This window comes from Marinobacter sp. AC-23, from assembly GCF_001858325.1.
Classification (GTDB): domain Bacteria; phylum Pseudomonadota; class Gammaproteobacteria; order Pseudomonadales; family Oleiphilaceae; genus Marinobacter.
This window is the reverse complement of sequence record NZ_MBPP01000045.1, coordinates 57,672-113,786: the sequence shown is the minus strand read 5'-3', so window position 1 is coordinate 113,786 and position 56,115 is coordinate 57,672. Positions and strand designations below refer to the sequence as shown.

The window sequence follows — 56,115 nt, the reverse complement described above, 5'->3', positions numbered from 1 at the left end:
GCTTGCCGCTAGGCGCCACTATTAATATGGACGGCGCGGCGATTCGTATCGCGATTTCTGCGGTGTTTGCGGCCAATGTTGTTGGTATTCCCCTGGATCTGATGACCATGGCGGAAATTGTACTCATTGGTACGCTTACCTCCATCGGAACCGCGGGTGTTCCCGGGGCTGGCATTGTGATGATTGCCACGGTTTTTGCCCAGGTTGGGCTGCCTATCGAAACGGTCGCATTGCTGGTTTCCATTGATGCACTGGTCGGTATGGGTGCTACGGGGCTTAATGTTACCGGGGATTTGGTGGGCACCGCGGTTATCGCACGTAGCGAACGCAAACATGCAGCGGAACCTGCTGTTGCGCTTTCTGAGCCTGCCGGCTGAAGCTTGCCGGGTGTGTTAGAGTACTTGCCAGGCTTTCGTTATGACGGGAGGGCTTTTATGAGTCTGAAATCCGGCAAGCTGATCGTTTTTTACGATGGTTCCTGCTCCACCTGTATCAAGGATCGCCGCTGGTACGAAAAGCTGGCGGGGAAAACCGGTGAGTCGGTTGAATGGCTGGACATCACAGGTCGCGACGACGAGCTGCGCCAGCAGGGTGTAGATCCGGGTAAAGCACTTCGGGAATTGCATGTGAAGGATGATCAGGCGAAATCCATCGTGAGATGGACGCGTACATACTGTTAATGTCGCGAGTCCCGGTACTGAAACCACTGGCATGGCTGATATCCTTACCCGTGATTCGACCTTCCCTGGCCAAACTTTACCATTCATGGGTTGAGCGCCGCCTGGCTGGCCGAGTGTGACGCTTTATATACCTGACAGAGTCCCGGAGAGCCCTTAGTGACGTATATTCGAGAACAGGCCATTCGGGGCCTCAAAGCGGGTGACGTGTTTACGGTTACCCGAACGTTCACTGAGAATGACACGGTAGCGTTCGGCGAAATCAGCCGGGATATGAATCCGATTCACTACGATGAGCGTTTCGCCGCTGCCAAGGATTTCCGGGGTAAAATCTGCCACGGCTTGCTGGTCGGAGGCATGATTACCGAAGTGGGTGGCAAATTGGCTGGCTGGCATCCGGAATGAATTTCCGGTTCCGCCGGCCAGTTTACTTCGGCGATACCATTACCTGTGAGTTCACCATTACCGAAGCCGATGAGCGCAACCGCGCAAAGGCTGAAGCGATACTGTCCAACCAACACGGCGAGGTTGTTGTTGAGGCCTGGTTAACCGGCGTATTGCCCGGGCATACAGAACGAGCCATTCTCGCGCAGCATTGATTTCCCTCACTATTCAGGATTCCACCTTCAGAGGTTTTTATGGCTCGCTTCGAGTTGCTTGGTACTGCGATTATCCCCGGAAAAGGCACAGAGTTACGCCTGCTGCAGCGCGATCAGGAATTCTCCATTCGAATCGCGGGTACTTCAGGTGAGCTGATGAACACTCGCCTGCATGGCTCTGAGGATGCGCTTGCCACTCTGGCTTGTGAGCGCATTGCGGATCATCCTGCACCTAAAGTGCTGATTGGCGGACTGGGCATGGGCTTCACCCTTGCTGCAGCTTTGCAATCACTGGGTGACACCGCAGAGGTGACGGTCGCTGAGCTTGTGCCCGAAGTAGAGCACTGGAACCAGGGGCCTTTAGGCAGTGCAGCGGGCTATCCACTAAACGACCCCCGCGCCCGAGTACACATTGGCGATGTCGTGCAATTGATCAAAAGCTCGCCTGCCAGCTACGACGCTATTTTGCTGGATATAGATAACGGCCCAGAGGGCCTGACGCGCAAAGAAAACGATTGGCTGTACACGCCGGCGGGTATTGACGCTGCCCAGGCGGCGCTTCGGCCAGATGGTGTTCTGGCCTATTGGTCGGCAGGGCAGGATCCAACCTTCACCGAACGGCTGAAGCGCGCGGGTCTTACGGCGGAAGCCGTAACCGTGCGGGCTCACCGCCCCGGCAAAGGTGCTAAACACGTTATCTGGCTTGCGTGGTAAGCACTTGGCTAGCCTGGCTGGCGGCTAGCCACAGGGCGCTAGTCCTCGTCGTCGTCCAGCATGCGCTCCTGGCGTTCGCGCTCTTCCTCTTTGGCAGAATCGATTACCGCCATAAGCTCGTCCACATCGGCGCTGCGGGTGTCGTGCTCGAAACACCCGGTAAGCTCACTGTCTGCGTGCAGGTCGCCGCTTTCATACAGCGCCCAGATTTCCTTACCGTAATCGGTAACCAGAAGGTCGGGCGCGTATTTGCCAAAATAGCGGCGCATATTGTCCACATCCCGCTCAAGCATGCGCTCGGCGTTATTGTTGCCGGCAGCGTTTACAGCCTGGGGCAGGTCAATGATCACAGGGCCTTTGCCCTCCACCAGTACGTTGAATTCCGACAGGTCGCCGTGGATCAGTCCAACACTTAGCATTCGGACAATCTCTGCGATAACCCGGTGGTGGTAATCTCTGGCCTGCTCTGGAACAAGAGTAATGTCGTCCAGCCGTGGGGCAGCTTTGCCATCGGCATCGGCAATCATCTCCATCAGCAATACACCGTCCACAAACCCCATGGGCTCTGGTACGCGTACGCCGGCCCTGGCTAGGCGATAAAGGGCATCCACTTCTGCATTGAGCCAAGCATTCTCCTGCTCTTTCTGCCCGTACCGGGTCTTTTTGCTCATGGCTCGGGCGCGGCGGCTATTACGTACCTTTCTCCCTTCCTGGTACTCAACAGCCTGTTTGAAGCTCCGCTTCTTCGCTTCCTTGAATACCTTTGCGCAGCGTAGGTCTTCGCCACATCGCACCACGTAAACTTGTGCTTCTTTACCGCTCATAAGCTGGTAAAGCACTTCGTCGACCATGCCGTCGTCGACTAGGGGTTGTAGTCTCTTGGGTACTTTCATAACACCTTTCAGATTAGCCGTAAGCGTGCTGACCATGCGTAATGTGCCTGCCTGAAACCAGGTTAGGGCAAATATGATGGTCACAATGGGGCATAGCTTACATCAAATTGGTTTTTCTTATATGAATCCGATTATAGCGCCAGGAAGCTTTTTACAGAATGTCCTATAGTGTCCACTTGTCCTGTATCGGCAGGGCAGGTCTGCGGGTAGAATCGCCAGGAGTGAAACAGGCTGGCTTATACCCAGTATGGATGCGTTTACGGTATTGTTTTGGAGCTTTAAAAAATGCCTAGAGCAAGTGAAATCAAGAAGAATTCTGCAGTTGAATACGAAGGGCGGGTATATTTCGTCAAGGATATTGAGCGCTCTGTTCCTCAGGGCCGTGCCGGCGGCAGTCTCTACCGCATGCGCATGTACGACGTGGTAACAGGCAACAAGATTGACCAGACGTTTAAAGACACGGATATGCTGAACCTTGCCGATCTTGTGCGCAGGGCTGCATCCTTTTCCTATTCTGATGGCGATGAATACGTCTTCATGGATAACGAAGACTTTACGCAGTACAGCCTGAACCGTGAAGCCATTGCGGACGAACTGCTGTTCATCAGCGAAGATACCCAGGGCGTTATGGTGATTCTGGTCAGTGAAGCGCCGGTTTCCCTGGCGTTACCGCCAACCGTTGAGCTGGATATTGAGGAAACCGACCCGTCAGTAAAGGGTGGGTCAGCAACCGCTCGCACCAAGCCTGCGAGAATGGCAACCGGCCTGGTAATACAGGTTCCTGAGCACATATCCACGGGCGATCGCATCAAGATCAATGTGGAAGAGCGGAAGTTCTTGAGCCGGGCTTAATGTGAGGTAAGGAGACCCATGATAACGAAGGAGACCCTCAAGGTACTGGTTGCCAGCGTGATCGCGGTTGTGGTCACGGTGGGTATCGCCCGGTTCTCATACACGCCGATGATCCCCGAGATGGTAGAGGCGCTTGGGCTGAGCCAGTCGGTGATTGGCTTGCTGGCAACTGTGAACTACGCAGGCTACCTTACGGGCGCGCTGCTGATCACGCGAATCAGTGATATCGGCCTTAAAGTAAAGTTGTATCAGTTGGGGCTTGTTGTCGCGGTGGTTTCCACCGTTCTCATGGGGTACACCACCAACCTCTGGCTTTGGTATCTACTGCGCTTCATCTCCGGGCTGAGTACCTCAGCGGGGATGTTGCTCGGTGCCGGCCTGCTGATGAGTTGGTTAATCAAGAACAACCAAAAATCCGAGCTTGGCGTGTTTTTCTCGGGGATCGGCCTGGGCATTGTGCTAACGGCCGTTTTGGCAGAACTGATTCGGGGGCAGTTCACCTGGGATCAGCAATGGGTGATATACGGGCTGGCAGCGCTGGTGCTATTGATCCCCGTCTGGCGCTGGATGCCTGACTATCGTGCCTGTGCTATGCCGAAAACGGGCAGCGCAGGCGCCGGCGATGAGCGAAGCCGATTTATTGTTATGCTGCAACTGGCCTACTTCTGTGCCGGTGTTGGTTATGTAGTCACGGCAACTTTTCTCGTGGCTATTGCCGAATCCATGCCGGAGCTCAGCGGCCGAGGCTGGCTTATCTGGCTGATTGCCGGCCTGGCGGCTACGCCCGCCTGTTGGCTGTGGGATGTATTTACCCGCCGCTGGGGGCAATGGACGGCACTCTATCTTGCCTACACGCTCAACTCTGTAAGTATTCTAATGCTGATCATTAACACCAGTATGGCCAGCGTAATGCTCAGCGCAGTCATTTATGGCGCCAGCTTCATTGGTATTGTCAGCATGATGCTAGCGATGGTGGGGCGCGAGTTCCCTGAAAATCCCTCTCGGCCCATGAGCCGGCTTACCTTCAGCTACGGGATTGCCCAGATGCTCGCGCCCGCTGTTGTTGGCTACTTGGCCGATGTGGAAGGCAACTATACCAATGGCCTTTGGCTTACCCTGGTGGTGATGGCGTTGGGTGTGCTGGTGATTCATGTGGCGCGTGGGGTTAAGGGTAGAGAAATGGTGCTAAGGTAAAGGCAAGCCCAAAGCGGAGCAGCTAATAGATATGCCGATTTCGGAAGGTGCCCAACATTACGTCCTGATGCTGATCCCCAGCCTTTTGTTGGATATTGAAAAGCTAGGGTTGCGGCGGATTATCCGGACGTCTGATTTCTCGGAGCAGGAGGTGACAGCACTCTACTTCGAGTTTGTGTCTATCAAACGTGTCCTTCCGCATAACCCTCACTCCATTGAGCCGGCTATTTGGCAACACTTGCTCCACTGCGTGCGGGTGATGAGCTCGCTGGTGAGTCTGGCGACTACGGAAGACCTGGAACGCGCCCGCGAAACGGCGGTTCGTCGGTATTTGCCTCATGCAAAAATGAGCCTGAAAAACGAGTTCGAACAGATGCGCAGTGAAGGGAAGGTAGACTTCCGGCTCGCTGGCATTCTGCGCCAGGGGGATTTGCCTGAAAACTCCGGGCAGGTGTGCATGGAGGCTATCCGGCGTGAACGGCAGCAGCGCGTAGAATCCATCAAATGCCTTGGTACAGAGCATTTAACCGATCACGAAGCTTATGTTGTGGAGTCCGCCAGGGACTATGTTCTAACTGAGATCGACGACGCGCCCGAGGATTTCGGTATTCTCGATTTGGTCATCCGGCTAATGGATCTCCTGCGACTGGTGCTTGTTCTGGAATCCCGCTCTCCCGGTGGCGCAAGCGCAGTGTCCTCAAATTTCAAAGTGGAGAACATTGTGTTGGGTATCGGCAATGCCATGTATCGCAGTGAGCTGGGTCTGCACGTGTCTTCTCTGGGGCTAGCGAGAGTCAACAAGTAGGCTTTCTAAAGCCCCGCGTCTTTTACATTTTCCATGACCACAAATGTACTGGTTTGCAGTACATGGGGCAGGGCGGAAATCTGCTCTCCCAATACCTGGCGGTACTCCGCCATGTTGCGCGTTCGCACTTTCATCAAATAATCAAAATTGGCGGCAATCATGTGGCACTGCTCAATCGCGGCAATCTGCTTAACGGCTGCGTTGAAAGCCTTCAGCGCCTCGCTGCTGGTGTCGTTCAGGGTGATCTGAGCGAAGGCGATATGGCTTTGGCCTAGCTTGGTCTGATTAACCAGCACCGTGTAGCCTGTAATAAATCCCTGCTCTTCGAGTCGGCGCATGCGCACTTGACACGGAGTTTTGGATAAACCGACCCGTGACGCAAGTTCGGTAACCGTAATCCGAGCGTTCTTCTGCAATTCGCGAATGATGGAATGGTCGATTCGATCCAGCTCGTTCATGTTGTTCTATCCTTCACAAAGCGTAAAACCGCCACTTTTGGGCAAGCCATGGACATGGGCACTATGCTGTAGGCTATAAATGCCAAGTATCACTGGGGCTTTGAGTTGGTTTTGTTGAGTGGTTCAGGGAGTTTTGCCTGAAATTGTATTTCATGAGAGATAATTAATACATTTATATTCGCTAATAAAGCCGAAGCGGCAAGTGTATTCGGTTTTTACAGAGAAATAGTCTTTGCCGTTGTCGGTAGAATGCGGGAAGACAAACAACTGAGAGGGTACAAGTATGAGATCGCAGCAATCAGTGGCTCCGGAGCTTGCCAGCAGTCGGCAGGCGATTCGCGATTACTATCTCGAAGATGAGTACAAGGTGATCCACGAGATGATTGCTGACGCTCAGTTGTCTGGGGCAGAACGTAAAGCTATTTCTGCCCGCGCGGCCGACTTGGTGCGCAGTGTTCGGGATAGCGCGAAATCCACGATTATGGAAAAATTCCTTGCGGAATACGGCCTCACCACCAAAGAGGGCGTAGCGCTTATGTGTCTGGCGGAGGCATTGCTACGTGTGCCTGATAACACGACCATCCATGCGCTGATTGAAGATAAGATCACGTCAGGCAACTGGGGAGCCCACGTAGGTAAAGCGTCTTCTACCTTTATTAACTCCACTACTGTCGCGCTTTTGTTGACCAGCAACCTTTTGAAAGATTCTGAGCGCCACACCGTGGGCGATACGCTTCGCAGGTTGGTTAAGCGCTTGGGCGAGCCTGTGGTTCGTACAGTTGCTGGGCAGGCAATGAAAGAAATGGGTCGGCAGTTTGTTCTGGGGCGTGATATCGAAGAAGCACAGAGCGAAGCTAAGCCCTACATGGCAAAGGGCTACACATACTCCTACGACATGCTTGGCGAAGCTGCCCGCACCGATGCCGATGCCCGGCGCTATTTTGAATCCTATTCCAACGCCATCGATAGCATAGCCAAGAACTGCTCAGGCGATGTGCGCAAAAATCCGGGTATCTCGGTAAAGCTCTCTGCGTTGCTGGCTCGTTACGAGTACGGCCAGAAAGAACGAGTAATGAATGAGTTGTTACCCCGTGCGTTAAAGCTGGCCAAAAAAGCGGCAGCTGCGAATATGGGCTTTAACATTGATGCCGAAGAACAAGATCGCCTTGATCTTTCGCTGGATGTTATCGAAGGCATAATGGCCGACCCGGCACTGGCGAATTGGGATGGTTTTGGCGTGGTGGTTCAGGCATTTGGCAAACGCGCGTCGCACACCCTTGACTGGCTCTACGCGTTGTCGGAAAAGCTCGACCGCCGCATCATGGTGCGTCTGGTGAAAGGTGCTTACTGGGATGCCGAGATCAAGCGCGCCCAAGTCATGGGCTTGACGGACTTTCCTGTATTTACCCGCAAGGCCGGCAGTGACGTTGCGTTCCTTTCTTGCGCAAAGAAGCTTGTGGATATGAGCGACCGCATTTACCCGCAGTTTGCCACCCACAATGCGCACTCTGTCTCTGCTGTTTTGGAAATGACGCGAACGGCCGGGCTGAAGAATTACGAATTCCAGCGTTTGCACGGTATGGGCGAATCGCTGCACGATCAGGTTCTTGCTGAGAGCGGTGTGCCTTGCAGGATTTACGCACCCGTGGGTAAGCACAGCGATTTGCTGGCCTACCTGGTTCGCCGGTTGCTTGAAAATGGCGCTAACAGCTCCTTCGTCAACCAGATTGTTGACACCAGTATCAGTCCTGAAGAAATTGCGAAGGACCCTATTGATATTGTTCAGGAGCTGGGTGAAAACTTGTCCAGTAAAGTCATTGTGCGCCCTGCAGACCTGTTTGGTGCCAATCGCCGAAACTCCAAAGGTTGGGATATTACCGATCCGGTAACCGTTGCGCAGATTGACAAAGGCCGTGATGCTTTTCTTCGCCACCGGTGGGCGGGTGGCCCGCTCATTGCCGCAGAGGTAGCCGGTACAGATGTGGTGGAGGTTAAAAATCCTGCAAAGCCGGATGACCTGGTTGGGCATATAACCCACGCGAATGAAGCCGATGTGGATGCAGCCATTACCGCCGCTGAGCAAGGCTTTATAAGCTGGTCCGCCATGTCAGCGGAAGAACGCGCTGCCTGTGTTCGCAAGGTGGGCGATCTGTTGGAACAGAATTCAGATGAACTGTTTGCACTGACAACCCGCGAAGCCGGCAAGTCTTTGTTGGATGCCATTGCCGAGATTCGTGAAGCTGTGGACTTTTCCCAGTTTTATGCCAACGAAGGTATTCGTAACAAAGATAACGGCGAAGCTCGCGGTATAATCTGTTGTATCTCGCCCTGGAACTTCCCGTTGGCCATCTTTGCTGGTCAGATTTTGGCGAACCTGGCTGCCGGCAACGTCGTGGTTGCCAAGCCTGCAGAGCAAACCTCGTTGCTGGCGGTTCGTGCTGTTGAGCTTATGCACGAAGCCGGTATCCCCAAAGATGCCATCCAGCTTCTGCCAGGCACGGGCTCTACCGTAGGTACGGCGCTGACCTCTGATCCACGGGTGGCGGGAGTGTGCTTTACGGGCTCCACCGCAACTGCTCAGCGTATTAACAAAGTAATGGCAGAAAACATGGCCCCGGATGCACCTCTGGTTGCGGAAACCGGCGGCCTGAACGCAATGATTGTGGATTCAACTGCGCTACCGGAGCAGGTGGTACGTGACGTGCTCGCATCGTCCTTCCAGAGTGCCGGTCAGCGCTGCTCAGCGCTGCGCATGCTGTATGTGCAGAAGGATATTGCTGAGAACCTGCTTGAAATGCTCTATGGCGCCATGGAAGAGCTAGGTATTGGCGATCCTTGGGCGCTATCTACAGATGTTGGCCCGGTAATCGATGAGGCTGCCCGCAAGAAGATCGTGGATCACTGCGATAAGTTTGAGCGTGAAGGGCGCCTGCTTAAAAAGATTCCGGTACCGGAAAACGGGTTGTTTGTGTCTCCTGCGGTGCTGAAGGTTAGCGGAATCGCAGACATGGAAGAAGAAATTTTCGGCCCGGTACTGCACGTGGCCACCTTTGAAGCCAAGGAAATTGACCAGGTAGTGGATGCCGTGAATGCCCGGGGGTACGGGCTAACCTTCGGCATTCATAGCCGGGTTGATAATCGGGTTGAGCGGATTGCAAGCCGTATCAAAGTGGGCAACACCTACGTTAACCGTAACCAGATTGGTGCCATCGTGGGTTCCCAGCCATTTGGTGGTGAAGGTCTTTCTGGAACTGGCCCTAAAGCAGGTGGTCCACAGTATCTTCGCCGTTTCTTGAAAGGTGATACCGTTGAGCGCCCTCTGGAATCTGGTGGCAAGACGGTTGACGGCAAGAAGCTAGAGGAACTCATTGGTAGTTTGAATAAAATCAAATTGCTGGGGTCAGAAGCCAGAATTGACGCTATGCAGCCAATTTTTGGGAAAGTGCCAGCGCCTCTGGACGCCGAAGCTGAAGAATTGCCAGGACCAACAGGAGAGCTTAACCGCCTTAGCAATCACGCCCGTGGCGTGGTGCTGTGTATAGGGCCAGACAAGGAAACAGCCTTGGCACAGGTTGCTATGGCGTTGTCCCAAGGTAACAAGGTAGTGGTGGTTGCGCCGGGCGTTGGCGATACAGTTAGCCGTGCGGCACAAGCTGGGCTACCCATCACGGGAGCCGAAGGGCAATTGGATCCGGAAGCTTGGCTACAGCCCGAGGGTTTGAAGCGGTTGTAAGCTGTGCTGAAAAGCCGGTTCTGCGTAAGTATAGGCAGGCACTGGCTAAGCGGGATGGCGCGTTGCTGCCGCTGATCACAGAGCACACCCTTGATCAGCGATTTGTGATTGAACGGCACCTGTGTGTGGACACAACGGCTGCTGGAGGTAACGCCAGCCTGATTGCTGCGTCTGAGTAAGCCGTTGCCGCGACCAGAGACTCCCCAGGGATGGGGTCTCTGGTGTTTTGATCAGTTAGTGGCATAGCGCTCGCGCAATATGCCAACACGCTCAACGTAAGCCTTGGTTTCAGCATACGGTGGAACCCCGCCGTAACGGCTTACGGTGCCCGGCCCAGCGTTGTAGGCGGCGGTTGCCAGCCGGGTATCACCCTTGAAGCGTTCCAGCATTTTGGCAAGATAGGTAACTCCGCCACGGATGTTGTCTGCTGCCACCATCGCATTCTGTACGCCAACCTCCAGAGCCGTTCCCGGCATCAGCTGCATAAGCCCTTGTGCGCCCACTGGGGAAAGAGCCTTTTCATTGAATGCAGATTCTGCATGAATCACTGCGCGTACCAGTGCCGGATCTACGCCATACTCCTGGGCAGCTGTTTTGATTTCTGTATTGTAGCGGCCGGCGAACAGAGGAGTCGTGCGCCAATTAACACGAGAGTCCGGGTCGCAGGCGTAACAGTAAAAGCTGATGACGTCGAAATCTTCCACCGAAGGCTGGGTTCCGCTGTATGCGACAATGCCATTATGGTCCTTGTACCGAAACACCGTCTCGTTTTTGCTGGAGGCTCGCCCGGGGCTATTGCTTTTTACATTGGTAAACTCAACGCGGCCATCCGGGTGCACAACCCGTTTTATGCTGTCTGCAGCAGCCGGAGAAGTGAGCCAGACCAAGGCGGCAATTAAGGGCAGGACGATGTATCTGGGGTGGGGCATAGGCTACTCACGGAAAACGTGACCGGCAGAACAACTCTTGGCTGCCGGCCCTGCTAAAACGAACGTGAGTATGATTATACGACTTCGCTAGGCCGAAAAAACATTAAGACTTGTCGGAGTAATGTTACCCGGCTCACAAAGAGCGTTAGATTTTTGGTCCACGCCCGCGTACTGCGTTAGCGACGAGAGAAATGACCAACAGAATGAGAAAAATAAAGAACAGTACTTTGGCAATGCCTGCGGCGGTACCCGCAATACCCCCAAAGCCCAGAACACCAGCGATAATTGCAATAACAAGACAAACTACAGCCCAATAAAGCATGGCAAATCCTCCTTGTTTGGCTTCGCTTTAAAAGTGGCACAGGTAGCAGGAATGCACAAATAATAAGCAGAGCTAGAGCCCTTTTTGGCCAGATTTTAAGTTTTTACGCATTTTTAAAGTCATGTTCTTAAAGGTATAAATAGGATTTATTAGCAGTTAGTTACGCTTTTATAAGATAAGCTGTTGGTCGGTATATTGTTATCATTGCACGGCTGCTATTCTTGATGAATGAGGCATCGGAGTAATCTATGGCTATCAAACATATTGTCTGCGCACTGGCTTTAACAGCGTCCTGGGCGCTTGCTTCGCCCCTGCACGCAGAACCTGAAGACTCATCAGTCAACAAACTCAAGCAACAGAGCCATGAGCTTGGGGAGGCACTGCAAGAATACGGTGCCGACCAGAAGGATAAGGCGGAGGATTCCATTAACCGGGTGCTCTCAGCTCTGGATAAACGAATTGCAGAGCTAGAGAAAGAGCTCGCGGATAATTGGGACGAGATGAGCAACTCTGCCCGGGAACGCTCACAAGAGAGCCTTGCGTCTCTGCGCGAGCAACGTGAGCGAGTGCAGGCTTGGTACAACGAGCTCAAAGCTAGTTCAGCATCGGCATGGGAGCGAGCCAAAAAGGGTTTCTCGGATGCCTATGAAGCACTTTCCGAGCAGTGGAATGAGACTGAGCGGGATTTAACCCTTGATCAGGACAAAAGAAATAAAAGTATCTGACCACTAAAACCAGACAAGGAAACATCATGCCACTTTCTTCAGAACATATTGACGAGCTTAATCTGCTATCCCAATTTGAGTCTTCCTCAGGTCAGGCCGGCATTAAGGTGCACCGGAACGACGCGGCGCCAGAAACCGTTCAGGCAGCAGAGCGGCTCTTTACCAAGGGGCTGATTACGCAAGATGACGGAGGCTACCTCACGCCTTTGGGTAGCGAAGCTGTGGAGCTCAGCCAGAAGCTGCAGTCTATTCTTACAACGTAACAGTGATGCGGTCGGCTTGGCGCGCCATCTGTACCGGTTGCCCTGCCGGGCGTCTGTATCTGTTCTGCTTACGCATTAGTCTCTAAACTGATCGACGTTTCAGATAACTGACCCCGGCAGCCCGTTATGCGCTCTTTTTTCTATTCATTTTTTGTCCCTGCCCTGTTCGTATGGCTGTGGAGCACTGGTTTTATTGGTGCCAAATACGGCTTGCCCTATGCTGAGCCGTTTACCCTTCTGCTGATTCGTATGCTGCTAACTCTGGGCCTGCTTGTAGGCCTGGCCTGGATGCTCAAAACCCGCTGGCCTGGCTGGCGGGCGGCCGGGCACCTTGCTGTAACCGGTTTGCTGGTTCATGGCTGCTATCTTGGCGGTGTTTATTACGCAATTCAGGGAGGGATGCCTTCGGGAATCGTGTCGCTGGTGGTTGGCTTGCAGCCATTGGTAACCACGGGCGTCGCCGTTCTTGTTCTGAAAGAAACCGTTTCATGGCGACAATGGCTAGGACTGGGCCTTGGCCTGCTGGGTGTAACGCTGGTTCTGTTGGAGAAGTTTGGTAGCGGCACCCCCGGCGCAGGATTTCCTCTCTGGACACTGGTCTGGGCATTACTTGCCTTAGCAGGCATCTCTGTGGGTACGGTGTATCAGAAGCGCCATGGCACGGGGGCAGATCTTGTGGCGGGCACTATCATCCAGTACGGCGCTGCCGCAGTATTTTTTGCTGTTGCCGCACTAATGCTGGAAACCCGCGAAGTAGTGTGGTCTGTGCAGTTGCAGCTTTCCATGGCCTGGCTAGTGCTGGGCGTTTCTATTGGCGCCATTTTGCTGCTGATGTGGCTCATTCGCCGTGGTGCCGCCTCGCAAGTCGCCAGCTTGTTTTATCTTGTGCCCCCGGTAACCGCTCTGGAAGCCTTTTGGCTGTTTGATGAGCGGTTGGGCGTATTGGCAATCATGGGTGGGGTTGTGTCCATTACCGGCGTTGCCCTGGTGGTTTCACAAAGACGCCCCGCTTAAAGAGCCCAATCGTGTACGCCGATTTGATGCGCACAGGCGTGATCAGAGCAATAATCATAGCCAGATTCCGGTTGGTTATATTTGCTTTGAGTTCTGGACTATAGTCTGAAAAATCGGCAGTTGGAAAGCACTCTGGTGTCCTTATCGTAACGTCAGCACGGATGCGTTTGGGGTATCTTGAAACGATTATTACCCAGAAAATGTCTTAAGCTGCTGCAGAGATAGAAATGGTATGACCTATTGGCTGGTTGCAAATCCAAAGGCGGGCGATGGCCAGAGAGGCCGGGAGTTCTGGCTTGAAGAGCTGGCAAATGTTGGCATCACAAGCCCGGAGTGTTGTGACCTCCAGGAGCAAAGCTGGAAAACGCAAGTAAAGTCAGATGACATTGTTATGGTTGCCGGCGGTGATGGGTCGGTTAACGCGGGGGCGAGTTTATGCCTTGAATGCAACGCTACGCTGGCAGTTCTGCCTTCGGGTACCGCAAACGATTTCGCCCGTAATTTGGCCTTGCCAGATGAGCCAGCAGCGGTGTGCGAACTGGTTCGGCAAGGGGTAACGCAGCTGGTCGATGTGGCCGAGTTTGGGGGCGGAATTTTTCTCAATGTTGCGCACATTGGTTTGGGAACCCTTCCAGCCAGAGAATCACAAGGCTCTGCCAAAAAACTGCTTGGTCGTTTTAGTTATGGCGTCGAGTTGTTGCGTCGGGTGAATGCTAAGCGGGGGTTTCACGCTAAGATACAGTGTGATCAGGCTTTTGTGCGCGGGCATTGGCTATCGATTGCTGTCTCTAGCGGCGCGTTTTTCGGGGGTGGTAATGAAATTCCGCAAGCGACCGCCGATGATGGACTGCTGGATGTTATTGCCGTGAAACCACGGCCATTTTTGCAGCTACTGTTCACCTTCTTTTTGGTTCAGTTTAGTGGCAAAACGCCGAAGCGCACCAGTACGATTGTGCACCTGAAAGGCAGGCGCTGCGATATTCTGACTTCCAGTGTAAAAACCATTACCGTGGATGGTGATGTGGCGGGCAAAACACCGCTTCATGCGGTATGTCGCAAGCACTGCCTTAGAGTAATCGGCTCTTCGGTGGTGAGCACGGGAGAAGCCGATAGCGGTCGGCCGGGGCTCAGGTAGCGCGTTTATGGCTCGTAAATCTATAGCAAAACGACTGTTTCGTGGGATTGCTTGGGTGTTCGTCACTCTGGTGGTGTTGTTCTTGTCCGTGTTGCTCCTGTTCCGATATGTAAACCCGCCCACCTCGGCGTTTATGCTCAGCTACAGCCTCACAAACCCGCATAAAGACCTGAAACAGCAATGGGTCAGTCTTTCCGATGTTTCGCCCTGGATGCCGCTGGCGGTTGTAGCCAGCGAGGATCAACGGTTTCCGGATCATTGGGGCGTTGATTTTGCCGCGATTCGTAAAGCGCTGGCCGAGTATCATGCGGGGGAAGGCCTCAGGGGGGCCAGCACGATTACTCAACAAACCGCAAAAAATCTGTTTCTCTGGAACGGTCGCAGCTTTGTCCGTAAAACCCTGGAAGCCGGGCTTGCGCTTGCCGTTGACGGGCTTTGGCCCAAGCGGCGAATTCTTGAGGTGTATTTGAATATCGCCGAATTTGGCCCTGGCATTTACGGCGTGGAAGCGGCGAGCAGGGTTTATTTTGGCATCTCTGCGAGCCAGCTGTCGGCCAACCAGTCAGCCCGGCTCGCGGCAGTTCTGCCTAATCCGAATGTGTTGAGTATTGCTTCGCCATCGCCTTATGTCCGGGACCGGGTATTTTGGATTCGTGGCCAGATGGATCAGCTTTCGGGGCTGCAATACCTGAAGGGGCTGTAGGGCCTTCCTGCTCAAAACGATTGGTCCCGCCTGGTTAGTTCATTTAATTGGCAGGTTCACAGAGCTGAGTGGTTCTTTGGTACGATGAACGCTTGTGCTGACGGAAGAGAGCCTTATGAAAGTGTTGTTATTGGGAGCAACCGGTCTGACCGGTGGGATTGCTCTGAACGAACTGCTTGCCCGCGACGAAGTTGAATCGGTCGTCGTGCCTGTCCGGAAACCCTTGAACATTGTTCACTCCAAGCTGCACCAGCAAGAGATGGATTTTGATCGCATGGAGGACCATGCCGGGTTGTTCGAGGTGAATGTGATCATGTGTTGCCTGGGCACAACCATCAAAAAGGCAGGCTCTCAGGAGCAGTTTCGCAAAGTCGACTATGGCTACTGCCTGAAAGCGGCGGAGCTTGGCCGTGCAGCAGGTGCTCAGGCGTTTATTTTGATGTCTGCGATAGGTTCGTCTTCTTCATCGACTATTTTCTATAATCGAGTCAAAGGCGAGTTGGAGAATGGCGTTAAGGGGCTTGGGTACCCTTATCTGTCGATATACCATCCTAGCCTGCTTTTAGGTAACAGACCTGAGAGCCGCCTGGGAGAGGCTATGGGCGCCAAGGCCATGCCACTGATCAACCGCGCTCTTTTTGGGCCGTTGGAAAAGTATCGTGGCATAGAAGCCGCTAAGGTTGCCCGTGCCATGGTTAACGAGGCCTGCAGTCTCGCCTCTGAGTCTGCTGCAGAACAGGTTGTGCAGATCCGCGAATATCAGGATATCGTTAAGTTATCTGATCAGACCGGTTAATTGTTAGCCAAAATCCAGCTAGCGGCTTTCTCTGCAATCATCAATGTCGGTGAGTTGGTATTGCCGCTGGTAATGACGGGCATCACCCCCGCATCCACCACGCGCAAACTTTGCACACCTCTAACCCGCAGGTGGGAATCCACCACGGCCATGGTGTCGTCCTGTCGCCCCATACGCGTTGTACCCACAGGGTGAAAAATAGTGGTGCCTATGTCGCCAGCCAGGCGGCTCAGGTCTTCATCGGTCTGATACTCTGGCCCCGGCTTGTATTCCTCGGGCCGGTACTTTGATAAGGCCGGCTGTCCGGCGATGCGGCGTGTTACTCGTAGTGAGTCAGCGGCCACCTTTCTGTCCTCCGGAGTGCTCAGGTAGTTAGGTGCGATAGCTGGGGCTTCCAGGGGGTTGCTGCTACGGATACGCACCGTGCCCCGGCTGGTGGGGTTCAGGTTGCACACGCTGGCGGTAATGGCCGGGAACGGGTGTAGGGGCTGGCCGAAGGCATCCAGACTCAAGGGCTGAACGTGGTATTGGATATTGGGGTATTCGTATTCATCGGAGCTACGGGTAAACGCACACAGCTGTGAAGGCGCCATGCTCATAGGGCCTGAACGTTTAAACAAATACTCCAGCCCAATGCGAGCCTTACCCCACAAAGAGTTGGCCATAGTATTCAAGGTGAGGGCGTTACTTACTTTGTACACAGACCGGATTTGCAGGTGGTCTTGAAGGTTTTCGCCTACACCTGGCAAGTCTGCGACCAACGGAATGTTCAATTCCTGAAGCAGGTTGGACGGCCCGATGCCAGATAATTGCAAGAGTTGGGGTGAGCCGATCGCACCGGCCGAGAGAATAACCTCGCGGCTGGCCATGGCGAGTGTCTCTTCGCCTACACTGGGACTTGTTGTGCGCACACCGGTGCACCTGGGTTGCTCTGCCTCGGTGTTGATTTCCAGCCCCAGTACCTGGGTGGAATGCCAAACGGTGAGGTTGGGCCGTTTCGAGGCGCTTCGCAAAAAGGCCTTGGAGGTATTCCAGCGCCAGCCGGCACGCTGGTTTACTTCGAAATAATCCACGCCTTCATTGTCGCCGCAGTTGAAGTCTTTTGTGCGGGGTACACCCGCCTCAAACGCTGCGTCTGCAAAGTCTTCAAGAACCTGCCATTTCAGGCGCTGGCGCTCCACCCGCCACTCGCCACCATGGCCGTGGAAGCGCTTGTCAGAGTGATTTGCACCGCTGCCGGCGTCCAGGCCATGATGATCCTCATGGCGCATGAAATCTGGCAGGCAGTTGTTCCAGCTCCAGGCGTCATCGCCGGTTATCTCTGCCCATTGGTCGTAATCCCTTGCTTGGCCTCGTATGTACAGCATGCCGTTGATGCTGGAGCAACCGCCCAAGGTTTTGCCGCGAGGGTATATCAACGAGCGGTTGTTGAGCCCCGGCGCGGGTTCAGTGCGGAAGCACCAGTCGGTACGCGGATTGTCTATGCAATAGAGATAGCCCACCGGGATATGAATCCAGTGGTAGTTGTCGCGTCCTCCAGCTTCAATCAGCAACACCCGATTTTTTGGGTTGGCACTCAGGCGATTAGCTAGCAGGCAGCCGGCTGTTCCGGCACCTACGACGATATAATCAAATTCGTACAGCCCTGGTGTTTTTTTGTTATCGGGCAAGATGGTTTCTCCAAATGATTCGACGCGACATCAACCCAAAGTGGCGTCCAGAAACATCATTACAACAAAACCTACCAACAGCGAGAAGGTCGCCAGGGTTTTATAACTGTTTCGGTGGGTTTCAGGAATAATCTCATTGCTGATAATGAACAGCATAGCACCCGCGGCAAAACCAAGTGTCCAGGCATAATCGGTTCTGCCAGCCATACCAGTGCGGCGCCGAATACACCGCCAATGGGCTCGGCCAGCCCGGTCAGAAGTGCAATAGTGAAGGCTCGGACACGAGAGTATTGAATAGCCATCAATGAAAGGGCTACGGCGAGGCCTTCCGGGATGTTCTGAATGCCAATACCCATTGCCAGCACAAAGCCATTGCGTATATCCCCTCCGGCAAAACCGACACCTACCGCCATGCCTTCGGGAAAGTTATGCAGAGTAATGGCGATAATAAACAGCCAAATACGGCGTATATGCGAGGCATTAGGGCCTTCCGGCCCTAAATTGAAGTGTTCATGGGGCAGTTTCTGATGGATATAATACAAAGCCCCGGCGCCAGACAGAATGCCGAATATGACCAGCAGCGCCGCAGCCCAGGTTGAACCCAGTAACGCCTCGCCGTGTTCCAGCCCCGGAAGCAGTAGCGAAAAAAAGGATGCCGCAAGCATCACACCGGCTGCGCCCGCGAGCATGCTGTCTTGCAGCCGGTCAGACAGAGATTTAATGAAGAATACCGCCAGGGCACCAATGCCGGTTGCAAGGCCAGCTAACAGACTTGCCAACGCGCCAAGCCAAACGACACTGATATCGGATGTCATAAAGGTTAGGTGCTCCTTTGTGGTGTTCTATCTGTTAATTGTCGATGGATGCGCTCAAAAAGCCTGTTTTGGAAACCTTCAGTCAAAGGGTAAAGGTGACCGGCATCCGGCATCAGTGTCAATTCTGCGTTGGGAAGAAGTTCCGCAAGGTGGCGGGCATAGTCTGCGGGTACGAACGTATCGTCCTCCCCCTGGAAAACAAGAACAGGTGTGTTTATCTGTTTCAGGCTGAAGCCCCAGTCGTTAAGCTCGGTGAGTAGGTCAGTGGCGATTGCCTTGCCGCCGCTTTCCAGGCAAGCCATCTGATCCTGCCGAAAGGTGTCTCCACGGAGTAACAGGTTAAGCAGGTCGCGATCGGACTGGTTAACCAGGTTCCGGGCTTCGTGCATGTACAGTCGCGGATGGCGCCGGGAGAGGTGCGTTACCAGTCGCACCGCGAGCCGTACGAGCCCCGGACTATATCGGGCCAGCCGTGGCCCCGGCCAACGTGTTTTTTCAAACAGTGTTTGGTGGCCTCTGTATTCAGCAAAGTTTGTGTAACCCGAAAGGCAGACGCCCAGGTCCACCCGGTTACCCAGTGCGTGGCAGCAGGCGAGAGTGCGTGAACCTCCGCTGGACCAGCCAAAATGACTGAATCTGTCCAAGCCAAGCGCGTCTGCCATTTGCTCGATATCTTTCGGGTAATCCAGCAATTGGCGCCCGTGTTGATAGTCTGAACTGCCGATGCCAGGGCGGTCGGGCGTAAGAATTCTGAACCCATGTTGCAGGGCCTGATTATGGAAGAACAGGCCCTGCAACCGGCAGCCTGGCATGCCGTGGCCAAAAATCAGTGGGTAGCCCTGCGGATCACCAAGATCCGTGTAGGCCAGAGTGCGGCCATCGCGCAGAATCAGGTTTTTCAATCCGTTGCCTGGGTCGGGCTTTTAGAACGGGACAACGTAGGCTCACAGCCAACAACCTGTCTCGCCTGCCTGTGCGCATGCAGATACCAGCGCTGCCCCGGCTTGGTGAACGTATTCGGGGTGACATAGAAATCCGCAGTTTCCATGGTTGCAGGGATAGGCGAGCCATCGGCGTGGCGGTAAACGCAACTGGTGCCAAGGGTGGCGGTAGTGGCAACGGGCAGCTCTAAGAAACCGTCGTCTCGAACCTGTGGCACATTGCCGTCTACGCTGATGATTTTGAGGCAGGGGCCGTAATGAACTCTGCTTTGATCGCTCAGATATTCGCTCAAGCAGTGCTGGGAGCTGATGAAAACGACACTTCGGTCTCGTCCGTCTGCGCTCGCGGGCATGCTTTCGTTGTTTTGCTTGTTGGCCGGGTTTGTATCTGGCATCGACTGGCAGCCCGCGAGGACAAGAAGGCAGGCCAACATAAACATAACGACAGGTTTCATTGAAACTCCTTGCTGCATTGAACAAAATGGAATTGTCCGGGAACAAGGCGTTAGTTTAGCTCAGCTTGCCCTCCCGAACATACGTTCGAAAAAGCCGGCAGAACGCACGTCGGGAATGGGCAGAGCATCTATCTCACCCATGGCTTTGCGCCAGAAGTGTTCAGGGGTGTCCAGTTCTGCGACTTGCGCACGCTCTTCAGGGCTATAGTGGTTATGCTCACCTGCCATTCCTTTCGCCATGAGCGCCTGTGTCCACAGGTAGATTGCACCTCGCACGGTTCTTAAAAGTCGTGAGTAGGTATCGCGGCTCAGGTTAATTGCCAGCTCGGCACTGAGGTTGATTTGCTTCTGCAGGGTGGCCATGTCCTCGGCCTCCAATAGTAGCCGATTTCCGTCGCCCTTTTTGCTGTTGACGCAGATTTTCTCCAGGGATTTTGTGCCATCCGTCAGATCAAGATGGGCAAATTCCTGTGTTTGCTGATCGCTTACCGGCGCTGGGATCCATCCGTACTGGGGGGATTTCGCTACAATATGCCCTGGCAAATCCCGGCGATAGGGCGGGGCAACCTCACGATCCTGGTAGCCGTCCAGCTCTGCCCTCAGCCAGGCAGCCATTTTTTTATGGCGTAGCATCATGGCCAGAGTGATCGCCGATGGCATGATATCTTCAAGTAGCTCAGCCGAATCCCGGGTGCGCTCGTCAAGATGGTTTACCGATGCAGACATGAATGCTCCCTGGCGGAGCCTGCCCTTGTGGCGCCCCCGTTGTAGTTTTGTTGTTGTGCGGCCACCGGTAGTGCTTGATCGGTAGCCTCTGATTTCTACTGGTGTTTAAAAAGTAGACAATTATGTTGAGGCGCACCGTTGTAAAAAGTTATCTCTTTGTAACGACAAGTAAACGGTGCCTGCAGGTAAACGCCCACCAGGTATTACATGCCTGAGTTGGTGCTCTCGAAGATTTTGTCTGCAGAGGCGGCAACAAACCCGTTGTAAAGGCTGCCGTCGGGCTTCGGATAGCGTAATGCGAACTCATAAAAGCAGCTGGGAATGGTCATTTTGCGGTCACTAAACTGAACAGGAACCCTGTCGGCCATGGTGGAGGACTGTTCAAGAAGGTCTTCGGGCGAGCCTTTCACTTCCCCGCCGGAGGCGTTTACTGTAAAGCCGTTGTTGGTCAGAAGCTGATTAATATCAGCGACTGTTTCAAAGTTGTGCAACTGATTAACGCTTACGGTGAAGTGGTTTGCCCTGTAGCCCCAGGCAGCCAGCCAGGCGGCATACTCGCTCTCTTCGAGCAGCTTGCGGTAAGTGTCGTAATCCAGATCCCAATGTCTGCCTGAATACAGAAAGCTGTCTTCAGCAACCTGTTGGTTTGTTATTCCTTGAACGAGTTTTTTTACCACAACCTGAAGCTCCGGCGAGCATTGCTCCGTCAGTAACTCTGAAATAAACACCCTCGGGGCCTCGGGGTCCGCGTGCTCATAATGCCGGGCATAGAGCTTCTTGCCTTTGAAGTGGTACTCGCCACCTTCGCGGTAACCCAGGGCCAGGAAGTGTTCGGCAAGGGCCTCCAAGCCAACTGGCTGCAGATTGAAGGTTCGCAAGGCAATATGATCGTTAATGATTGCCTGGCCTTCTTCGGCACCCAAAATACGGTGGATTTGCGCAGCCGACGGTGTAACGTTTTTATAATTCTGCCAAAGATTCTCGAACAAGGCGTTGCGATCAGTATGCATAGCTTAGCTCCGTAGCTGTATTTTGGGTTTGTGCCGGTGCCCCCTGAATTAAAGGCAAAATGCGCGAGAGGTTACCGTTTTCAAGGCGAAGTTTTTTTGCAAGGGCAGGCGAAATGGTCAACGTATCTGACTGCTCCGACACCTCGGATGTAATCGTTGCCCGAAAATCTGCTACACCTGCGTTTGTTATCAGCGTTGGTTCGTTTTGTATATGACTGGTACAACCATAGCCGCTGCGCATGCTTGAGTATGGCTCGGCCACTCTAACCCTGCATTCAGAAGAAACTCTCACACTACGAATGTCAGCCAGGGCACACTCCACCGTTGGCCCCGCATCAAACAGGTCTATAAAACCTTTATGCTGAAACCCTTCCGCCTCGAGTATCCGCAAGGCCGGCCGAGTATGACTGTGTACCTCACTAAGAACGGCTCGAGCTTGCGGGCTCATCAGGCAGGTGTAAAGCGGGTGGGACGGCATTAGCTCATCAATGAAATCGGTGTAGCCGGAGCCAACCAGGTGTGTTGCCTGGCCAAACTCCATATCGACAAAGTGCGTATTCAGCCAGTTCCAGAATGGTGATTGGCCGGAGGTATCAGAAACCCCGCGCATCTCGGCAATGATCTTGTGAGAAAAACGCTCCGGGTGAAGCGCCATAAACAGGAAGCGCACCCTGGAGAGCAGTTTACCCGCATTGGCCTGGCGGAACTCCGGGCGTAGATAAAGCGAGCAGATCTCCGAATAGCCGGTGTAATGGTTGCAGCGGGTGAGGGTTTCCACGCTGCGACGAAGATCAAGATCCCGGGAGTGATGAGTAACGGTGTTTCGCCGGAAATGATACAGCGGCCGAGTGTGTCCTGCGTTGGCCTCAATTCCGGTGGTGCCGAGGATGTCGCCTGTGGATTCGTCTTCCAGCACAAACAGATAGTGCTCATCGCCAGGGCTTATTACCTTGCGCTCAAAGCTGGCAATCGAGTGAGAAATTTTTCGCGCCAAAGCGTCCCTGTTGGGCATAAGGGATGTAAACCCAGGGCCGGACTCTTCGGCTATCTGAAAAAGGACATCCAGATCTTTGTCGGTAATAGGGCGAATAATCATGAGCGGCAACCTGACATTGTTTCGAGTCAGTATGCAGTGAGGCTCTGCCGGTTTGCAGATGCACTTTGATCGTAATGCGCTATGCTGTTATCAAAATAACGGAAGAGTTTGGCAAAATGATTGGAAGTAAGGATCAGAACTTGCTCATGCTGCTGCGCCAAAACGCTCGAGTCAGTATTACAGATTTGGCCAAGGCGTTGCATCTATCGCGCTCAACAGTTCAAAACAGGATTGCTCGCCTGGAAGCCAGCGGCGTAATTGCGGGGTATGCGGTCCAGTTGGGCGGGGCTTTTTCTTCCAGCCAGGTGGAGGCTCATGTGTCGATAAAGGTTGCTCAGAAGCTGACGGCGCGAACAAATGCTGCGCTTGAAGGTATTAGCCAAGTATCACAGCTATTTTCAGTAAGCGGTGAGTACGATCTGATAGCCATTTTACAGGCACAATCTCTGGAGGAGTTGAGTGCCGTACTGGATGAGATCGGTAATCTTGACGGTGTTGAGCGCACCAACTCGGCCGTGGTGCTGGAAACCCGCTTCCGGCGTTAGGCGAATTCTCGCATCTTTTTTAACACGGCATTTTTAGGAGCCCAGCATGCCGGCGAAGGCGCTGTATAAGAAAGCGGCTGAGCCAAGCAGGATAAATCCCCACGCTGGGAAAATCAGGAAAGAGCGAGTTGACTGCCTCATGGCGGTCTCCTGTGAGTGGTGGAATTCGATGCGCTTCGTTTTTTTACTCTAGACCAATCTTGATAAATGTCACATAAAAATATCGGCTGTACCGCTCCGTATACAAAATATGGGATGGTTTAGTCAGTAGAGCGGGTGTTTAATGCCATTGAGCTCTCAAAAAATAACGCTACTATTACAATAAAATAGACAGTTATTCCGATGTTGGTGAGAAGCCGGCAGCGACAACAACAATAAGGAGTTTTCATGGCAGTGGATCCCCGCAGGCAGACCTCTTTGCACTGTTTGTACTACTGGGCAGAGAACAGCCCGGAAAAAACATATCTGACCCAGCCTTGCCCCGACGGCTCGGTGGAGGACATCACCTGGAAGCAAGCTGCTGATCAAGTGTCACGCATGGCGGCTCATCTCCACAGTCTTGAGTTACCAACGCGCAGCAATATTGCCATCCTGGGCAAGAACAGTGCGCACTGGATACTGTCGGATCTTGCGATCTGGGCGGCAGGGCATGTCTCTGTGCCGCTATACCCCACCCTCACCGGGGAAGCTGCTGCTTATGTCCTTGAGCATAGTGAAGCAAAACTGCTGTTTCTGGGGAAGCTCGACGGCACGGCGGATGGCTGGAACGATATAAAAGAGCATATTCCATCTGGTCTTCCGATTATCTCCTTGCCTATGTCGCCGCGAAAGGACACGCCTAAGTGGCAGGATATTATTGCTGAGCACGAACCGGCTTCTCCGACATTACCGGATCCGGAAGCGCTGGCTACTATTGTGTATACATCAGGCAGCACCGGTCGCCCCAAGGGGGTAATGCACAGTTTTGGGGCTATGATGTCGGTCGCAGATGGGTTGCAGCAGATGTTCACTGCGTCGTCAGATGACCGCATGCTGTCGTATCTTCCACTGGCTCACGTTGCGGAGCGGGCGGCGGTGGAAACGCAATCCCTGTATTTCGGCTTTCATGTGTACTTTGCCAATACCCTGGACACCTTCCAGCAGGATTTGCAGCGTGCGCGGCCAACCCTGTTTTTCTCTGTTCCCCGCCTGTGGATGAAGTTCTACCTAGGCGTTAACGCCAAACTGCCGCTCAAAAAACAGAAGTTGCTGTTCAGCATTCCGTTCGTCCGCTCAATGGTGAAAAAGAAGGTGCTCAAGCAGCTGGGGCTGGACCATTGCCGGGCTGCCTTGACAGGTGCTGCGCCTTTGTCGGAAGAGATTATCACTTGGTATCGAAGCCTTGGGCTGGAGTTGCTGGAAGTTTATGGTATGACGGAAAACTTCGGATACTCCCATGCCAGCCGGCCTGGACAAGCCCGGATCGGTTATGTAGGCGTGACCAACCCAGGTGTTGAGCATCGTATTGGTGAGGGTGGTGAGCTGCAGGTAAAAAGCACGGGAATGATGCTGGGCTACTATCAAAACGAAGAAAAAACCCATGAGGATGTCACCGCAGATGGCTTTCTTAGGACAGGCGATATGGGCGAGATTAACGCCGACGGTTATCTGCGGATCACAGGCAGAGTGAAAGACCTGTTCAAAACGTCCAAAGGCAAATATGTGGTGCCGGTTCCTATCGAGAATCGATTTAATCATCCTTCGGTAGAAGTTGTCTGTGTGGCAGGTTCCAACCAACCTCAGCCCTGCATGATGTTGCTGTTTTCGGAAGAAGCCCGGAATGCGCTCGCAACAGGAATTAGCCGTGATGAGGTTGAACGGGAGCTGGAAAACGAGCTCAAAGCCGTGAACGAAGGTTGTGAAGCGCACGAAAAGATTTCATTCGTGGTGGTTGTGAAAGAGCCTGGACCATGGAAAACGGGATGTTGACGCCCACCATGAAAATCAAACGCAACGTGATTGAGGATGTTTACAATCGCAAGATGGATGACTGGTTTGAGCAGAACAAGAAAGTGGTGTGGGAATTCTGACTGAATAATGCAAAACGCCGGCGGCTCTGGTAGCAGAGCCGCCGGCGTTTTCAGTTTGGCTACTTGTTAAAGGGCTGCGCTATATGGCGCAGCCCTTTACGTTTGCCTGACTGGAATCAGTGTCCGCCTTGCATCTGAGCGATATCGGGCGTTACAGCTACAGCCTTGCGGTTAAATGACCGCAGTTTACGATTCATGAACTGAACCGCTATCTTCGCAGCCGCACGTGTGTGCTGGCTTCTCACCGCAGTACTATTGTGGAGGATACTGGATGGTAGCGGTTGAACGGTTGCGATATGTCTTTGTGCCATAGCGACTTCCTCCTTATCTGGTGAGTTGCTATTTGTGAGTAAATAAAAGGGCTTCCCCGAATATACTTTGAATCTTAGTGGTATTTTTTTGCAGCGTAAATACGTTAAACTCCGTACTCATGTTGCAAATATGCAGTGGCTATGGATTGGGATTATCTTCGATATATACACGCTCTGGCAATAGGTGGAACCCTCGCCAAAGCCGGAGAAATACTGGGTGTGCATCAAACCACCGTTTTGCGCCGACTGGACCAGATGGAAGAGTCGTTGGGGGTGCAGTTTTTTGAGCGCAACCGGGATGGGTTACAGCTAACGCCCGTGGGCGAGACCGCTTTTCGCAATGCGGAGAAGCTGTCGACTGAAATGGAAAATCTTGAACGCAAGCTGGTGGGGCAGGATTCCGCGCCAGTGGGCCGGGTGCGGTTGGCGACTGAAGACACAATGATGAGTGAGCTGCTTGGGTCGGTTTTGGCTGAGCTGGTGCGAGAGTTTCCTGATATCGAGCTGGAAGTGCTTACCGATAACGACGTCACCAACCTCACTCATAGGGAGGCGGATCTTACTTTGCGCCCCGAGAACAAGCCCCAGGCAACGCTGGAAGGTGAGCGTATCGCGGCGATTGAGTCTGCGGTATACGGTTCCGCCAGCTACTGCCGGCGCCACCGCAATATGGATATTGAGAACCAGCCCGAAGACTGTCTCTGGATTATTCCGGATGACACCTTCAGCCACCTGGCAACGGGCCGGTGGTATCGCAAGCACTTGAAACATGCCTCGTCGGTCATCCGTTGTAACAGTTTGCACGCCATGCATGCGTTAACACGGTCGGGCGCAGGCCTTGCGGTTCTGCCTTGTTATCTGGGGGAGGGCACCAAAGAACTGCGCCGCCTGTCAGCCCCTCTTGAGGGGGAAAGTGTTGACCTTTGGGTGCACGTAAGCCAGGACACGCAGCAAATGGCGAGAGTTCGTATTGTGATGGAGTTTCTGGTCGATCGCCTGCGGGCGCAGACGGCGGCAATCGAATTCAGCCCCACAGCATAATCATCAGTGCGCCTGCTTTTAACCACAAAATGGCCAGAATTGATACCAGCGCCAGCATTGGAATTCCTGCTCGCAGGACTTGAGCTGGTTGTCGTAACGAAAGGCTCGCGACTGAACCCGTGAAGACAAAGCGGTTACTGCTGGCTTGCGGGCGAACGTTTTACGGGCGTAGCCGCCACGGCCTTCGTGGTAGGCCAGGTAAAGCTGGCGAGGGTTATGGAAGGGAATGCCAAGCTGGCGATGGGTAAGTTGGTTATACCAACCTACAAAATCCAGCGCGTACTCCATATCTGTGCGCACGGTAAAAAAGCCATCGCCGGTGGCCGCCAGATATTCTCCCCAGGCTGGATCCAGAGCTTGGGCATAGCCGTACGCTGTGGTCGGCCGGGACCAGGGTATAAAACCCCATAATAGAGTTCGGGGTGGCCGGGCATGGCTGCGGAACGAAGACTCGTAGTATACGAAAGCCATCTGGGTGGCGATGGGAGTCCCCCAGCGCTCCTGAGAGTCGCTTGCGTAGTCGTACCAGACCGTATGCTCCCGAAAGATATCGCACACATCGTCCGGGTTAACCGGAGGGTCTGGTGCAAGCAAACTGAAGCGCAGTGTTGCCCAGGTGCCAATAACCAAACCCAGCACCGGAAGCCCGTACCATTTCACACGGGATCGCCACCGATCGCGGCGGTTCTGGCGCCTTCTCCGACGCGGGCGTGCCGGCTTCCAGAATTTTCCTACCAAACTGTCATCTCCACAACCCATGGATTGCTTGCTCAGGGGAGGGTGCGCGTGTCATAAACGCAGCATCCATCAAACAGGATGATAGTTAAATGAAGCTTGGTACCCTAGTTAAACCTCTTTTAATCACCGGTCTGTTTCTGGCCGGCCCCGTTATGGCTGCACCCAGCGCCCAGCAGGTTCTTGCCGCATCGCCCATCGACGACATTGTTGATCGCTACCCGGCCATGATGAGCGAAGGCATTCGCGAAGGTCTGAAGCGTAGCCAGCAGTTGCCACCCATGGTTGCAGACACTATTGGGTATGTTGTGACCAATAGCTTCCGAGCGACGGACATAGAACAGCAGATTGTAAAAAATCTGGAAAGTGACCTCTCCGGGAAGCAGCTTGAAGCCGTGCAGAGCTGGTATGAGACACCGGTCGCCCGGAAAATCTCGGCGGCGGAAATCGCGGCTTCAGATCCGGCCGCCTGGCAGCAGATTCAGGCCAGGGCTCCGGAACTGAACAAAAAATATAAAGGTACAGATCGCGCCCGGATGTTTGAACGGTTTGACCGTGCAGCCCGCGCCACCGAAAGCGCAGTGGATACCACCATTGCCGTGCAGCTTGGGCTTGCAACTGCCATGGCGGCATTTCGCAGTGATTCGGAAAACTACGATGGGCTCAAACAGAATATAGAAAACCAGCGCGGCAAAATACGTGGCGTGGTTGAACAGCAGGTATATGACAGCTTTCTGCACACCTATGAAAAGATCAGTTCTCAAGAGATGGGGCTATATATCGACTTTTTGGAAAGCGACGCGGGATCTGCGTTTTCAAAAACCGTTACCCGGAGCATTCAACAGGCTATTACCGACCCGATTGAATCCATTGGCAAGCAAATGGCGCGTTTTCTCTCGCCGCAAAAGTAGGGCTGGCGCTGAAAAAGGCAATATCGTGGGAGAGGTTGGCTCCTGAAGTTATCAGGAGCCAACACAGCAACTCGCGGTAAGAGAATTCTATAACCGCGCTTGCAGGCCCCTTAGCTGCGGCTGGTGACTTCCAGCAGGTGATAGCCAAACTGGGTTTTTACAGGGCCGAGAACCTTGTTGATTTCTCCGCTGAAGACCACGGAATCGAACTCTGGAACCATCTGGCCAGGGCCGAATGAGCCAGATCGCCGCCGCTGCGGCCGGATGGGCAGGAGGAGTGCTGTTTGGCTACTTCGGCAAAATCCTGACCGCCTTCGATGGCGGCTTTCAGTTCTTCGCATTTCGCTTCGCTGTCTACCAAAATGTGGCGTGCGGTTGCCTGTGCCATGGTCATTATCCTTAAATAAAATGAATGGGTACCTCAGAGAGGGAATGCTGCCCGTACCCTTCGCTTGAGGCAAGTCCTTTTTATCGGTGTTTCTGCGGCCTCACGGTTACCACCGCAAACCTGTACAATGCCGGCTTTCTTTAGCCGGCGCGGTGCTGGCCCTCACATCTATAGGTTTGTTTCTTGATCTCTACTGCCAATATCACCATGCAATTCGGGGCCAAACCCCTGTTTGAAAATGTTTCCGCCAAATTCGGTAACGGTAATCGTTATGGCCTGATCGGTGCCAACGGCTGCGGTAAATCCACGCTGATGAAAATCCTGGGTAACGACCTGGAACCTTCGGGCGGCCAGGTTATGCTGGAACCGAATGTTCGCCTGGGTAAACTGCGGCAGGACCAGTTTGCCTATGAGACTTGCTCGGTTATTGACACCGTGATCATGGGCCATGAAGAGCTGTGGGATGTAAAAAAAGAGCGCGATCGCATCTACTCTCTAGCCGAAATGAGCGAAGAAGACGGCATGGCGGTGGCCGATCTGGAAGTACAGTTTGCAGAAATGGACGGCTACACGGCCGAATCCCGCGCTGGTGAACTGCTTTTGGGCCTGGATATTCCTCTGGAACAGCACGACGGCCCATGAGTAGCCTGGCACCGGGCTGGAAGCTGCGAGTGCTGCTGGCGCAGGCACTGTTTTCGGATCCTGATGTGCTGTTGCTGGATGAGCCTACCAACCACCTGGACATCAATACCATCCGCTGGCTGGAAAGCATTCTGGTGGCTCGTAGCAGCACCATGATCATCATTTCCCACGACCGCCACTTCCTGAACAGCGTGTGCACCCACATGGCTGACCTGGATTACGGCGAGCTGAGGCTGTTCCCGGGCAACTATGACGAGTACATGACCGCTGCCACCCAGGCTCGCGAGCGCATGCTCTCAGATAACGCGAAGAAAAAGGCCCAGATTGCGGAGCTTCAGCAGTTTGTTAGCCGCTTCTCTGCCAATGCCTCGAAAGCAAAGCAGGCCACCTCCCGCGCCCGTCAAATCGACAAAATCCAGCTGGACGAAGTAAAGCCTTCTAGCCGCATCAGCCCGTTTATCCGTTTTGAACAGGGCAAGAAGCTGCATCGCCAAGCGGTTACCATTCGGGATCTGACCAAGGGTTTCGATGGAAAAACGCTGTTCAACAAGTTGAACTTGCAGGTTGAAGCGGGCGAGCGCGTGGCTATCATCGGGCCCAATGGCATTGGTAAAACCACGCTGCTGCAGTGCCTGGCCGGTGCTTACGAGCCTGACAGCGGTGAAATAAAGTGGACCGACAGCGCCGAGGTGGGCTATTACGCTCAGGATCATACGGCGGATTTTGCCGCAGACGACACGTTGTCTGAATGGATGTCCCAGTGGACAACGGGCGGTGAGCAACTGGTACGCGGCACCTTGGGGCGTATGCTGTTCTCTGGTGATGACATAGGTAAATCTGTGCGGGTCATCTCGGGCGGCGAGCAGGGCCGCATGCTGTTCGGCAAGCTGATTCTGCAAAAGCCAAATGTGATGCTCCTGGATGAGCCCACCAACCACTTGGATATGGAGTCCATCGAGGCGTTGAACCTGGCGCTTGAGAACTATCCCGGCACGCTGGTTTTCGTGAGCCACGACCGTGAGTTTGTGTCTTCGCTGGCAACTCGGATTATTGAGGTGACGCCTGAGGGTATTACGGACTTTAGTGGCACCTATGATGATTACCTTCGTAGCCAAGGTTACCTGTAAAACTTACTAAAACTATGGGTGCTGGGCAGGCGGGCAGGGCGAGCCAAAAAACGCTGTGGATACGTCCGTGTACGCTTGGCTACGCCATCCATGCTTCGCACATTTTTGGCTCGCCCTGCCCGCCTACTCGACCTGACTTTGGTAGGTTGGATCAACAACTAGAGGAATTTTGAGTGAGCGAAGGATCGGTAGTTCACGCAACCCGTAAATGGGTTGAGGATGTCGTTGTCGGTTACAACCTTTGCCCGTTCGCAAAACGGGAACTGGTCAGAGACCGGGTTCGGTTTGTGGTCTCCGAAGCTGGTAACGAGGATTCACTTCTCCAGGTCCTGCAAACTGAACTCCTGCGCTTGGATGATGAGCCTGAAACCGAAACCACTCTCCTGATTCATCCCCATGTAATGCAGGATTTTGCGGACTACAACGAGTTTCTGGACGCTGCGGATGGTTTGCTCACGTATCTGGACATGGAAGGCGTGTACCAGATCGCCAGTTTCCACCCAGATTATCAGTTTGCAGACACGGAACCGGATGCTGCCGAGAACTACACCAACCGCTCTCCGTTCCCAATGCTGCACCTGTTGCGTGAAGCCAGTCTGGAAGCCGCGATTGATAGCCATCCGGATGTGGATGGAATTCCGCGTCGTAATATTGAACTGATGAACAAACTCGGTGCCGAGAAAATGCGGACAGTTCTCACCGACTGCTTAAAGGTATCGCCGGTAACAGGGGAGTAGATCGAAGAGCATGTGGGTCGCCCCGCCCAAAAATGTGCGGAGCCATGGATGGCGGAGCCAAGCGTACACGGACGTATTCACAGCGGTTTTTGGGCGGGGCGACCCACATGCGACAGCACGGAGCCAAATCAACCAGGCTCAAGGCCAGTTACTCAGTCACGATAAAAGAGGCAACACCGTGGGACGTCTTTTCGAGCAAATTGATAGCCAACCCTCCGAAATCGGCGAAATCACACTCCGGCGCCGCCGTATCCCGGCACTGGGCGACCGAGATATCTTCGAGGTAAAGCTTGGCGAAGAGTTTCTCATGTCCAGCATGTTTGTGGACGCCGAGGTGGCTCTTTCTGATCTTGGGTTGGGTGAAGCCGAAGGCGACAACCTAAGCGTCGTCGTTGGCGGCTTGGGGTTAGGTTATACCGCCGTCGCCGCCCTAAAGCATGAACGAGTGAGTGAGTTGCTGATCGTTGAGTACCTGGAGCCGGTTATCCGCTGGCACCAGCAGGAGTATGTGCCTCTTGGGAAAGATATTAATGCAGATGCCCGCAGCCGCTATATACACGGTAGTTTCTTTGACCTGGCCATTGCCGATCCCGAGAGTGGAGGCTTTGACCCTGAAGCGCCTGGCAAAGAGTTTGATGCTATCTTACTGGATATCGACCACTCGCCGCGGGCTCTGCTGAACGACTCGAACGCCAGCTTCTACACCACCGAAAACATAAGCCGCATGGCCCGACAACTCAAAACCCGTGGTATCTTTGCCATGTGGTCCAACGAGGGTGAAGACGCCGTATTCATGGACATCTTGCGGGAGATATTCACCGACGTAGTCTGCCACGTGGTGAGCTTCTACAATCCGTTCCAGAACAGAGAATCGTTCAACACCGTTTACTTGGCCCGCAAACCGGGCTGAAACAGCCGGAGTTTGTATGCCAGTGACGACCCACCGAACCCGCCCCTTCAGTTCTAACCAGCGCCTCCCAGAGCTGGATAAGCCGCCGGTTTTGCATGAGCCGGAGCAGGCGGGTGAGCTGCTGGCGGAATTTATTCACCGCTACCCCAGGCTTCTTATACTGACCGGTGCAGGCGTTAGCACAGATTCTGGCATTCCCGATTACCGCGATGGCGAAGGCGCCTGGAAGCGCAAGCAGCCGGTTCAGCACCTTGATTTCATGGAAAACCATGAAACCCGCCAGCGCTACTGGGGGCGTAGCCTGATTGGCTGGCCGGTCATCCGCAATGCCATGCCTAATCCCTCCCATTACTGTATCGCTGACCTCGAGTTGCGCAACCACTCCAGCCTGGTGGTGACCCAAAATGTGGATCGCCTGCATCAAAAAGCCGGTACGCACGCCGTGAGCGACCTGCATGGCCGTGCGGATGAAGTGCTGTGTATGAGCTGTGGCTACCGGAGCCCCGGGATGATGTACACGCCCGCTGTGCGGCTCTCAATCCGGATTTCCGACAGTACAAAGCAGATGCCGCCCCGGATGGTGATGCGGACCTGAACGTGGATTTTTCAGATTTTCTCCTCGCTGATTGCCCGCAATGCAGCGGCATACTGAAGCCGGATGTGGTGTTTTTCGGGGATTACGTGCCGAAGCAAAGGGTGCAGTCTGCAATGGATGCACTGAAGGCCAGTGATGGATTGCTGGTGATCGGCTCGTCTTTGATGGTGTTCTCAGGCTTTCGTTTTTGCCGGTACGCCAAAGAATTCGGTAAGCCAATTGCGACTCTTAATCTGGGTAGAACCCGCGCTGAAGAGCTGGCGGAGTTGAAGCTGAATGCACGAATCGGGGAGACCCTGAGAGCCTCCCTCGATCAGTTATAGGCTGGCGCCACCAAGTGAAGGAGCTTTCTGGATAGCTCAGGCGGTTCCACTAGCTTGAAGCCTGGATACCGACAACCAGCAACACGGCTCCGAAAACGTACAGCACCATAATGACCGCGCTCTCCATGCCGATTTTCCAAATTCCATGACGTTCTCGACGAATCAGTCCCATCATCAGCACGCCTGACATCAGTATTGTGAGAACCGCCAAGAATTTCGAGTCCTCGGGCATTGCGTGGTAGATCGACCCGTCCCGGTAGGCAATATCCGATGCGGCGGTGAACAAAGTGTCAAATGCATTACCGCCAATGATCCCGCCCACCGCCAAAGTGAGCGCCCCACGACGAACCGCAGCAACCGACGTCACCAGTTCGGGAATTGAGGTGCTAACGGCCGTGAGCAGCACACCAACGACTGTCTGCGTCAGATTCGTTTTGGTGGCAATCACGGTGGCCGCGGGCTCCAGTGCCCAGCCTGCGATACCCAGAATAGCCATCAACACCAGAAACTCGACCCAAAGGCGAGACAGCGGAGGCATAGCAGTCACGTCATCGGGTTTGTCTTCACGGGTTTCCCGAGTGACGGATGGCAACCACATCGGCGATGTTGATGCCGCACGCACCAGGTAAATGCCGTAGAGATAAACAGCAAACAATACCGGCGTTACCGGGTGAACCCCGCTGACGGTAACGTCTGGCAGATATGGCGCGAACAGGATCAATGCCAGTAGACAGATTAGTAATCCGTTCTGCATCATGTTTGGAGCCGACGCCGCAGCATGTTCCAGGTTGGCCCGACGATAGACCATGTCGCAACCGCCAGGAAAAATGTCTGCACGGCGATACCCCCCAGCGCGTTGCTGACCGCCAGATCGACATTGCCATGCCATGCTGCGGTGACCGAGAGAACTGAGCCGCCCAAGGAAGTTGACGCGCCCAGCAGCACGGCACCTGCGGCCGCCTCGCCAATTCCAGTACGGTCAGCCAACTGGTCGACAATCCGGGTGATGCGCGTTCCAGCAATCGCGATTATGACGGCACACACCAAAAAAACCAGGCCACCCTGCAGTAGAGTCCAGCTTTCCGTTGGTGGGATTAACACGTTACGCGAGCTCCTTGGCAGGTGAGTCTTAGCAGAGGATACACTAGCGGAAAATCGGGGCGGATTTATTTCTCAAGGCGTTTATCGAGGGAGGCTCTAGAGCCTCCCTCGATCAGTTATAGGCTTGCTGGTTATCTGGCGCGGCTCACGCCCCGATAAGGTTGTAAATAAACACCGTTCCCACAGCCACAGGCGTGATGAAGCGCACGGTAACGTACCAGAGGCGGAACATGGGCTTTGAGAGCGCCAGCTCTTCCTCCATGGCCTTGCGTGACATGATCCAGCCAGCAAATATCGCGACCAGCAGACCGCCCAGAGGCAACAGGATATTCGCGGTAAAGAAGTCTAGCAGATCAAAAATGGTTTTACCTTCAAGCATGCCTATCCATCCCAGTGGTGCAAAGTCCGACCACAGGTTCAGGGAAAGGATCGATGCAATACCCAGAGCCCAGCAAACGAAACCCGCGCCCAGCGTACTGGTGGTGCGGTTCATGCCTTTTTGCTCTTCCAGCCACTCCACGATGGGCTCCAGCAGGGAAATGCCTGATGTCCATGCGGCAAAGATCAGCAGTACAAAGAACAGGGTTCCGAACACGCTGCCCATAGGCATCTGCCCAAACGCCAGCGGCAGGGTCTGAAAGATCAGGCCGGGGCCGGCGCCAGGCTCAAGGCCGTTGGCGAACACAATCGGGAAAATGGCCAGGCCAGCTAGCAGTGCCACGCCGGTATCTATGACGCACACCGCAATGGAGGTTTTGGCGATGGAAATATTCTTTGGCAGGTAGGAGCCGTAAGCCATCATCACAGCCATGCCGAGGCTCAGTGTGAAAAACGCGTGGCCTAGCGCTACTAATACGCCAGCGGTGGTGAGCTTGGAGAAGTCTGGTTGAAACAGAAAGGTCACAGCCCGGCCGAACTCGCCGGTGGTCATGGCGTAGCCTACAACCGTCAGCAGCAGAAGGAACAAGGCTGGCATGAGAATGCTGACAGCCCGCTCAAGCCCGGCACGAACACCTTTGGCCACCACAAACATCACCAGCGCCATAAACAGGGTGTGCCACATCAGCAACGTGGCGGGATCTGCCAGTAAGTCAGAGAAAATCGCGCCAATGGCATCCGCAGATTGGCCTGCAAGCTGCCCGGTGGCGGATTTGCCTACATAAGAGACCGCCCAGCCGCCGATGACAGAATAGAACGAAAGAATCAAAAAGCCCGCAAGCACCCCGACCGCGCCGACCGCACGCCAGGCGGGTTTCAGCCTATCTTGCTTGGCAATCTGCCTGAGGCTGTTCACCGGGCTATGACCACCACGGCGGCCAATAAGTACCTCGGCCATCATGATAGGTAGGCCTATCGCGGCGATACACAGCAGATAAACCAGTACAAAGGCACCACCGCCGTTTTCACCGGTGATGTAGGGGAATTTCCAAATGTTACCCAGGCCAACGGCCGAACCCGTGGCTGCAAGAATAAAAACAAGGCGCGAGGACCAGAGCCTCGTTTGGCGTTCGAGCCTTCGGTTGCCCCTGAAGTAGGTGCGTGTGATTCAGACATGATTGTCTCCTGCCAGATATTTGTTGTTGTTTGGAAGAGCAGAGGCCGTGCTTTAGTTATGGCCCCTTAACGCGAAACCCGTTAATTACTCTGCGCCAACAAGCTGTTCGTGTGATGTTCCGGCTGCGCTTGCGCGCGTCCGGAAGCGCTCTTCGGCGAGCGTATTGGCAACTGCGCCAGTTGGAATGCCGCTGCTATCGGAGCGCACAAAGATCTCCGAAAGCGTTTGGCCAATGCCTTCCACATGGGCTCGAACTTTTTCCGGTGAAGCCCCGGTACGCTCATAGAACACATCGATAATGCCGCCAGCATTAATTGCGAAGTCCGGAGCATAGAGGATGCCTCGGTCTTTCAATGCCTGGTCGTGATCTGGGCGCTGCAAGAGGTTGTTTGCTGCTCCCGCAACAATCGTAGCTTGCAGGCGGGGAATACTGTCGTCGTTAAGCACGGCACCCATGGCGCAGGGTGCGACCACATCTACCGGCAGGAACAGTATGTCGTTGGCAGATGCTGCATTGGCGCCGAGCTCATCCACTGCGCGTTGCATGTTTTCCTGGTGAATGTCGTACACCCAAAGTTCAGCGCCAGCGTCTTTTAAATGCCGAGCCAAGCGGTAACCCACGTTACCCACGCCTTGGATAGCAACCTTCAAACCGGTCAGATCCTCGCGGCCAAGCTTGTGCTTTACTGCCGCCCCTAGACCAACGAATGTGCCATAGGCTGTGGCCGGGGAGGGATCACCATTGCTGGGTTGACCATCAAAAGCGGTGCGCTCGACAATGCCGGCAACGTATTTCGTATGCCGGCCCATTACTTTCAGGTCTGGCACGCTGGTGCCGGAATCTTCGGCGGCAATGTACTGGCCACCAAGGCCTTCCAGGTGCTTGCCCATGGCTTCCAGCAATGCTTCGCTTTTCTGCTTGCGCGGATCGCCGATGATGACCGATTTGCCACCGCCCAGGTCAAGATTGGCGAGCGCAGATTTGTAGGTCATGCCCCGCGACAGGCGCAGCACATCTCGTAAGGCTTCTTCATCGCTGGCATAGGGGAACATCCTGCATCCGCCTAGTGCCGGCCCGCGGGAGGTGTTGTGGACAGCTACAATGGCCTTGAGCCCGGTTTCCGGGTCGCAGAAAAAAGACAGATGTTCGTGGTTATCAAACTCGGGATGGCTGAATACAGACATGGGGATCACCTCTCTTCCTTAGGCCACACGGAGGTTTTCCGGCGGAAATGAAAGGTGTTTATCTTAACCGGCGGGATCAGTTGTGCGCTGCACAAGACGCCCCGGAGACGTGCTGATATAAGCATTTTGAAATCCTTTCCACTTGGCCGGATCTCGGCGGCAGTGGCGGTGTTGTTTTTGTCATCCGGCTTGTGGCCGGCATTTTGATTTCAGGTGCCCGGATCTCCCAAAGGGGATAGCCCTTGTGGGGCCGGGCGGAATATAAACTAATCGCTCTTAGCGAAGAGGTCAATTGTAGATGAGATGACTGTAAGACTCTGGCTATTTTAAAAGCCGGGATCAATTCACTTTTGCCATCACCCGTGGACATGGGCTAATTTGAGGGCTTCAGAGTAATTTCCCCGGGAGTACAGGATGTTGGAGTCTATCAAGGCAGGCCTCACCGCATGGCTTTTGCCGGGGGCGTCGGCGCTATTGGCGTTAGTAGCAACTTACGCAGCTACCGCATTGGGTTGGCGTTGATACGGCGGTTTACTCGCTCCAAGGCGGTTCCCCGTATTTTTCTCGATGCCGCGGCTCGCGCCCTGGGCGTTTTCGTGTGTTTGCTTGTGCTGAACGGGGTTTTGGAAACCGCGCCCGAAGGTTTGCCCATACTGGCAGAACTGCAGCATCTCGCCACGTTACTGTTGATCCTGTCGCTGACCTGGGCCGCGGTGTGTTGCACCTCGGCCATCGGTGAGGTGATTGTGACGCTCAACCCAGTGCTGGAGGGCCAGTGGAAACGTGCTCGTAAAGTCGAAACCCAGACCCGGTTTCTTGTTCGCGGGCTCAATATCCTGATTGTGATTATAGGGCTGGGGGCAGCCTGATGACCTTTGAGGGCGTACGCCACGTTGGTGGCAGTTTGTTGGCCTCCGCGGGCATCGGTGGCATCGTTCTGGGCTTTGCGGCCCGCCCGGTGCTGGGCAACCTGCTGGCGGGCATGCAGATCGCGCTGACTCAGCCGTTCCGCATCGACGATGTACTTCATGTTCAGGGGGAGTGGTGCTGGGTAGAGGAAGTGACCGCCACTTACGTGGTGTTGCGGGTATGGGATCTGCGCAGGCTGATCGTGCCGTTGCAGTGGTTTATCGAGAACCCATTTCAGAACTGGTCGCGGAATACCACGGATATGATGGGTACTGTTTTTCTGTGGTTGGACTACGCCGTACCGGTTGATCCGTTGCGTGAGGAATTTGCGCGCCTGCTCCGGCAGGCCCCTCAATGGGACGGCAGGACAGAGACAGTGCAGGTCACTGATTCCAATGAACGGGCTTTGCAAATACGGTTCCTCATGGGCGCCCCGGATTCCAGTAAGGCCTGGGAGCTTCGGTGTGCTGTGCGGGAGGGCCTGGTAACCTTTGTTCAGAATCACTATCCGGAACACCTGCCTCGTGTTCGGGCGCGGCTGATGGATGGCTCGGACATGGCCCCCGAGACCCCCGAGACATAGGCTGTCGAGATCCAGTGCTTCGGAAAGTACTAATACGCGTTTCCGCTAAACTTCCTTAGCTTGCGTAGATGATAAACACCGCACATTCATACCAGTTCCAGCCTGGGAAGGTTCGCTCAGAACTTATCCGGATGTTTCCTATTTCCCTGTTCGTGGTGGCATTTGGCGCCGCGTTCGGTCTCGCAGCTGTGCAGAAGGGGCTAGGTCCTCTGGAATCTCTGCTGATGAGTACCCTGGTCTTTGCCGGTGCCTCGCAGTTTGCCGCGATTGATATGTGGGGGGCAGAAGTCTCGGTTATCCCCGTTATGGTCGTGGTTTTTGCCATTAATTCCCGACACCTTCTGATGGGCGCTTCGCTTTATCCCATGCTGAAGGATGTTTCTCCCGCTAAGCGTTACGGCCTTATGCTGCTTCTTACGGATGCCAACTGGGCCGTGTCAGCCCAGGAATACCAAAGCGGCAGGCGAAACCTTGAGGTGATTCTGGGCGGCGGGTTGGTGCTTTGGCTGGCCTGGATTGTTGGCACCTGGCTGGGGGTGTATTTCGGTGGGCTTTTGCAGGACCCGAAAAGCCTTGGGATGGATATGGTATTGGGCTGTTTTTTGTTGGCGATGGCGTTGGGCGGGAAGAAGAGCCGCGTGTGCTGGTTGCCTGGGTACTTGCTGCTGCCGCCTCACTGGCAGCATGGAAGTGGCTGCCGGCTAACACGCATGTGGTTGCAGGGGCACTTGCCGGCGGTTTAGTCGGCCTCTTTTGGCTTGAAAAGAAGCCGGTTGACGAGGGTGAGGAGGAGCCGGCATGACCATTGAAACCACCACTGCCGGTGTTCTGGCACTGATCTTGATCATGACATTGGTTACGTTGGCAACCCGGTTCGGGGGCGTATTTATCATGTCCTATGTGCGGATAAGTCCTCGCGTTGAGAGCTTTATCAACACCATGGCCAGCTCCGTTCTCATTGCCATCATTGTACCCATGGCGTTTGCCGGTGATGCCGGCGCGCTTGCAGCTCTCTCGGTTACCGCCGTTGCCATGCTCATTCTCAAGAAGCCACTGCCAGCGATTGCGGCTGGCATCCTTTCGGCTGCTCTTGTTCGGTATATGGTTTAGGTAATAAAAAATAGTTTGCTTGGTGTTACGAGATTTTGATTTGCCGGAAGGCGACTTGTCTTATAGGCTTTTTTTGAAAGCCACTGAGTACAAGGAGCATCGGTATGTCCGATAATCATGTGTACAAGAAAGTCGAAATTGTTGGTTCGTCAGAAAAAAGCATTGAGGGTGCAATTGAAAATGCCCTGGCAGAATCGGCGAAGAGCATCCGCAATATGGAGTGGTTTGAAGTGACGGAAACCCGTGGACACATTGTTGATGGCAAGGTTGGCCATTACCAAGTGTCGCTGAAGATAGGTTTCCGGGTTAAAGAAAGCTGATATGAATGCGGAGCCGTGTGGCGCCCGATGGGTGGCTTATTCGGCTCCGTTGTTTTGCCGGAACGGCAGCACCGTTTTGGCATCTTCGTAGTAACCCATAACCTGTTCCGCCTCCTCTCGTGTGAATGCTTCAATGGCTTCATGAAAGCCCGGGTGAGCAATGCCGTGCCACGAATGCGTGAGCATCGGCTCAAAACCTCGCACCAGTTTGTGCTCCCCTTGCGCCCCTGCATCAAATGTTTGAAGGCCCAGCTCAATGGCCAGTTCAATGCCCTTGTAGTAACAGGTTTCGAAGTGCAAGTGGCTGTATTCCTCAAGGCAGCCCCAATAGCGGCCATAGAGTGTATCTCGCCCACTAAGAAACAGGGCGCCTGCGATCATCGCGCCATCCTTTACCGCCATGATTACATGCAAATGCTCGGGCATAGCCTCTCGCATCTTTTCAAAGAATTGCTGGGTGAGATAAGGCCGTTGCCCGCGTTTCAGATAGGTGGCTTGATAGAACACGTAAAATGCCGCCAGAACCTGATCGGGAATGTCGGAACCATGAAACCGAGTGAAGGTAATATCTTGTTCGGCTACCTGCCGGCGCTCCTTGCGTATGGACTTACGCTTGCGTGAAGTGAGTTCACCTAAAAAGTCCTCGAAGCACCCGTAATTGCGATTATGCCAGTGGAACTGGCAGCCAATGCGGTGCAGTTGGTCTTCTTGGTGAAGCAATTGTTGATCTTGCGCATCGGGAAACAGAAGGTGCCAGGAGTGAGCGCCCAGACGGCCGATGAGTGTGTCCAGAAGGCCGTGAATCACCTGGCTGTCGAGCTCCGCGCGCAGCTGCGGGGCGAGCAGTAATCTTGCCCCCTGAGACGGTGTAAAAGGTACAGCTATCAGGAGCTTGGGGTAGTATTCCATGCCGTACCGGCGGTAGGCGTCTGCCCATGCCCAGTCAAACACATACTCGCCCATGGAGTGGGATTTGAGGTAGGCGGGTGCGACCCCTGCAATCTCACCTTTGAGGCGGAATATAAGATGGCACGGTTTCCAGCCGGTTTCTGCGCTGGTACAGCCGGAGGTTTCCAGGGCTTCGAAAAAATCGTATCGCAAAAAAGGGTTGTCGGTGCCTGCCAATTGCTCCCAAGTCTTCCGCGGTATATCGGAAAGGGAGTGGCAGGCCTCAAGTGTTATGTTTGATACTGCGGGTTTTGACATGGCCGGGGCGGACTCCTTTATCGCTCCCGTTACCTTACGTCAAAACCCGTCTTGTGATCACTTTTGTGATTGTGCACAGCGTTCATCCATCTTTTTCTGCCACTTCCCCATGCGTTTTTCGTGTTGTTGGCGCTTTTCTTCGTGCATCTCGCTCCAGATTTCCCGCTGCTCATCGCTCAGCTTCAAGCGGTTGGCCATGGCTTCACGCTGTTCGGCCATTTTCTCTTGCCGATCTGCTTTGTTGAAATGCCCTTTACCTTCACGCATGTTGTCGCACATTTCTGTCATATCATGCTGGTTGTCACCATGATGACTCGAATGGTTGCCGGCAAGTAAAGCCGGGCTGGCTGCAAGCAGGGTGGTCGCCAGAAGGCTGGCAGTAATGATGGATCGTTTACGTTGGCTCATGATAGTTCCTCTCACAATGAAGTAGCTGCTTGGCCGGTTGCGGCAGAAGCATGATTCACCCCTATAGTACTGTGGAGACTGGTAAGCGAGCGTCAATGGCATGTAAAGGTTCTGCAAAGGAGTCTGGGCTGGCGCCGGCAGGTTCCGGGGCCCGTGTTAGACTTTGGACAGCACAATTGGTGCATATTGATCAAGCAAACTTGGTAGAGACAAGCGATGCAGAACAGAGTCTTGCTGGTAGAAGATGACGACGAGCTCCGTGAATTACTGGCCCGCTATTTAAGTGGTCAGGGGTTTACCGTGCGTGAGGCCGCTAATGGCAAGGACGGTCTGGCGCTGGCACTTGGGCAACACTGCGATATTGTTGTGCTGGACATTATGCTGCCGGATATCAATGGCCTTGAAGTGCTGCGCGAACTGCGCGCTGCAACGCATCTGCCGGTGGTATTGTTGACTGCCCGGGGTGATGAAACGGATCGCATCGTGGGTTTTGAGGTGGGTGCGGATGATTATATTCCCAAGCCCTGTAACCCCCGTGAGCTGGTGGCTCGGCTTCAGGCGATTCTGCGCCGGGTTGCCTGGGATCAGAAAACAGAAGTTAAAGCTGCTCGACACCACGGAGATCTGCGCGTTGAGCCGGGCCACCGGCGCATATACCAGCTCGAGGAGCCTCTGGAATTGACGGCCACTGAATATGAGATTCTGCAAGTGCTGCTGTCCCATGCCGGCAGCGTGGTGCGTAAGACAGATTTGATGCAGTGGGCTCTGGGGCGCCGCTTGGAGGCCTTTGATCGCACCCTCGATATGCACATTAGCAACCTTCGTAAAAAACTGGGCAACGATGACCCTCCCAGAATCGAGACGGTGCGTGGCCTTGGTTACAGCTATCGGGTGCCAACATGAAGCGCCGGCTGATCATTCCGCTGTTCTGGCGTATTTTTCTGCTGATATGGCTGGCCATGGCCGTAACAGTGGTTGTCAGCAACCTGGCCTCACGGGTAATGCTGGACCGAGAGCGCGCAGCCATCGAGCGTCAGCTTGAGCTGCGGGACCTTGGGTTTGAGGTGTCGGCCATCCGTGACAACCGTGGCCGCAGAGAAGCGCACAGATTCCTTAGGGAACAAGGGGATGAGCTAGGCTTGCACCTTATGATGATCAGTGCGGATGATGACAACCGTTTACCCTCAGCTATCCGCTCACGCATAAAATCCGGTTGGTATCGGCAAAAGCCCGCAATTGTCGATGTGGGTGATGGGTACCGTCTGGTTGCCTGGCCAAAAATGCATGGTGAAGGCTGGCTGGAGCCTCGTGTTTTCCGGTTTATGGAAATGGGCTTGGCGTTTGTTTTGATTACCCTGGCTTGCTGGCTGATTGCGCGCTTTGTGTCGCGGCCAATGCGGCACATGGAAAGCACGGCACAGGCGATCGCCGGAGGCAATACAGATCTGCGGGTCAATGAGCGCATAGCGAGTCGCCGGGATGAGGTTGGGCAGCTAGCTGCCGCATTTAACGCGATGACCGAACAGCTTTGTACTCTGCTGGAGCGGCAGAAACACCTGCTGCGAGATATTTCCCACGATTTGCGAACGCCTTTGGCGCGCCAGAGGGTTGCTATTGAGCTTGCCAGCGAAGGCGGTGTTGAAGCTGAGTTGATGGCCAGCATTCTGCGCCAGAATGAACGCCTTGAAACCATGACCGGGCAGATACTGACGTTGTACCGGGTTACCGAGCAGGGTGGTGATATCGCACGGGAACCGGTGCGACCGGTAGATCTGTTGAACCGCGTTTTACAGGATGCTGCAGATTATGCGGAACACCAGAGAGTGGACTGCAAGCTCGACTCAATGCCTGAGAGCACCGGTGTGTCGGTGTTGGGTGATGCGGGCCTGTTGCAGCGGGCGTTCGACAATATCCTTCAGAACGCCCTTGATTATACGCCGCCGGGAAAAGTGGTACGTGTTGCGCTGGCATTCTCGGCAGGCTGGGTAAGCCTTACGATTGAGGATGAAGGCCCTGGTGTTGCGGATGATATTCTTGAGCACCTGTTTGTGCCCTTCTTCCGGGCGGATAAGTCCCGGGGAGGGCAAGGCTGGGGTCTGGGCTGGCAATTGCCAAAGACATTATTCTGGCCCATGACGGTGAAATTACAGCCAGAAACAGCGAGCGTGGAGGCTTGCAAGTTGTGGCTCGCCTGCCGATATTTGCTGTTAATTAATGAAACCACAGGCGAGTTCATGAAAAAAGATTATCCCGTACCTGCCGGCTTCCTTGAACGCGAAACAGACGTAAAAAAAAGCCGCTTTATTGCCCGGATTGCGCCCGTGGGTTCCAGGGATGACGTGAAAAGCTGGTTGGAAAAGTCGCATCAGGATCATCCCGATGCCCGCCACATTTGCTGGGCATACCAGATTGGTCGCCCCGGCTCTGCGGCCGAAGCCGGAATGAACGATGACGGCGAGCCCTCCGGTACGGCAGGCAAGCCGATTTTGAACGTGATTCAGCACAAGGATATGGGCGATGTTCTGGTGATGGTGATCCGTTATTTTGGCGGCATCAAGCTTGGCGCAGGAGGCTTGTGCGAGCCTACGCCGGAGCAGCTGAGAGTGTGCTTTCAGAGGTTGGAAGGATTTTTCATAAGCCAGTTAGTGCAGCAAACATCACAATGGATTTTTCGGATGAACAGCCTCTGCGGCACTGGTGTGACGTTAACGCGGCTGAGCTGGAATCAATCGACTATGGTCTGTCGGTAACTGCTCGTGTTTTGGTTCCGGAGGATCAGATGGCAACGTTCATTGCATTTTGCGATGCGCATAAACTGGATTACAGTTTTGAGGCATGACCGGGCAAGTGTGCATCGATTAAGTGTCTTGTGCGTATACTGGAATCAAGACTCTCAGAAACTAAGGAGTAGACAATGGTTCGTATTCTGATGGTAGCGCTGGTAACACTGGCAATGGCCGGGTGTGCCAGCAATGTAGTGACGGATTACAACTCAGGGGTGGTTTTCGGCGACTACTCAACTTGGGCTTTCGCGGCAGACGCTGACAATTCTTCGTTCGTTTCATTGGATGGGAACCGTGTTCAGAGTGCAGTGGCGCGTGAATTAAATCGCAAAGCCATGAGCAAGGTAGAACAATCGGAGGCCGACCTTCTGGTGAGCTGGCAGATTGTGGAACAGGAGCGCCTTGAGCAGTCTGGTCTCGGACTTGGCTTGGGCTTTGGTACCGGCAACTTCGGCTGGGGGCTGTCTGCACCGCCACCAGTGCGTGAAGTTAAAGAAGGGAAGCTTGTGGTCGAGCTGGTAGATGCGAAGTCTGAAGAAGTTGTTTGGCGCGCAGCCAGTCGTCGTTACTTGAATGAAAACCAGTCTCCTGAAAACCGCAGAAAGCTGGTTGATGAGGTGGTCGCCGAGATGTTCACCAAGTATCCTCCGGAACTGGACTGAAAAAGCAGGCGTTTGCAAGCAGATGGCTCTATGGGCATAGGCTGCAGATGCCCAATATACGGAGGGCAAATGGCAAAGCTATCTTCAGGCGGGTTGGTATTTTCAACCGAGCAGGGGCGCATGTGCCCGGAATGTCGTCACCCGGTTTCTGACTGCACCTGCCGCCAGGCTCAGCGCCCGGAAGGTGATGGCATTGTGCGGGTGAGCCGCGAAACCAAAGGGCGCAAGGGTAAAGGCGTCACTCTGGTCACCGGTATACCCATGGATGAGAAAGAGCTTAAAGCCTATGCAAAGGTGCTTAAGGCCAAGTGCGGCACTGGCGGCACGGTTAAAGACGGTGTGGTGGAAATTCAGGGTGATCAGCGGGATCTGCTGGTGCCACTTCTGGAACTCAAAGGCTGGGTGGTAAAGCGTTCTGGTGGCTAATGGTATAAGACGCAAGCTTGGCTTTCTCACGCTACACTCAGGCACGCGAATAAATATTATCTTTTCCGAATACTGATCTGAGCCTCGTTGGAAAACCTGAATCACCTTCAACGTTGCGGGATCGCTTTAACAGGAGGCAGGTATGCATATACTGGTTTTGGGCGCAGGCGTTATCGGAGTAACCACCGCTTGGTTTTTGCAAAAGCAGGGTCATCAGGTAACGGTGGTTGATCGCCAGAGCCAAGCCGGCCTGGAAACCAGTTATGCAAACGGAGGTCAGGTATCCGTCTCCCACGCTGAGCCTTGGGCCAATCCTTCCGCGCCTTTAAAAGTACTGAAATGGTTGTTTCGAGCAGATGCGCCTCTGCTGTTCCGCCCAAAGCTGGATCCTGCGCAGTGGCGTTGGGCAATGTCTTTTCTGACTCAATGTACCTCTGCCAAAGCCGCCCATAATATTCGCCAGATGGTTAATCTTGGCACTTATAGCCGCAGCCAGTTACAGGCTTTGCGCCAGGAAGCCGGGCTTGAGTATGACCAGGTTACCAAGGGCATTCTGCACTTTTACACCAATCCGGCTGAGTTCGACGCAGCGCTTGAACCAACTCGTATTATGTGTGATCTCGGGTGTGATCGGCAGGTTATCGATGCGAGCAGAGCAGTGGAGCTAGAGCCTGCACTGAAGAATATCCAGCATAAAATAGCGGGCGCAACCTACACGCCTGAAGACGAATCTGGCGACGCACGTAAGTTTACCCAAGCGCTGGCCGAACGCTGCCAGGAAGCCGGTGTAGAGTTCTGTTATGGCACCGATGTTCTTGGTTTTGAGCGCGCAGGCGAACGTATTCTTGGGGTTCAGGTGTTGAAGGACGGGCATCACGAAACCATGAGGGCAGACGCCTATGTTCTCAGTCTGGGAAGCTTCAGTGCCGCACTTGCCCGGCAGCTTGGGCTGTTTTTGAATATTTATCCTGCCAAAGGTTATTCCATCACGGTACCGGTGAAGAATGAAGAGGCGGCGTTTAATGTGAGCCTTACGGATGATGAATACAAACTGGTTTATTCCCGGCTTGGCGACCGCATTCGAGTGGCTGGAACTGCCGAGCTGAGCGGTTATAGCCGCACACTCAACTACACCCGCTGTCGTGCTATCGTACGCAGAACCGCAGAAATAATGCCTGAGGCGGGTTACTGGGATCAGGCCGAGTTCTGGACAGGGCTTCGCCCTGCAACTCCCTCCAACGTGCCATATGTGGGCAAGAGCCACTTCGCCAATCTTTACTTAAATACTGGCCATGGCACCCTGGGCTGGACACATTCCTGTGGCTCAGCTGCTGCGTTAGCTGACATCGTTGATGGTCGAAAACCTGAAGTGGATTTTACGTTTTCAGGAGTTTAACGCCTCCCCCTGACTTACAGAGCCTTGTTAGCCCATGCGGCTATACGATGAAAAAAATGGCCCGCAGGAAAACCTGGCGGGCCATTTTTGTTGGTATCAGATCGGATTACTTTAGCTGGTCTCGAATCATCTTCTTGTTAATCTTGCCGACACTTGTTTTTGGAATGTCTTCAACAAAATCCATCCGGGAGGGGATTGCCCACTTGTTGATTTCGCCTTTATCGACGTATTGCTGTAGGTGGTTTTGTATATCTTCCACAGTGGCATGCTCGCCTGGCTTCAGGGTGATCAGAGCATGGGGGCGTTCTCCCCACTTCTCATCCGGAACGCCCACTACGGCAGCGCCTGCTACGGCGGCATGCTGGCTTATCAGGTTTTCCAGATCCAGTGACGACAACCATTCACCACCGGTTTTAATCACATCCTTGATGCGATCCTTGATGGTGATAACGTGGTTTGGCTCCATGGAGGCGACATCGCCTGTATGCAGCCAGCCACCTTCCCACAGTTCTTCGCCTTTATCTGGCTGTTTGAAGTAACTCTGGGTTAACCAGGGTGCTCGGGCGACTATCTCGCCTTGGGCCTGGCCATCGTGCGCCACCGGCTTGCCTGAGTTATCAACAATCTCAAGATCAGCCATAGGCACCGCAATGCCGGTTTTGATCCGTTTGGGGGTTTGCTGCTCCAACGGCAATTCCAGGTCTTCGGGCTTCAGGAACGTTGTACTCAATAGCGGGCAGGTTTCTGACATGCCATAGCCGGTGTACATACGGATGCCTAGTTTAGCGCTAGCATCGCACAGGCCTTTAGTTAGTGCGCTGCCGCCAATCAGTACGTGCCAGTTACTCAAGTCTGCAGTTTTTATCGACTCCGTGCCCATCACCATCTGCATGACGGTTGGCACGCAGTGCGAGAAGGATACCTTGTGTTCTTTAAGTAGGTCGGCCAGCAATTCTGGCTCATAGCGGCCGGGATACACCTGCTTGATCCCCAGCATGGTGGCCGCGTAGGGAACGCCCCAGGCGTGCACGTGGAACATCGGCGTCAACGGCATATACACAGTCGACGAACGCAGTAGTGGCATTTCGTCGTAGGCGGAAAGCGACCCGGTCATGGCGAGTGTATGCAACACCAATTGACGGTGACTAAAAAACACCCCTTTCGGGTTACCGGTAGTGCCGGACGTGTAGAAGGTGGTTGCAACGCTGTTTTCATCAAAATCCGGAAAGTCGAATTCTGTGGCAGCGCCGGCCAGAAGCGCCTCGTATTCGCCGGTAGTATCGAGCTGTGTATCCTTGGCGTTTTTTTCATCGCTAAGCTGGATATAGGTCTTAACGGTTGTGATTTCGCTTTGTAGCCCTTCCAAAATCGGTAGGAAATCATCGTGCACCAGAACCACGCCGTCTTCGGCGTGGTTCATGGTGTAAACAATTTGCTCGGGTGAAAGGCGCACGTTAATGGTATGCAAAACGGCACCGATCATGGGAATGGCGAAGAAGCATTCCAGGTAACGGGGCGTATCCCAGTCCATAACCGCCACTGTATCGCCTGGCTTGACGCCCGCATCGGTGAGGACATTGGCAAGCCGGTGGATGCGTTCAACCAGATCGGTGTAGGTGTATTTGCTCCGGTTGGCGTAGACAATTTCTTGATCAGGGGCGTACCTGGGCCCCGAAAGCAGCAGTTGCTTGATCAGAAGAGGGTACTGATGGGCGTTTTCCGCCGCGGGTAAAATTCGGGTTTGTACCATGTCTGGAATCCTCTTTCTCGTTTGTTTGTTTTATCTGAGAAGTTGGCTCAATCTGACATAAATTGAGTAAAACCGGAAGCTTGCAAAGGAGCGTTACTGATGCCAAGGACCGCCTTCGGTATCTTTTACGGTTTCAACGCCTATATGCATGGCCGCTTTGGCTAGCATGTTGGCGCTCACGGGGGCAGTCATAAACAAAAAGACCGTGATCAGCACTTCCGAAAAATCGATACCTTGGTCGACACTGCTGAAGTAGATAACCGAGCTGAACATGATGGCGCCCACGCCCACGGTGGTCGCTTTGGTAGGGCCGTGTAGCCGGGTGTAAAAGTCTGGCAGTCGGGCAAGGCCGATTGCGCCGACCAGCGTAAACCCACCACCGAATAGCAACAGCGCCGAAATGGCGTATTCCGCGAACAGACTCATAAATTACTCCAATTGTTACTCAATGACGCTACCCCGCTTCAGGTATTTAGCCATGGCCACGGTACTGACAAAGCCCATAACCGCAATTAGCAGAGCAGACTCAAGGTACATGCGTGTGCCCAGAGTAATGCCCAGCAGAATAATCAGCGCAATGGCATTGATATAGAGCGTATCAATGGCCAGAACCCGGTCGGGCTCATCCGGCCCTTTGATTAAACGGTATACGTTGAGCAGCGTGGCCAGGGTCACCATACCAATGGTGAGGTACAGAGCAGTGGTGATCATTGGAACATCTCCATCAACGGCTTTTCGTAGCTGTTGTGAATGGCGTCAATAACCTCCTGATCACTGGTAGCGTCCAGCGCATGGATCAGTAGGGTTTTGTTATCGTCACTTATGTCCGCGCTGACGGTTCCGGGGGTGAGCGAGATGGTGCTCGCCAGAATGGATATCGCCAGCGGGTGCTCAAGCTTCAGCGGGTAACTGATAAAAGCCGGGCGCGGTGAACGAGGGCTGAGAATAAGCCAAGCCACAGAAAAGCTGGCGACCACGATATCCTTCAGCACTCGCAGTATGTATGCCGGCATGCGCCAGGGCTTTACAAAGCCAGGTCGCTCTGGCCAGAACCCGTGAGTGAGCTGGGGGATCAGCCAAGCGAGGATAAGCCCAAGCACCACGCTGCCGCCGCTTACCCCATCGCTGAGGATCTGCCAGGTAAGGAATAGAACCCAGCTCAGCCAGGGTTGAGGAAAACTCAGACGATCAAACATCAGTTACTCTCCTCAACCAACGGGCTCTGCGGAACGTGTACGGGTGTCTGCAGAATATTGATATAGCCACGGTTGTCGTGCAACTGTTCAGCGGTGGCGCGAGTGTAGTCGCTTATTGGTCCCGCCAGTACAACGATCAACATGGTAAGGCAGGTAAGAATGCCGGTGGAGATCGAAACTCTGTTGTTCATGGGTTCGGGGGTTTCCTGGTGACCGTCCACGTTCCACCAAAATACAATACTGCCGGCGCGGCTGTAGGCTATAAGGGTCAGGAAGCTGCCAACCAATAGCACGCCCCACAGCCAAGCCATTTCGACACCTGGCTCAACGGATTGGAGAATCATTAGCTTGCCAAAAAAGCCACTCAGAGGTGGTAAGCCGCCAGCGGCCACAGCACCGATAAGAAACAGCACACTTAGGAATGTCCGGTGGCGCATTTTCGGTGCCGTAACAATGCTGTCGCCGGCCAAGCCTCGTTGGCTTGTGACCAATTCGGAAACCAGAAACAGACCTGCAACCGTCCAAGTGGTGCTGACCAAATAGAACAACGCGGCAGACAGGCCCGCCACGGAGCCAAGCGCGATGGGCGCAAGCAGAGTTCCTACAGAGATAATAACCTGCCAGGCCACCAGTGTTTTAAGGCTATCCGCACCCAGAGCACCAATAACGCCCATGCCCAGAGTGATCAAAGCCAGCGGGAACAGCCAGTCCATGCCCAGATTGGCCAGCTCTCCGGCGCCTTCCCCAAAAATCAGTGGGAAGACTCTCACAATGGCGTAAATGCCCACTTTGGTCATAACCGCAAACAGCGCAGCAACCGGCGCGGTTGCTCGGGCATAGGCCTTGGGTAGCCAAAAACACAACGGTAGAATAGCGGCCTTCAGGCCGAAAACTACCAGCAACATCATGCCGCCGGCCTTCACAAGGTTCAGGTTATTACCGGTAACTTGTGGGATTTTTACAGCCAAGTCTGCCATGTTCAGGGTGCCGGTAACGCTGTAGATTATGCCGATACCGATCAAGAACAACGCGGAGCCAACCAGATTAAGGGTGACATAGTGAAGCCCGGGAACCGTTCGTGCCGTTCCACCGCCGTGCATCAGCAGCCCGTAAGAGGCAATAAGCAGCACTTCAAAGGCAACAAACAGGTTGAACAGGTCGCCGGTTAAAAACGCAATGTTCAGGCCCGTCAGCTGGAACAGAAACAGTGTATGAAATTGCCGGTTACCTTTATCGGCACCGCCACTGGCATAGATGTGACAGAACAAGCCGAGAACCGCTGTTAGCACCAACATCAGTGCCGCCAGCCGGTCGAGCACCAGAACGATGCCGAAGGGTGGTTGCCAGTTACCGAAGGCATAAATGCGGTAGCTGCCGTCACTGGCTAGCACCAGCAACACGATAGCAGATACCAGCATCAGCAACGTGGTAGTCAGTGCCAACGTACGGCGCAAGCTGATCGGGGCGTAGCCATAACGACCTGCAGAATGCCGCCAAGCAGTGGTATGAAAATGGGAGCGATAAGCCAGTGAGTCATTTACCGGTTACCTCCCGTTCTTGTTTCGATGAGGGGGTGTTTCCTCGCGTTGGCCATCCACATGATCGTTTTCATTGTCTGCCAGGTTACGTAGGGACAGAACCACCAAGAATGCCGTCATAGCAAAACCAATAACAATTGCTGTGAGCACCAGCGCCTGAGGCAGTGGGTCGGCATAGCTGGCTGAGGTTCCGATGACTGGTTGCTGGCCGGTGGCGAGGCGCCCGGTGGCAAACAGGAACAGGTTTACGCCGTAGGACAACAGGGTGATCCCCATGATGACGGGGAAGGTACGGGCGCGTAGCAGCAGATAAACGCCGGATGCCGTTAAGGCACCGATAACCAGTGCAAATAACAGTTCCATTACACGCCCTCCTGTTTGCTCTTGATGGCCGAATGAGGCGACAGCCGGCCAATGCTGACCAGTGCCAGCAGGGTGGCGCCGATCACTGTCATGTAAACGCCCAGGTCAAACACCAGTGCCGAGGCAACCTCGAATTTGCCCACGATGGGCCAGGTGATATAGCCAAAGGCGGTGGTCAGGAAGGGGTAGCCGAAGCTAGGCTTCCGGCGCCAGCAATGGTCGCAAACAGTAGGCCGAGACCAATCACGTTGTGGTAGCGGAACGGAATGCGGTCCTGAGTCCAGATCATGCCGCTGGCAATGTACTGGAGAATCAGTGCCACTGAGGTGATCAGACCGGCAATAAAGCCTCCGCCGGGCTGGTTGTGCCCCCGCAGAAAAATATAGGCAGACACCATCAGTGCCAGCGGCAGCATGGGCCGGGCAATCTGCTTGAGCATCAGCGGGTAGTGATCCCGTGTCCAGGCATGGCCCAAGCCGTCTCCCGGGGGCGGCGTTAAGGCAGTGTTTTTTAGCATGGCGTAGATGCCCAGTGAGGCAATGGCCAACACGGTTATCTCGCCCAGCGTATCGAAGCCACGGAAGTCGACCAGGATTACGTTCACTACGTTGGTTCCGCCACCGCCCGGCTTGCTGTTTTCCAGAAAGAATGCGGAAATAGAACTGAATGGCTGCGTCAACATGGCCAGGGTAATCACAGTCATCCCTGTGCCTGCGACCAGCGCGATGAGGATATCGCGGATGCGTTGCGTTTTAGAGCTCTCCATGGGTGTCCAGGAAGGCATGTAGTAGAGCGCCAGCATCAGCAAGACAATGGTGACCACTTCCACTGAAAGTTGTGTCATGGCAAGGTCTGGTGCCGAAAAACGGGCAAAGGTCAGCGCCACAACTAGCCCAACAACGCTCAGTAGCACCAATGCGTAAAATCGCTCTCGGTGCCAAACGGCTGTTGCCAGTGCAGAGACCATCAGCACGCCGGCGGCGATCCCTGTTGGCCAGTCAATCGCACTCAGCCCATTCTCGCCGATATAAAAACCGTTGTTGATCAACGGTATGACGGTTACCGCAATAACGCTGACCACCAGAAGCATGGCATAGCGCTGCAAAGAGCCATTTTCCAACCACCCGGTAAAGCGGTTGGCCAGGTTCACGAACTTTGAAACCAGGGCTTCAAACACGGCTTTCTCGTCGATTTCTTTGAAGCGGGCATGGAAGTCGAAAAAGCGCTGGCGCTGGCTGTACATAAGCAGGCCCCCGAAGAAGGCCATAAAGCTCATTAGTAGCGGCAGGTTAAAGCCATGAATAACCGCCAACTCATAATCGGGCACGTTACCGCCTAGCGTGGCAGACGCCGCAGAGTACAGCAGCGGCCCTACGGAGATGGTTGGGAACACACCAACCATGATGCAGGCAAAGACGAGAATCTCCACCGGAATTTTCATGTAGCGCGGTGGCTCATGAGGGGGGAACTTGGGCAGGTCAACGGGCTTGCCGTTGAAGAAAACATCGTGAATGAAGCGCGCCGAGTAGGCAACGGCGAAGATGCCCGCTAAGGTCGCAATAATGGGTGGAACCCATGCCCACAGGCCAGGCAGGTTTAGCTGAAGCGATTCCGCAAAGAACATTTCCTTGCTGAGAAAGCCGTTCAACAGCGGAACCCCGCCCATGGATGCGGCTGCGACCATTGCCAGTGTAGCGGTATGGGGCATATAGCGCCAAAGCCCGTTGATCCGGCGCATATCGCGGGTGCCTGTTTCATGGTCAATGATACCGGCAGCCATGAACAATGAGGCCTTGAACGTGGCATGGTTAATCACGTGGAATATCGCCGCGACAGCGGCCAATTGGGTACCCATACCCAGCAGCAGTGTGATCAGGCCCAGGTGGCTTACGGTTGAATAGGCGAGCAGGCCTTTCAGGTCATGCTTGAACATGGCGATATAGGCGCCAAGCAGCAGGGTGGCCATGCCGGTGAAACTGACCATGTAGAACCACTGCTCGGTTCCTGCCAAAGCTGGATATAGGCGCGCCATCAAAAATATCCCCGCCTTTACCATGGTGGCAGAGTGCAGATAAGCAGAGATGGGCGTGGGCGCCTGCATGGCGTGGGGTAGCCAGAAGTGAAATGGGAACTGGGCGGATTTGGTAAAGGCGCCGAGCAAAACCAGGGTCAGCGCAACCGGATACATTGCGTGGGCTTTTATCTGATCGCCGGCGGCGAGCACATCGTCCAGCTCAAAACTGCCAACAATATTACCGATAAGCAGAATGCCAGCCAGTAGGGCCAGGCCACCGCCGCCGGTTATAGCCAGCGCCATCCGCGCGCCTCGCCGAGCATCCTGTTTGTGAGTCCAGAAGCTGATCAGCAAGAACGATGTCAGGCTGGTAAGCTCCCAGAAAATCAGCATCAACAACAAGTTGCCAGAAAGCACTATGCCCAGCATTGAGCCTTTGAAGCACAAAAGCAGGGAATAGAATTTGGCGACATTCTCATGGGCTTTCAGGTAGTAGTGGGAATAGAGAATAACCAGAAGGCCGATGACCAGAATCAGCAGTGCAAACAGTAGTGCCAAGCCATCCAGGCGAAAACTGAAAGAAAGCCCGAGCGCAGGAAGCCACTCATAGCTGTGCAGCACAGTGCCGCCTGCGGCAAGAACTGACCAGTGTGGAAACAGGGCTGCCAGTGCAATCAGTGCAGGCACAGACGATGCTATTGCGATAGCTGTTCGCCCACCTTGGGCAAACAGGGGTGCGGCTATGGCCCCCAAAAATGGCAGTAGTACAACCAGCGGTAGCGACATCGCAACCTCGTTAGCGGTTTTCTTTTCTTATGAATGGAGATGGCTTTTTGAGCCTGAGTCTAGTCTCCGATTGGCCGATTTGCATAAGTCGCGTTGAGGCGATTATGGCGGGCGGCAGAAGTTGGATCAGCGGGACGCTGGTGGGTCTGGGAAGTAAGGCAAACGCCCACGATGCCGCGCGATGTCAGCGGTAAGGGGGGGGCGATTTGAAAGCATGCAGCCGACGGACCTTGCGGTCATGGTTGCTCCGTTAGTAAAACTTGAAAGCTGATGATACGTGCCCAAGCTCGCAGGTCAAGTCAACTTGTGATCAATCAAGTGCCGGGCAGCAATGGAAGTTATTATCTCAAAGTGACGTGGAAGGTCACAGACTGGCCTTTTTTGCAGACTCTTCTCGGTTGCTGCACCGTCATTTGGCCGATTTAAGAGCGTTAAATATGGCCTCGGCTTCGGCCTCCAGTACTCGATTCAGAAGGCTGTTACCCTGGTGGGTCGCCTGTTCAATTTGAGCAAGTTTCATGCTGTATAGCCGGCTAAGCACTTCAGCATGGGATTGTCGAGCTGGTGCGTTCATGGTACTTCTCCTCCACATAACACCTGTCGGTATACTTTACGGAAACATCCAGCCAACGGCCGCTAGGGTAAATCAATGCATAACCTGGGCCAAGCGGTCGCTGCCATGGCTAACGGCCAAACCGCGAGCGGTAGGCTCCGGGAGCCACGCCTGTATGCTTGCGAAACAGGCGGCTGAACGAACTGACGTCTTCGTAGCCCACCAGCCGGGTAACGTCTTCCACCGGTAAGCGCGAGTTTTCCAAGTGGCTGCGCGCGGCTTCTATTCGTATGGATTGAAGATAACTTGTGGGCGTTTCACCGGTTGCAAGTTTGAATCGCCGTATCAGCGAACGGGTGGTCAGGCCGCTTAAAGCCGCAAGAGATTGCAAGTTGGCGGATTCGCCATAGTGCTCCTCAAGCCAGTCCTGCAGCTTCAAAATCACCGTGTCTGAATGGTACCGTTTGGTCTGAAGTGCACTATACGGGGCTTGGCTATTGCGCCCGGCATCGATTACAAAAGCCTTTGCCAACTCACGGGCAACCTGAGCACCGGCATGGCGCTCTATGAGGTGCACACCCAAATCCCACCAGGCCATGCCGCCGCCTGCACAGGCAATGTGCCCATCTACGGTTACCAGTTTTTCCGGGTTCAGGTTTACTTGCGGATAGAGCTGGCGAAACCGATTACTAAAGCCCCAATGTGTTGTGGCTTCTTTATTATTCAGTAAGCCTGCCTCAGCCAGAAGAAAAGCCCCGGTGCAATTGCTGGCAACCCGAACCTGCCCCGCAGAGTTGTTGTTCGGGTTTTTGAGCTGGCTAAGCCAGCCAATCAGATCCGTATTTGATGCCAGCACCTGATCAATCGGCGCACCGATAGTCGGCACGATCACCAGGTCCGCCCTGGCCGTATCCAACTCCTCCCAGCCCCCATCCGAAAACAAGGTTATACCGTTAATACATCGGCAGGGATCCCCGTTGCGCGTTAGCAACCGAGTAGTGAAGTATGGCACTGGCCGCTCGCCATGAATCCGCGCCCAGGTCACACCGGCCAAGCGGAACAAGTCAATCACGCCGGTAATAGCGCTGGCCAGCGCGCCGTCAAAACCAATAATAAAAACCGTCTGCATGGGGCCTCCAAGCAAGATACTTAGACAGGGTGTTGGCGATATCAGCCATGATTATGTCATAAACGCCGGTTCCCAGGAAAACCCGGTTATGAGAGCCTGTAGGTAACCAAAAGAAGGCTCCAGCCAATTACCAGGAAGCTGCTCAAATGACCGATACCCTGATAGACCGCCGCGATCTGGCGTTCCAGCTCTACGAAGTTCTTGATACCGAAAGCCTGATCGGGCGCGATCGCTTTAATGAGCACAATCGGGATACCTTCGATGCCGTCATCGAGACCGCTGA

General features: G+C 54.2%; 51 protein-coding genes and 12 pseudogenes (2 of these 63 running past the window's edge). 35 read left to right on the top strand and 28 right to left on the bottom strand.

The features are described 5' to 3' along the window. The 5 genes from BCA33_RS14580 to BCA33_RS14565 form a co-directional block, all read left to right on the top strand. Positions 1-377 carry the final stretch of a dicarboxylate/amino acid:cation symporter gene (locus BCA33_RS14580; RefSeq protein ID WP_071267042.1) on the top strand. 880 nt of this gene lie to the left of the window's left edge, so 377 of the gene's 1,257 nt are visible here — the last part of the coding sequence; its start codon lies beyond the left edge, outside the window; the stop codon is at positions 375-377. A gap of 57 nt (positions 378-434) precedes the next feature. Beyond that, on the top strand, positions 435-680 hold the full coding sequence (locus tag BCA33_RS14575; protein WP_254774433.1) for a DCC1-like thiol-disulfide oxidoreductase family protein: 246 nt from the start codon (positions 435-437) through the stop codon (positions 678-680). 156 nt (positions 681-836) lie between these two features. Next, complete coding sequence (locus tag BCA33_RS22865) at positions 837-1,082, top strand: MaoC/PaaZ C-terminal domain-containing protein (protein ID WP_368087254.1); 246 nt, start codon at positions 837-839, stop codon at positions 1,080-1,082. Further along, positions 1,079-1,276: a hypothetical protein gene (locus tag BCA33_RS22860; protein WP_368087253.1), complete on the top strand. Its 198-nt coding sequence runs from the start codon at positions 1,079-1,081 to the stop codon at positions 1,274-1,276. Before BCA33_RS22865 ends, BCA33_RS22860 begins: the two co-directional genes overlap by 4 nt. 39 nt (positions 1,277-1,315) lie before the next feature. Next, positions 1,316-1,990, top strand: coding sequence for a spermidine synthase (locus BCA33_RS14565; protein WP_071266954.1), 675 nt, complete (start codon positions 1,316-1,318; stop codon positions 1,988-1,990). Positions 1,991-2,028: 38 nt separating this feature from the next. Here the strand turns inward: BCA33_RS14565 and BCA33_RS14560 are convergent, their stop codons facing one another. Continuing rightward, a complete protein-coding gene (locus BCA33_RS14560; protein ID WP_071267040.1) occupies positions 2,029-2,883 on the bottom strand; it encodes a PA4780 family RIO1-like protein kinase in 855 nt (284 codons plus the stop codon). Between the two features lie 285 nt (positions 2,884-3,168). On the opposite strand from BCA33_RS14560, the gene yeiP reads away from it, so the two are divergent. From yeiP to BCA33_RS14545, 3 genes are read left to right on the top strand one after another with little or no spacing between them, the layout of a single operon-like run. Beyond that, entirely contained in the window at positions 3,169-3,735 is a 567-nt protein-coding gene (gene yeiP / locus BCA33_RS14555; RefSeq protein ID WP_071266952.1) for an elongation factor P-like protein YeiP, read from the top strand. Positions 3,736-3,753: 18 nt separating this feature from the next. Next, positions 3,754-4,929 carry a YbfB/YjiJ family MFS transporter gene (locus tag BCA33_RS14550; protein ID WP_071266950.1) on the top strand — a complete coding sequence of 392 codons (1,176 nt, stop codon included), beginning with the start codon at positions 3,754-3,756 and terminating at the stop codon, positions 4,927-4,929. A 31-nt stretch (positions 4,930-4,960) separates the two neighbouring features. Beyond that, the gene (locus BCA33_RS14545) at positions 4,961-5,734 is read left to right on the top strand and encodes a hypothetical protein (protein WP_071266948.1); all 774 of its coding nucleotides are present in this window, start codon (positions 4,961-4,963) and stop codon (positions 5,732-5,734) included. Positions 5,735-5,739: 5 nt separating this feature from the next. Here BCA33_RS14545 and BCA33_RS14540 read toward each other — a convergent pair whose 3' ends face one another. Continuing rightward, entirely contained in the window at positions 5,740-6,192 is a 453-nt protein-coding gene (locus BCA33_RS14540; protein ID WP_071266946.1) for a winged helix-turn-helix transcriptional regulator, read from the bottom strand. 283 nt (positions 6,193-6,475) lie between these two features. Between BCA33_RS14540 and putA the strand changes: the two are divergent. Next, a pseudogene (gene putA / locus BCA33_RS14535) lies at positions 6,476-10,104 on the top strand (bifunctional proline dehydrogenase/L-glutamate gamma-semialdehyde dehydrogenase PutA). A 51-nt stretch (positions 10,105-10,155) separates the two neighbouring features. Here the strand turns inward: putA and BCA33_RS14530 are convergent. Further along, positions 10,156-10,854, bottom strand: a complete 699-nt coding sequence (locus BCA33_RS14530) for a lytic transglycosylase domain-containing protein (protein WP_071266944.1) — start codon at positions 10,852-10,854, stop codon at positions 10,156-10,158. A 145-nt stretch (positions 10,855-10,999) separates the two neighbouring features. Continuing rightward, the gene (locus tag BCA33_RS14525; RefSeq protein ID WP_071266942.1) at positions 11,000-11,176 is read right to left on the bottom strand and encodes a DUF1328 domain-containing protein; all 177 of its coding nucleotides are present in this window, start codon (positions 11,174-11,176) and stop codon (positions 11,000-11,002) included. 248 nt (positions 11,177-11,424) lie between these two features. On the opposite strand from BCA33_RS14525, the gene BCA33_RS14520 reads away from it, so the two are divergent. From BCA33_RS14520 to BCA33_RS14495, 6 genes are all read left to right on the top strand, one after another. Continuing rightward, positions 11,425-11,901: a hypothetical protein gene (locus BCA33_RS14520; protein ID WP_139173016.1), complete on the top strand. Its 477-nt coding sequence runs from the start codon at positions 11,425-11,427 to the stop codon at positions 11,899-11,901. 26 nt (positions 11,902-11,927) lie between these two features. Beyond that, a complete protein-coding gene (locus BCA33_RS14515) occupies positions 11,928-12,164 on the top strand; it encodes a TIGR02647 family protein (protein WP_071266940.1) in 237 nt (78 codons plus the stop codon). Between the two features lie 126 nt (positions 12,165-12,290). After that, on the top strand, positions 12,291-13,178 hold the full coding sequence (locus BCA33_RS14510) for a DMT family transporter (protein ID WP_071266938.1): 888 nt from the start codon (positions 12,291-12,293) through the stop codon (positions 13,176-13,178). Positions 13,179-13,410: 232 nt separating this feature from the next. After that, positions 13,411-14,313 (top strand): diacylglycerol kinase family protein, encoded by a 903-nt coding sequence (locus BCA33_RS14505; protein ID WP_071266936.1) that lies wholly within the window; start codon positions 13,411-13,413, stop codon positions 14,311-14,313. 7 nt (positions 14,314-14,320) lie between these two features. Next, a complete protein-coding gene (mtgA, locus tag BCA33_RS14500) occupies positions 14,321-15,016 on the top strand; it encodes a monofunctional biosynthetic peptidoglycan transglycosylase (RefSeq protein WP_071266934.1) in 696 nt (231 codons plus the stop codon). 115 nt (positions 15,017-15,131) lie between these two features. Beyond that, positions 15,132-15,812: a nucleoside-diphosphate sugar epimerase gene (locus BCA33_RS14495; RefSeq protein WP_071266932.1), complete on the top strand. Its 681-nt coding sequence runs from the start codon at positions 15,132-15,134 to the stop codon at positions 15,810-15,812. On the opposite strand, the gene BCA33_RS14490 is transcribed toward BCA33_RS14495, so the two are convergent. The 7 genes from BCA33_RS14490 to BCA33_RS14460 all read right to left on the bottom strand — a co-directional run bounded on the left by BCA33_RS14490 (position 15,809) and on the right by BCA33_RS14460 (position 22,525). Next, complete coding sequence (locus BCA33_RS14490; protein ID WP_071266930.1) at positions 15,809-17,482, bottom strand: GMC family oxidoreductase; 1,674 nt, start codon at positions 17,480-17,482, stop codon at positions 15,809-15,811. The genes BCA33_RS14495 and BCA33_RS14490 overlap by 4 nt on opposite strands. A gap of 71 nt (positions 17,483-17,553) precedes the next feature. Beyond that, the gene (locus BCA33_RS14485) at positions 17,554-18,297 is read right to left on the bottom strand and encodes a ZIP family metal transporter (protein ID WP_254774430.1); all 744 of its coding nucleotides are present in this window, start codon (positions 18,295-18,297) and stop codon (positions 17,554-17,556) included. Positions 18,298-18,302: 5 nt separating this feature from the next. Beyond that, complete coding sequence (locus tag BCA33_RS14480) at positions 18,303-19,199, bottom strand: alpha/beta fold hydrolase (RefSeq protein WP_071266928.1); 897 nt, start codon at positions 19,197-19,199, stop codon at positions 18,303-18,305. Next, entirely contained in the window at positions 19,196-19,693 is a 498-nt protein-coding gene (locus BCA33_RS14475) for a hypothetical protein (RefSeq protein ID WP_071266926.1), read from the bottom strand. The genes BCA33_RS14480 and BCA33_RS14475 overlap by 4 nt, the downstream gene beginning before the upstream one ends. Positions 19,694-19,753: 60 nt before the next feature. After that, entirely contained in the window at positions 19,754-20,419 is a 666-nt protein-coding gene (locus BCA33_RS14470; protein WP_071266924.1) for a hypothetical protein, read from the bottom strand. Between the two features lie 203 nt (positions 20,420-20,622). After that, entirely contained in the window at positions 20,623-21,429 is an 807-nt protein-coding gene (locus BCA33_RS14465; RefSeq protein WP_071266922.1) for a DUF1338 domain-containing protein, read from the bottom strand. Next, positions 21,419-22,525 carry an arginine N-succinyltransferase gene (locus BCA33_RS14460; protein WP_071266920.1) on the bottom strand — a complete coding sequence of 369 codons (1,107 nt, stop codon included), beginning with the start codon at positions 22,523-22,525 and terminating at the stop codon, positions 21,419-21,421. The genes BCA33_RS14465 and BCA33_RS14460 overlap by 11 nt, the downstream gene beginning before the upstream one ends. A 116-nt stretch (positions 22,526-22,641) precedes the next feature. Here BCA33_RS14460 and BCA33_RS14455 point away from each other — a divergent pair, with 116 nt between their 5' ends. From BCA33_RS14455 to BCA33_RS14440, 3 genes and pseudogenes are all read left to right on the top strand, one after another. Further along, positions 22,642-23,070: an Lrp/AsnC family transcriptional regulator gene (locus BCA33_RS14455; RefSeq protein WP_071267036.1), complete on the top strand. Its 429-nt coding sequence runs from the start codon at positions 22,642-22,644 to the stop codon at positions 23,068-23,070. A 387-nt stretch (positions 23,071-23,457) separates the two neighbouring features. Beyond that, positions 23,458-25,139: pseudogene (locus BCA33_RS14450) on the top strand (AMP-binding protein). Between the two features lie 452 nt (positions 25,140-25,591). After that, complete coding sequence (locus BCA33_RS14440) at positions 25,592-26,491, top strand: LysR family transcriptional regulator (RefSeq protein ID WP_071266916.1); 900 nt, start codon at positions 25,592-25,594, stop codon at positions 26,489-26,491. An 18-nt stretch (positions 26,492-26,509) separates the two neighbouring features. On the opposite strand, the gene BCA33_RS14435 is transcribed toward BCA33_RS14440, so the two are convergent. Then, complete coding sequence (locus BCA33_RS14435; RefSeq protein ID WP_254774429.1) at positions 26,510-27,151, bottom strand: lysozyme-like domain containing protein; 642 nt, start codon at positions 27,149-27,151, stop codon at positions 26,510-26,512. A 167-nt stretch (positions 27,152-27,318) separates the two neighbouring features. Here BCA33_RS14435 and BCA33_RS14430 point away from each other — a divergent pair, with 167 nt between their 5' ends. Continuing rightward, positions 27,319-28,137: a DUF2059 domain-containing protein gene (locus tag BCA33_RS14430; RefSeq protein ID WP_071266912.1), complete on the top strand. Its 819-nt coding sequence runs from the start codon at positions 27,319-27,321 to the stop codon at positions 28,135-28,137. A 110-nt stretch (positions 28,138-28,247) separates the two neighbouring features. Here the strand turns inward: BCA33_RS14430 and BCA33_RS14425 are convergent. Beyond that, a pseudogene (locus tag BCA33_RS14425) lies at positions 28,248-28,525 on the bottom strand (peptidylprolyl isomerase). Positions 28,526-28,708: 183 nt separating this feature from the next. Here BCA33_RS14425 and BCA33_RS14420 point away from each other — a divergent pair. From BCA33_RS14420 to BCA33_RS22855, 4 genes and pseudogenes are all read left to right on the top strand, one after another. Further along, a pseudogene (locus BCA33_RS14420) lies at positions 28,709-30,294 on the top strand (ABC-F family ATPase). Between the two features lie 173 nt (positions 30,295-30,467). After that, entirely contained in the window at positions 30,468-31,031 is a 564-nt protein-coding gene (locus BCA33_RS14415; RefSeq protein WP_071266910.1) for a DUF1415 domain-containing protein, read from the top strand. Between the two features lie 178 nt (positions 31,032-31,209). After that, positions 31,210-31,941 (top strand): spermidine synthase, encoded by a 732-nt coding sequence (locus BCA33_RS14410; RefSeq protein WP_071267034.1) that lies wholly within the window; start codon positions 31,210-31,212, stop codon positions 31,939-31,941. A gap of 16 nt (positions 31,942-31,957) precedes the next feature. Further along, a pseudogene (locus tag BCA33_RS22855) lies at positions 31,958-32,859 on the top strand (NAD-dependent protein deacetylase). A 49-nt stretch (positions 32,860-32,908) separates the two neighbouring features. Here the strand turns inward: BCA33_RS22855 and BCA33_RS14400 are convergent. The 4 genes and pseudogenes from BCA33_RS14400 to BCA33_RS14390 all read right to left on the bottom strand — a co-directional run bounded on the left by BCA33_RS14400 (position 32,909) and on the right by BCA33_RS14390 (position 36,700). Beyond that, positions 32,909-33,616 (bottom strand): sodium:calcium antiporter, encoded by a 708-nt coding sequence (locus BCA33_RS14400; RefSeq protein WP_254774426.1) that lies wholly within the window; start codon positions 33,614-33,616, stop codon positions 32,909-32,911. Continuing rightward, entirely contained in the window at positions 33,613-33,960 is a 348-nt protein-coding gene (locus BCA33_RS22005) for a sodium/calcium exchanger protein (RefSeq protein WP_254774425.1), read from the bottom strand. The genes BCA33_RS14400 and BCA33_RS22005 overlap by 4 nt, the downstream gene beginning before the upstream one ends. A 145-nt stretch (positions 33,961-34,105) precedes the next feature. Further along, positions 34,106-35,514, bottom strand: a pseudogene (locus BCA33_RS14395) (sodium-dependent transporter). An 85-nt stretch (positions 35,515-35,599) separates the two neighbouring features. Continuing rightward, complete coding sequence (locus BCA33_RS14390; RefSeq protein WP_071266908.1) at positions 35,600-36,700, bottom strand: Glu/Leu/Phe/Val dehydrogenase dimerization domain-containing protein; 1,101 nt, start codon at positions 36,698-36,700, stop codon at positions 35,600-35,602. Between the two features lie 446 nt (positions 36,701-37,146). On the opposite strand from BCA33_RS14390, the gene BCA33_RS22000 reads away from it, so the two are divergent. From BCA33_RS22000 to BCA33_RS14370, 5 genes and pseudogenes are all read left to right on the top strand, one after another. After that, complete coding sequence (locus tag BCA33_RS22000) at positions 37,147-37,569, top strand: hypothetical protein (protein ID WP_254774424.1); 423 nt, start codon at positions 37,147-37,149, stop codon at positions 37,567-37,569. Next, on the top strand, positions 37,569-38,192 hold the full coding sequence (locus BCA33_RS21995; protein ID WP_254774423.1) for a mechanosensitive ion channel family protein: 624 nt from the start codon (positions 37,569-37,571) through the stop codon (positions 38,190-38,192). Before BCA33_RS22000 ends, BCA33_RS21995 begins: the two co-directional genes overlap by 1 nt. Before the next feature lie 68 nt (positions 38,193-38,260). Then, a pseudogene (locus tag BCA33_RS14380) lies at positions 38,261-38,994 on the top strand (AzlC family ABC transporter permease). Then, complete coding sequence (locus BCA33_RS14375; RefSeq protein ID WP_071266906.1) at positions 38,991-39,302, top strand: AzlD family protein; 312 nt, start codon at positions 38,991-38,993, stop codon at positions 39,300-39,302. Before BCA33_RS14380 ends, BCA33_RS14375 begins: the two are co-directional and overlap by 4 nt. A 104-nt stretch (positions 39,303-39,406) precedes the next feature. Beyond that, positions 39,407-39,622, top strand: a complete 216-nt coding sequence (locus BCA33_RS14370) for a dodecin (protein WP_071266904.1) — start codon at positions 39,407-39,409, stop codon at positions 39,620-39,622. Positions 39,623-39,658: 36 nt separating this feature from the next. Here BCA33_RS14370 and BCA33_RS14365 read toward each other — a convergent pair whose 3' ends face one another. Then, entirely contained in the window at positions 39,659-40,828 is a 1,170-nt protein-coding gene (locus BCA33_RS14365) for a GNAT family N-acetyltransferase (protein ID WP_071266902.1), read from the bottom strand. 57 nt (positions 40,829-40,885) lie between these two features. After that, entirely contained in the window at positions 40,886-41,236 is a 351-nt protein-coding gene (locus tag BCA33_RS14360) for a hypothetical protein (protein WP_071266900.1), read from the bottom strand. 216 nt (positions 41,237-41,452) lie between these two features. On the opposite strand from BCA33_RS14360, the gene BCA33_RS14355 reads away from it, so the two are divergent. The 6 genes and pseudogenes from BCA33_RS14355 (at position 41,453) to BCA33_RS14330 (ending at position 46,503) form a co-directional block, all read left to right on the top strand. Continuing rightward, entirely contained in the window at positions 41,453-42,139 is a 687-nt protein-coding gene (locus tag BCA33_RS14355) for a response regulator transcription factor (RefSeq protein ID WP_071266898.1), read from the top strand. After that, positions 42,136-43,296, top strand: a pseudogene (locus tag BCA33_RS22850) (sensor histidine kinase); the annotation flags it as partial. The gene BCA33_RS14355 and the pseudogene BCA33_RS22850, both read left to right, overlap by 4 nt. Before the next feature lie 174 nt (positions 43,297-43,470). After that, positions 43,471-44,075: pseudogene (locus BCA33_RS22845) on the top strand (YigZ family protein). Positions 44,076-44,150: 75 nt separating this feature from the next. After that, on the top strand, positions 44,151-44,681 hold the full coding sequence (locus BCA33_RS14340; RefSeq protein ID WP_071266896.1) for a DUF4136 domain-containing protein: 531 nt from the start codon (positions 44,151-44,153) through the stop codon (positions 44,679-44,681). A gap of 69 nt (positions 44,682-44,750) precedes the next feature. Continuing rightward, positions 44,751-45,107 (top strand): translation initiation factor Sui1, encoded by a 357-nt coding sequence (locus tag BCA33_RS14335; RefSeq protein ID WP_071266894.1) that lies wholly within the window; start codon positions 44,751-44,753, stop codon positions 45,105-45,107. 142 nt (positions 45,108-45,249) lie between these two features. Further along, positions 45,250-46,503 (top strand): D-amino acid dehydrogenase, encoded by a 1,254-nt coding sequence (locus BCA33_RS14330; RefSeq protein WP_071266892.1) that lies wholly within the window; start codon positions 45,250-45,252, stop codon positions 46,501-46,503. A 106-nt stretch (positions 46,504-46,609) separates the two neighbouring features. On the opposite strand, the gene BCA33_RS14325 is transcribed toward BCA33_RS14330, so the two are convergent. The 9 genes and pseudogenes from BCA33_RS14325 to BCA33_RS14290 all read right to left on the bottom strand — a co-directional run bounded on the left by BCA33_RS14325 (position 46,610) and on the right by BCA33_RS14290 (position 55,832). Continuing rightward, entirely contained in the window at positions 46,610-48,253 is a 1,644-nt protein-coding gene (locus BCA33_RS14325; RefSeq protein WP_071266890.1) for a fatty acid--CoA ligase, read from the bottom strand. A gap of 93 nt (positions 48,254-48,346) precedes the next feature. Beyond that, positions 48,347-48,679: a Na+/H+ antiporter subunit G gene (locus BCA33_RS14320; protein WP_071266887.1), complete on the bottom strand. Its 333-nt coding sequence runs from the start codon at positions 48,677-48,679 to the stop codon at positions 48,347-48,349. 15 nt (positions 48,680-48,694) lie between these two features. Then, positions 48,695-48,964: a K+/H+ antiporter subunit F gene (locus BCA33_RS14315; protein ID WP_071266885.1), complete on the bottom strand. Its 270-nt coding sequence runs from the start codon at positions 48,962-48,964 to the stop codon at positions 48,695-48,697. Further along, the gene (locus BCA33_RS14310) at positions 48,961-49,449 is read right to left on the bottom strand and encodes a Na+/H+ antiporter subunit E (RefSeq protein WP_071266883.1); all 489 of its coding nucleotides are present in this window, start codon (positions 49,447-49,449) and stop codon (positions 48,961-48,963) included. The genes BCA33_RS14315 and BCA33_RS14310 overlap by 4 nt, the downstream gene beginning before the upstream one ends. Further along, positions 49,449-50,986: pseudogene (locus tag BCA33_RS14305) on the bottom strand (monovalent cation/H+ antiporter subunit D). Before BCA33_RS14305 ends, BCA33_RS14310 begins: the two are co-directional and overlap by 1 nt. Before the next feature lie 7 nt (positions 50,987-50,993). Then, the gene (locus tag BCA33_RS14300; protein WP_071266881.1) at positions 50,994-51,350 is read right to left on the bottom strand and encodes a Na+/H+ antiporter subunit C; all 357 of its coding nucleotides are present in this window, start codon (positions 51,348-51,350) and stop codon (positions 50,994-50,996) included. After that, a pseudogene (locus tag BCA33_RS14295) lies at positions 51,350-54,150 on the bottom strand (monovalent cation/H+ antiporter subunit A). The gene BCA33_RS14300 and the pseudogene BCA33_RS14295 overlap by 1 nt, the downstream one beginning before the upstream one ends. Before the next feature lie 409 nt (positions 54,151-54,559). Beyond that, a complete protein-coding gene (locus BCA33_RS20530) occupies positions 54,560-54,724 on the bottom strand; it encodes a hypothetical protein (RefSeq protein ID WP_175469799.1) in 165 nt (54 codons plus the stop codon). 109 nt (positions 54,725-54,833) lie between these two features. Then, positions 54,834-55,832, bottom strand: a complete 999-nt coding sequence (locus tag BCA33_RS14290) for a GlxA family transcriptional regulator (RefSeq protein WP_071266879.1) — start codon at positions 55,830-55,832, stop codon at positions 54,834-54,836. Between the two features lie 146 nt (positions 55,833-55,978). Here BCA33_RS14290 and BCA33_RS14285 point away from each other — a divergent pair. Further along, positions 55,979-56,115: pseudogene (locus tag BCA33_RS14285) on the top strand (acyl-CoA dehydrogenase); it runs 1,665 nt beyond the window's last position.

Bases quoted from the DNA above. Each gene is read 5' to 3' on its own strand.
- BCA33_RS14495 (WP_071266932.1), top strand. From the start codon at position 15,132: ATGAAAGTGTTGTTATTGGGAGCAACCGGTCTGACCGGTGGGATTGCT.
- BCA33_RS14545 (WP_071266948.1), top strand. From the start codon at position 4,961: ATGCCGATTTCGGAAGGTGCCCAACATTACGTCCTGATGCTGATCCCC.
- BCA33_RS14475 (WP_071266926.1), bottom strand. From the start codon at position 19,693: ATGAAACCTGTCGTTATGTTTATGTTGGCCTGCCTTCTTGTCCTCGCG.
- BCA33_RS14320 (WP_071266887.1), bottom strand. From the start codon at position 48,679: ATGAGTCTGTTCGCGGAATACGCCATTTCGGCGCTGTTGCTATTCGGT.
- BCA33_RS14365 (WP_071266902.1), bottom strand. From the start codon at position 40,828: ATGTCAAAACCCGCAGTATCAAACATAACACTTGAGGCCTGCCACTCC.
- BCA33_RS14400 (WP_254774426.1), bottom strand. From the start codon at position 33,616: ATGATGCAGAACGGATTACTAATCTGTCTACTGGCATTGATCCTGTTC.
- BCA33_RS14515 (WP_071266940.1), top strand. From the start codon at position 11,928: ATGCCACTTTCTTCAGAACATATTGACGAGCTTAATCTGCTATCCCAA.
- BCA33_RS22000 (WP_254774424.1), top strand. From the start codon at position 37,147: ATGGCTTTTGCCGGGGGCGTCGGCGCTATTGGCGTTAGTAGCAACTTA.
- BCA33_RS14430 (WP_071266912.1), top strand. From the start codon at position 27,319: ATGAAGCTTGGTACCCTAGTTAAACCTCTTTTAATCACCGGTCTGTTT.
- mtgA (WP_071266934.1), top strand. From the start codon at position 14,321: ATGGCTCGTAAATCTATAGCAAAACGACTGTTTCGTGGGATTGCTTGG.
- BCA33_RS14355 (WP_071266898.1), top strand. From the start codon at position 41,453: ATGCAGAACAGAGTCTTGCTGGTAGAAGATGACGACGAGCTCCGTGAA.
- BCA33_RS14375 (WP_071266906.1), top strand. From the start codon at position 38,991: ATGACCATTGAAACCACCACTGCCGGTGTTCTGGCACTGATCTTGATC.
- BCA33_RS14325 (WP_071266890.1), bottom strand. From the start codon at position 48,253: ATGGTACAAACCCGAATTTTACCCGCGGCGGAAAACGCCCATCAGTAC.
- BCA33_RS14330 (WP_071266892.1), top strand. From the start codon at position 45,250: ATGCATATACTGGTTTTGGGCGCAGGCGTTATCGGAGTAACCACCGCT.
- BCA33_RS14525 (WP_071266942.1), bottom strand. From the start codon at position 11,176: ATGCTTTATTGGGCTGTAGTTTGTCTTGTTATTGCAATTATCGCTGGT.
- BCA33_RS14485 (WP_254774430.1), bottom strand. From the start codon at position 18,297: ATGACATCCGATATCAGTGTCGTTTGGCTTGGCGCGTTGGCAAGTCTG.
- BCA33_RS14455 (WP_071267036.1), top strand. From the start codon at position 22,642: ATGATTGGAAGTAAGGATCAGAACTTGCTCATGCTGCTGCGCCAAAAC.
- BCA33_RS14575 (WP_254774433.1), top strand. From the start codon at position 435: ATGAGTCTGAAATCCGGCAAGCTGATCGTTTTTTACGATGGTTCCTGC.
- BCA33_RS21995 (WP_254774423.1), top strand. From the start codon at position 37,569: ATGACCTTTGAGGGCGTACGCCACGTTGGTGGCAGTTTGTTGGCCTCC.
- BCA33_RS22860 (WP_368087253.1), top strand. From the start codon at position 1,079: ATGAATTTCCGGTTCCGCCGGCCAGTTTACTTCGGCGATACCATTACC.
- BCA33_RS14315 (WP_071266885.1), bottom strand. From the start codon at position 48,964: ATGATCACCACTGCTCTGTACCTCACCATTGGTATGGTGACCCTGGCC.
- BCA33_RS14540 (WP_071266946.1), bottom strand. From the start codon at position 6,192: ATGAACGAGCTGGATCGAATCGACCATTCCATCATTCGCGAATTGCAG.
- BCA33_RS14360 (WP_071266900.1), bottom strand. From the start codon at position 41,236: ATGAGCCAACGTAAACGATCCATCATTACTGCCAGCCTTCTGGCGACC.
- BCA33_RS14370 (WP_071266904.1), top strand. From the start codon at position 39,407: ATGTCCGATAATCATGTGTACAAGAAAGTCGAAATTGTTGGTTCGTCA.
- BCA33_RS14520 (WP_139173016.1), top strand. From the start codon at position 11,425: ATGGCTATCAAACATATTGTCTGCGCACTGGCTTTAACAGCGTCCTGG.
- BCA33_RS14335 (WP_071266894.1), top strand. From the start codon at position 44,751: ATGGCAAAGCTATCTTCAGGCGGGTTGGTATTTTCAACCGAGCAGGGG.
- BCA33_RS14565 (WP_071266954.1), top strand. From the start codon at position 1,316: ATGGCTCGCTTCGAGTTGCTTGGTACTGCGATTATCCCCGGAAAAGGC.
- BCA33_RS14390 (WP_071266908.1), bottom strand. From the start codon at position 36,700: ATGTCTGTATTCAGCCATCCCGAGTTTGATAACCACGAACATCTGTCT.
- BCA33_RS14470 (WP_071266924.1), bottom strand. From the start codon at position 20,419: ATGTCTGCATCGGTAAACCATCTTGACGAGCGCACCCGGGATTCGGCT.
- BCA33_RS14530 (WP_071266944.1), bottom strand. From the start codon at position 10,854: ATGCCCCACCCCAGATACATCGTCCTGCCCTTAATTGCCGCCTTGGTC.
- BCA33_RS14510 (WP_071266938.1), top strand. From the start codon at position 12,291: ATGCGCTCTTTTTTCTATTCATTTTTTGTCCCTGCCCTGTTCGTATGG.
- BCA33_RS14505 (WP_071266936.1), top strand. From the start codon at position 13,411: ATGACCTATTGGCTGGTTGCAAATCCAAAGGCGGGCGATGGCCAGAGA.
- BCA33_RS14460 (WP_071266920.1), bottom strand. From the start codon at position 22,525: ATGATTATTCGCCCTATTACCGACAAAGATCTGGATGTCCTTTTTCAG.
- BCA33_RS14440 (WP_071266916.1), top strand. From the start codon at position 25,592: ATGGATTGGGATTATCTTCGATATATACACGCTCTGGCAATAGGTGGA.
- BCA33_RS14290 (WP_071266879.1), bottom strand. From the start codon at position 55,832: ATGCAGACGGTTTTTATTATTGGTTTTGACGGCGCGCTGGCCAGCGCT.
- yeiP (WP_071266952.1), top strand. From the start codon at position 3,169: ATGCCTAGAGCAAGTGAAATCAAGAAGAATTCTGCAGTTGAATACGAA.
- BCA33_RS14560 (WP_071267040.1), bottom strand. From the start codon at position 2,883: ATGAAAGTACCCAAGAGACTACAACCCCTAGTCGACGACGGCATGGTC.
- BCA33_RS20530 (WP_175469799.1), bottom strand. From the start codon at position 54,724: ATGAACGCACCAGCTCGACAATCCCATGCTGAAGTGCTTAGCCGGCTA.
- BCA33_RS14300 (WP_071266881.1), bottom strand. From the start codon at position 51,350: ATGGAACTGTTATTTGCACTGGTTATCGGTGCCTTAACGGCATCCGGC.
- BCA33_RS14550 (WP_071266950.1), top strand. From the start codon at position 3,754: ATGATAACGAAGGAGACCCTCAAGGTACTGGTTGCCAGCGTGATCGCG.
- BCA33_RS14340 (WP_071266896.1), top strand. From the start codon at position 44,151: ATGGTTCGTATTCTGATGGTAGCGCTGGTAACACTGGCAATGGCCGGG.
- BCA33_RS14465 (WP_071266922.1), bottom strand. From the start codon at position 21,429: ATGCATACTGATCGCAACGCCTTGTTCGAGAATCTTTGGCAGAATTAT.
- BCA33_RS14310 (WP_071266883.1), bottom strand. From the start codon at position 49,449: ATGTTTGATCGTCTGAGTTTTCCTCAACCCTGGCTGAGCTGGGTTCTA.